We start from the raw sequence: 53,637 nt of genomic DNA on the forward strand, positions 1-53,637 counted from the left end.
CGATCGCCGGTGCGCACCCCGCACGCGCGAACCAGTTCCGGGCCGAGTGTGGGAATGAGTTCGGCGGCGACGGCGGGGTAATCACCCGAGGCCCATAACGCGCGATGTTTGGCTTTGAGCTGCCGATCGCCATCGCCCGTCGTCGTGTTCTGTTCAGTCGTTGTCATGTCGTCCTCCTCGTAGTTGAATCCCGCCGTCGCCGCCGAACTCATTCCCACACTCGGCCCGGAACTGGTTCGCGCGTGCGGGGTGCGCACCGGCGATCGGGTGCTCGACGTTGCGGCCGGCTCGGGCAATGCGGCGATTCCAGCCGCTGCACTCGGCGCGGCCGTCACGGCGAGCGACCTCACGCCGGAACTGTTCGACGCGGGGCGCCGCATCGCCGCCGAGCGGGGTGTGACCCTGGAGTGGGCGGAAGCCGACGCGGAGGCGTTGCCGTTCGCCGACAACGCTTTCGACGTGGTGATGTCTTGCGTCGGTGCGATGTTCGCGCCGCACCATCAGGAAACCGCCGACGAACTGATCAGGGTGACCCGGCCCGGCGGAACGATCGGGATGATCAACTGGACGCCCGAAGGCTTCATCGGGAAGTTGTTCGCGACCATGAAGCCCTACGCGCCGCCGCCACCGCCGGGGGCGACCCCGCCGCCGCTGTGGGGCAGCGAGGAGCACGTCCGCGCGCTGTTCGGCGACCGGGTCAGCGACCTCACGCTACGCCGCAAGACGGTGCGCATGGATCACTGCGCCACGCCGCTGGAATTCCGCGAGTACTGGAAACGCAACTACGGACCCACGATCGCGGCGTATAAGTTCAACGCCAACGACACCGAACGCGTCGAAGCGCTGGATCGCGACTTCCTGGCCTTCCTCACCGAAGCTGATCAGGCCGACGTGCCGGGCCGGACCGCGTACGACGCCGAATACCTGCTCATCACCGCGGTCAAGCGCACGACTTGATCGGCGGCCGGTTGACGCCGCCAGATGAACATGTGTTCAGCTAGACAGGCAACGGCGCAACGGCCTAGGGTCGGACCATGGCCGTCGTCGAGCAGGTGCAGACATCTCCTCCCACCCGATTCGACCGCACCGACTGGACGACCATCGCCGGCATGGGCGGCTTCGTCTTCGCGCTGCACGTGTTCGGCTGGGGAGTGCTCGTATTCGGCGTAGCGCCGCAGCACATCACCCTGGGCTCGGCCGGTGTGTTCGGCGTCGGTCTCGGGGTGACCGCGTATCTGCTCGGTGTGCGGCACGCATTCGACGCCGACCACATCGCGGTGATCGACAACACCACCCGCAAGCTGGTGGGCGAGGGGACCCGCTCCCTGTCGACGGGGTTCTGGTTCTCGCTCGGCCACTCCACCGTCGTCTTCGGGCTGGCCTTCCTGCTGGCGATCGGCGTGCGGGCAGTGGTCGGGCCGGTCCAGGACGAGAACTCGCCGCTGCTGCAGACGCTCGGTCTGGTCGGCTCGCTGGTAGCGGGCACCTTCCTCATCCTGATCGGGCTCTCGAACCTGTTCGCCGCCGTGGGGATCGCCAAGATCTTCCGGCGGATGCGCAGCGGCGACTTCGACGAAGCCGAGTTGGAGCGCCAGCTCGAACAGCGCGGCTTCCTCGCGCGGTTGTTCGCCACGCTGATGCGGCGGGTGAACAAGCCGTGGCACCTCTACCCGGTCGGGCTCCTCATGGGGCTGGGCTTCGACACCGCCACGCAGGTGGCACTTCTGGTGCTGGCCGCGGGAACGGCCGCGTTCACCCTGCCCTGGTACGCGATCCTCGTTCTCCCTGTGCTTTTCGCCGCCGGGATGAGCCTGTTCGACGCGGCCGACGGCGTCCTCATGACCAGGGCGTACGGCTGGGCGTTCCTGCAGCCGATCCGCAAGGTCTACTACAACCTGACCGTGACCATGCTGTCGGTGGTCGTCGCCCTGTTCATCGGGGTCATCGTGCTTGCGGGGCTCATCGTCGAACGCCTCGGCATCGAGTCGGGTCCGCTCGCCGCGGTCGGGTCACTCAACCTGGAGTCCGTCGGGTTCATGATCGTCGGGCTGTTCGTGGCCGCATGGTTGATCGCCGTCGCCGTCTGGCGTTTCGGTCGAGTCGGAACCCGTTGGGCGCAAGCGTCTTAGTGCCGTCGCGACGGCGGCCACGGCGGTTCACCGCACAGCGCCAGCAGCGCGTTCTCGATGACCTCCGGAAGCGCGGGGTGGATCCAGTACTGCCCGCGCGCCATCTCCTGTGCGGGTAGGTCGAACGCCATCGCCTGGATGACGGGCTGGATCAGCGACGACGCCTGATGGCCCATGATGTGCGCGCCGAGCAGCAGGCCGGTCTCGTCGTCGACGATGAGCTTGGCGATGCCGGAGGTGTCCTCCATGGCCCACCCGTATGCGACGTCGGCGTAATCCTGAATCTTGACCTTGATTCTGAATCCCTGTGCGCGCGCTTCGTTCTCGGTCAATCCGACGCTGGCGATCTGCGGGTCGGTGAAGACCGCCGACGGCACGTAACGGTGGTTGGCGGGCATGAGCGCCTCGGTGTCATCCCAGTCCTGGAGCAGGTTGTGTTTGACCACACGCGCTTCGTGGTTGGCCACGTGCTTGAGCTGGAAGTCCGAGGACACGTCGCCGAGCGCGAAAATGCCGCGCGCGGTGGTGCGTTGGTATTCGTCGACGACGACCTGCCCGCTCGCGGTAACCTTCACCCCGGCGTGCTCGGCATCGAGCATGTCGCCGTTGGGCACGCGACCGGTCGCCACCAACAACGCGTCGCCGCGCAGCGTCGAGCCGTCCTGACACGTGATCTCGACGCCGCCGTTGACCTCGCGCGCATCGACGAGCTCGTGATGGTTGCGCACTTCCCACTTCTTGGACGCGATGTCGGTGAAGCGCATCGCGATGTCGTCGTCGTGACCGCGCAGCAGCGTGCTGCCCCGGATCAGCAGCGTGATCTGGCTGCCGAGCGATGAGAAGATGTGGGCGAATTCGCAAGCGACATAACCGCCACCGACAATGATGAGATGGTCGGGAAGCTCGGTGATGCGCATGATCGTGTCGCTCGTGTGGTAAGGCGTACCGCAGTCCGTGACCGCGTCGGGCACCACCGCCCGGGAACCGGCCGCGATCACCACCTGGTCGGCGGTGAACTCGTCGCCGTCGTCGGTGCGCAGCGCATAACGGCCGTCGGGGAGGGTCGGCCGAAACCTGGTGTGGCTGCGGAAAACCTGCACGTTCGGTGACGACCGTCGGTAGTTCTCTCCGGCGAGGGCCAGCGGATCGATCCGGCCGAAGATGCGCGAGACGATGTCGGGCCATCGCACCGCGTCGATGTGCGCGTCGACGCCGTATCGCGCTGCCTCCCTGACGTTGTCGGCGATACCGGCCGCGTAGACGAACATCTTCGTCGGGATGCAGCCGACGTTCAGGCAAGTCCCGCCGAACACGTTCTTCTCGCAGATCGCGACCTTCTTGTCGATGTAGCGCTCGTCGAGGATCGAGTTGCCCGAGCCGGTGCCGATGATCGCGATGTCGAAGTGCGTCATGGTGACCAGCTTCCTGTAGAACGGCTGACGGCGTCGGAGCCGCGGACAACCCGGTGGGTCAGATACCAGTCCAGCCACTTGTCGAGTTCGTCGTACGCGGCCTGCCGCGCCTCGGGCACCGACAGGAACACGTCGTGCTTGGCGTCGACGATCGGCACGATCGTGGTGCGGTTTCCGATGCATCCCGCCCACCGCGCGATCTGCCCGACGTCGAGCACCGCGTCGCCGCGTTGGATCGCCTCGGGATCTCGCACCTCACGCACGCTGCGGTCCGAGCGCAGAATCAGGTTGGGCACACCGACGTCGAGCCCGCGGTGCAGTCTCGCGTGGCCCCGACGGATCGCGGCGATCCAACCCGTCGTGACGGGAAAGCCGCCGACCGGTTTCCACTTGAGGTCGTAATCGAAGTCGCCGTGGTAGTCGCGGTGCAACGACGTGCCGTATCCGCCCTCGCTCGGTGGCCGCAACACCAGCCGCTTGTTCACCCGCGACACCGCGCCCAGCGCGGCCCGGGTCGGCGCGGCCCGCAGGATCGACGGTCCCTGCAGATCCAGCCACGGGCTGTTGAGCACGAGGCCGCCGACCCGCTTGCGGTCGGTCAGCCCGCCGCTGCGCAGCCGGTCCAGCCACAACGAGACGATGAGCCCGCCCGCCGAGTGCCCGTAGACGAGCACTTCGGCGGGGGACACCGAGGCGATGATGTCGAGCGCGCGCTCGAGTTCGACGTCGTAACGGGCGAGGTCGGTGGTGAAGTGCGGTGTCTGGCCCTCGCGCCATGAGCGGCCGCATTTGTGCAGGTCGATCGCGTAGAACGCGAATCCTCGGGCGGCGAAGTGATCGGCGAGGTCGGTATTGAAGAAGTAGTCGGTGAACCCGTGCACCAACAGCACCGCACGCGTGGCCGAGGGATCGGATTCACCGCGGCGCACCAGGGTGGCGACGAGTTCGCCCTCGCCGTCCGGGTCCGCGCCGAGGGCCATGGTGTGTTGCCAGTAGCCCGGCAGCACATCTGCCTTCCAGTCGGGCACGACAGCAACGATAGTCGGCGCGGCCGGTGCCGCCGGGGCAAGCGCTGAACGGCGCTGCGCACGGGGATTGAGAACGCCCGCTGCGGGCTAACCTGATGACCGACCATGCCGCGGCCACCAGGACAATCGGGGGAGCTGAGAGTGTCTGACGAACCGAGGAAGACAGACGTCGTGCTCATCGGGGCCGGCATCATGAGTGCAACGCTGGGCACGCTGCTGCGGCTCTTGGAGCCGGACTGGTCGATCACGCTCATCGAGCGCCTCGACGCGGCGGCCGCCGAGAGCAGCGACGCGTGGAACAACGCCGGCACCGGCCATTCGGCGCTGTGCGAGCTCAACTACACCCCGCAGAAGCCCGACGGGTCGATCGACATCTCGAAGGCCGTGCACATCAATGAGCAGTTCCAGGTGACGCGCCAGTTCTGGGCGTATGCGGTGGAGAACGGTGTGATCACCGACCCGCGCAGCTTCCTCAACCCGATTCCGCATGTGAGCTTCGTGCACGGCGCCGAAGGGGTGAAGTACCTGCGGCGCCGCTATGACGCGCTGGTGACCAACCCGCTGTTCGCGCGCATGGAGTACATCGACGACGAGCACGAGTTCGCCCGGCGGCTCCCGCTGATGGCGCAGAACCGTGACTTCTCCGACCCGGTCGCGCTGAACTGGACGCAGCAGGGCACCGACGTCGACTTCGGCGCCTTGTCGCGCCAGCTGCTCGGCTACGTCGCTCAGCGCGGTATGACCACGCAGTTCGGACACGAGGTGCGCGATCTGCGCAAGGACTCCGACGGCTCGTGGACCTTGAAGGTGGCCAACCTGCGCACCGGGCGCACGAGCAAGCTCAAGAGTCGGTTCGTGTTCGTCGGCGCGGGCGGCGGAGCGCTGAACCTGCTGCAGAAGGCGGGCATGAAGGAGGCCAAGAACTTCGGCGGCTTTCCGGTCAGCGGCAAGTTCCTGCGCACCGATGTCTCCAGCCTGACCGCCGCGCATCGAGCCAAGGTGTACGGCCAGCCGCCTGTCGGTGCGCCGCCGATGTCGGTCCCGCACCTGGACGCGCGCGTCATCAACGGCCGGTCCTGGCTGCTGTTCGGACCGTTCGCGGGGTGGTCGCCGAAGTTCCTCAAGCAGGGCGACGTGTTCGACCTGCCCGAGTCCATCACGCTCAACAACGTCGCGTCGATGGTCAACGTCGCGCTCACCCAGTTCGGACTGCTGAAGTACCTGGTCGGCCAGCTGATGCTGTCGGACGCCGAGCGGATCGATGCGCTACGCGAATTCGCGCCCAGCGCACGGGAATCCGACTGGGAGCTCAATGTCGCGGGGCAGCGTGTCCAGGTGATATGCGGTAAAAGCGGCAAGGGCGTGCTGGACTTCGGCACCACCGTGCTGACATCCGGGGACGGCACCATCGCGGGGCTGCTGGGCGCATCGCCGGGCGCGTCGACCGCCGTGCCCGCCATGCTCGACGTACTGCAACGCTGCTTCGCCGAGCGTTATCCGTCGTGGGAGGCCAAGATCAAGGACATGGTGCCGTCCCTGGGTCACGAATTGTCCTCCGAGCCAGCGCTGTTCGACGAGGTCTGGTCGCACGGCAACCGCATCCTGCGACTCGACGAGTCCTCGGCGGTGGCCACGGGATGACGGTTGCGCTGCGCCGCAGTTGGTCTCGTGACCTGGACGCCGCGACGCTGTACGAACTGCTGAAGCTGCGAGTCGAGGTGTTCGTGGTGGAGCAGGCCATTCCGTACCCGGAACTCGACGGCCGCGACCTCCTCGGTGAGACACGGCACTTCTGGCTGGAAACCTCCACCGGTGAGGTCATTTCGACGCTGCGTCTGATGGAGGAGCATCCCGGTGGCCACAAGGGCTTCCGGATCGGGCGGGTGTGCACCAAGCGCGAGGCGCGCGGGCACGGGCACAGCACCCGGCTTCTGCAGGCCGCGCTGGCCGAGGTCGGCGACTATCCGTGTCGCATCGACGCGCAGACGTACCTGGCCGATATGTACGCCCGTCTCGGCTTCGTCCGCGACGGTGAGGAGTTCATGCAGGACGGCATTCCGCACGTCCCTATGCTGAAGCCGTGACCTATCCCTTCAGCGCGATCGTCGGGCATGACCGCCTACGGCTGGCGCTGCTGCTGTGCGCGATCCGTCCCGACATCGGCGGGGTCCTGATCCGCGGCGAGAAGGGCACCGCGAAGTCGACCGCGGTGCGGGGATTGGCCAAGGTGCTCGAGGCGGCGGCGGAGGGTGGTTCCGGGACCTCCGGACAGCTGGTCGAACTGCCGATCGGCGCCACCGAGGACCGGGTGGTCGGGTCGCTGGACCTGCAGAAGGTGCTGCGCGACGGCGAGCATGCGTTCTCACCCGGGCTGCTGGGCCGCGCGCACGGCGGCGTGCTCTACGTCGACGAGGTGAACCTGCTGCACGACCACCTGGTCGACGTGTTGCTCGACGCCGCGGCGATGGGGCGGGTGCACGTCGAGCGTGATGGGGTGTCGCACAGTCACGATGCCCGGTTCGTCTTGATCGGCACGATGAATCCCGAAGAGGGCGAACTGCGTCCGCAGCTGCTCGACCGGTTCGGGTTGACCGTCGACGTGCGGGCCTCGCGCGACGTCGACGTCCGCGTCGAGGTGATCCGACAGCGCATGGCGTACGAGGCCGATCCCGACGCATTCGCGCAGCGCTACGCCGAGGCCGACGCCGAGTTGGCGCAACGGGTCGCCGCCGCGCGTGCTCTGGTCGCCTCGGTTTCGTTGCCGGACAGCGAATTACGACGCATCGCGGCGCTGTGTGCCGCGTTCGACGTCGACGGGATGCGCGCCGACCTCGTCGTCGCCAGGACCGCCGTCGCACACGCCGCGTGGCGCGGGGCCGACACGGTGGCCGAGGAGGACGTCCGGGTGGCCGCCGAACTCGCGCTGCCGCACCGCCGTCGGCGCGACCCCTTCGACGACCCGGGGCTTGATCCGGGACAGCTCGACGACGCGATGGCGCAGGCCGACGACGCCGCCGACGAAAACCCCGATCCCGAACCCGACCCGCCGGGTGGTGGCGCGTCGACACCCGACACCGACGGCGGCAATGGTCAACAGTCACAACGGAGCTCGGGCGGCGCATCGCGACCGAACGCCACCCCGTCCGCCGTGTTCCGGACCCGGTCGCTGGTGGTGCCCGGCGTGGGGGAGGGTGCGCCAGGCCGCCGGTCAAGGGCGCGTAACCGCACCGGCAAGACGATCGCGGCGACCCCCGACGCTCGGACCGGTCACGGCGTGCACGTGTTCGGCACACTGTTGGCCGCTGCGGAGCGGCAGCGCGGTGCGGGGGCGCCCCGGCCGCGGCCGGACGATGTACGGCGGGCGATCCGGGAGGGCCGCGAGGGCAACCTGGTGATCTTCGTCGTCGACGCATCGGGTTCGATGGCCGCGCGCGACCGGATGTCCGCGGTCGGCGGCGCGGCGCTGTCGCTGCTGCGCGACGCGTATCAGCGGCGCGACAAGGTCGCCGTCATCACGTTCCGCCAACGCGACGCGCAGGTGCTGCTTCCGCCGACGTCGTCGGTGCACATCGCGAGCCGGCGTCTGGCCCGCTTCGACACCGGCGGCAAGACGCCTCTGGCGGAGGGCTTGCTGGCGGCCCGCGACCTCGTGGTGAGGGAGAAGGCCCGTGACCGTGCCCGGCGCAGCCTGGTGGTGGTGCTGACCGACGGGCGCGCGACCGGCGGTGCCGACCCGTTGGGCCGCGCGCGGACGGCCGCCGCCCGGTTGGTCGCCGAAGGCGCCGCCGCGGTCGTCGTGGACTGCGAAACGTCGTATGTGCGGCTCGGCTTGGCCGAAGAGCTCGCCGAACGACTGGGCGCCCCGGCGGTGCGGCTGGCCCAGCTCCGGGCGGACAGCCTGACCGACGTGGTCCGCACCGCCGCCTGACAGGGAGGTTCGTATGCCGCAGGGCCAGCCGCTGACGGTTCCTGACGACGGGTTGACCACCCGGGCGCGGCGCAACGCGCCGCTGTTCGCGGTGCACACCGGCCCCGGTAAAGGTAAGTCGACCGCGGCGTTCGGGATGGCGTTACGGGCGTGGAACCAAGGGTTCGACATCGCGGTGTTCCAGTTCGTCAAGAGCGCCAAGTGGAAGGTCGGCGAGGAGGCGGCGTTCCGCGAGCTCGGAAAGCTGCACGACGAGCACGGCGTCGGGGGACCGGTGCAGTGGCACAAGATGGGCTCCGGCTGGTCGTGGTCGCGAAAGCAGGGCGACGAGGTCGATCACGCGGCCGCGGCCGCCGACGGCTGGGCCGAGATCGCGCGGCGGCTCGCCGACGAGCGCCACGACTTCTACGTGCTCGACGAGTTCACCTACCCGCTGAAGTGGGGCTGGATCGACGTCGACGAGGTTGTCGAGACTCTGCGCTCGCGGCCCGGCACCCAGCACGTCGTCATCACCGGCCGCGACGCCCCGCAGCGGCTGCTGGACGCCGCGGACCTGGTCACCGAGATGACGAAGGTGAAGCATCCGATGGACGTCGGCCGCAAGGGGCAGAAGGGCATCGAGTGGTGACCCCACCTCTTGCCGACGGTTGGGCGAGCGTGCGTGTTTGCACACGACACGCGGGGAAATCCCGACACCTTGCGCACGCTCGCGCCGACACGAGTGTGCACAAACCGCTGCGCTTGCGCGGCGTGTCGTGTGCAAACACGCACGCTCGCGAGGAAAAAGAGGCGAGGTGGCGGGCGTGAGCAGGTCGACGCCTGCCGTCGTGATCGCCGCGCCATCCTCGGGTAGCGGAAAGACCACCGTCGCAACGGGTTTGATGGGAGCGCTGCGGCGGGCAGGACGAGCGGTCGCTCCGTTCAAGGTGGGCCCCGACTACATCGACCCCGGCTACCACGCGCTGGCCACGCTGCGGCCGGGCCGCAACCTCGACCCCGTCCTGATGGGCGAGCACCTGATCGGCCCGTTGTACCGGCACGGCAGCACCCGCGCCGACATCGCGGTCATCGAAGGCGTCATGGGCCTGTTCGACGGGCGCATCACCGAAGAGGCACGCAGCAGCGCGTTCGGTTCCACCGCCCACGTCGCGGGGCTGCTCGGCGCGCCGATCGTCCTCGTCGTCGACGCCCGAGGGCAGAGCCACAGCATCGCCGCACTGCTGCACGGTTTTTCGACATTCGACTCGTCGGTGCGCGTCGCCGGGGTGATCCTCAACCGGGTCGGCTCGCTGCGCCACGAGGAGGTGTTGCGTCAGGCGTGTGAGCACGCCGGTGTGCCGGTGTTCGGGGCGATTCCACGCAGTGACGAATTGACTGTTCCCTCAAGGCATCTGGGTCTGGTCACCGCGGTCGAACACGGCGACAGGGCTCGAGCGGCGGTCGAGGCGATGACGGCGCTGGTCGGGCGTTACGTGGACCTGGTGGGTATCGCCGCGCTGGCCGAGAGCCGGGTCATCGACGACCCCTGGGACGCCGAGGAGGTGACGCCGGTCGGCGGTGATGCGACGGTCGCGCTGGCGTCGGGTAAGGCCTTCAGCTTCGGCTACGCCGAGCATCGCGAAGTGCTTGCCGCTGCGGGTGCCGAGGTCGTCGAGTTCGACCCGCTGACCGACCCGTTGCCGCCGGGCACGGACGCGCTCGTGTTGCCCGGCGGCTTCCCGGAGGAGTTCGTCGCCGAACTGTCGGCCAACGAGGTCGCCCGCACGCAGATTCGACAGCTGGCGGCGTCGGGTGCGCCCGTGCACGCCGAGTGCGCGGGGCTGACCTATCTCGTCGGCGACCTCGACGGCCACCCGATGTGTGGCGTGATCGCCGGTTCGGCCACGTTCACCGACCGGCTCACACTCGGCTATCGCGAGGCGGTCGTGGTGGCGGACTCGCCCCTGCATTCGATCGGTGACCGCACCATGGGGCACGAATTCCACCGCACCGCAGTCAATTTCAAAGAGGATTACGCGCCCGCATGGATCTTCGCCGGTCACGACATCGCGCGCAGGCGCGACGGCGTCGTGGACGGCGCCGTGCACGCCGGTTATCTGCACACCCACCCCGCCGCGCACCCGCGGGCGATCAGCCGGTTCGTCGCCGTCGCCGCAACCTCTAAGCTCGCGCCGATGAGCCGCTCGCGAGAAGAGGATCCAAGCCAGTGACCGAGAACGCCTACCTCGTCGGTCTACGCCTGACCGGCAGGAAGGTTGTCGTCGTCGGCGGCGGCAGCGTGGCGCAGCGCCGACTGCCGCTCCTGGTGGCCAACGGCGCCGACGTCGTCGTCATCGCCCGCGAGGCCACCCCCGTGGTCGAGGCCATGACCGGAATCACACTGCAGCTGCGTGAGTTTCGTCCCGGCGACCTCGAGGGCGCGTGGTATGCGATCGCGGCGACCGACGACCCGGCCGTCAACGCGGCCGTCGTCGCCGAGGCCGAGGACCGCCACATCTTCTGCGTCCGCGCCGACGTGGCCATCGAGGGCACCGCGGTCACCCCCGCGTCGTTCGAGTACGAGGGCTTGTCGGTCGGGGTGCTCGCCGGGGGCGAGCACCGGCGGTCGGCGGCGATCCGGTCGGCGATCCACGAAGCCATGCAGCAGGGGCTCATCGCACCGGACGAGTCGGCGACCACCGACGTCGTGCGCGGCGGGGTGGCGCTCGTCGGCGGGGGACCGGGCGATCCCGAGCTGATCACCGTCCGGGGACGCCGGCTGCTGGCGCACGCCGACGTCGTCGTCGCCGACCGGCTAGCGCCGCAGGAGCTTCTCGCCGAGATGCCCCCGCACGTCGAGGTCATCGACGCGTCGAAGATCCCCTACGGCCGGGCCATGGCCCAGGACGCGATCAACGGCCTGCTGATCGACCGCGCGAAGGAGGGCAAGTTCGTCGTGCGCCTCAAGGGCGGCGACCCGTTCGTGTTCGCGCGCGGCTACGAAGAGGTGATCGCGTGCGCCGAGGCGGGCATCCCGGTGACCGTCGTACCTGGTGTGACCAGCGCCATAGGCGTTCCCGCACTCGCGGGCGTGCCCGTCACGCACCGCCATGTCACGCACGAATTCGTGGTGGTCAGTGGGCATGTCGCGCCGGGGCATCCCGAATCGTTAGTGAATTGGAATGCCCTGGCGGCGCTCTCGGGCACGATCGTGTTGCTGATGGCGGTCGAGCGCATCGAACTTTTCGCCGCGGCTCTGCTGGAGGGCGGACGACCTGCGGATACACCGGTGCTGGTGGTCCAGCACGGTACGACGGCCGCGCAGCGGACTTTGCGCGCGACCCTCGCCGATGCCGCGGAACGCATCCGGGAAGACGGAATTCGGCCGCCCGCGATCATCGTGATCGGGCCCGTGGCCGCCTTCGGCGGTTAAAGGATTCTTAAGATTACTGTAAGGTAACCCGTATGACGGCTCTCAATGACGCAGAGCGTGCTGCCATGCGCCGTGACGCCGAGGGTGGGGCAAACCGAGCCTTTTCGACACGTTCCCAGAAGAGCGCTGTTCAGTCCGCGCGGGAGCAAATCGGCAGGTCCTCGACGTGGCTGCCGTCGCGGAGGTTCATCGCGGCGGTCATCGCGATCGGTGGCATGCAGTTGCTCGCGACCATGGACAGCACGGTCGCGATCGTCGCGCTTCCTAAGATTCAGGACGAGCTGAGCCTCTCCGACGCCGGCCGTAGCTGGGTCATCACCGCCTACGTGCTGACGTTCGGCGGACTGATGCTGCTCGGCGGTCGGCTCGGCGACACGATCGGGCGCAAGCGCACCTTCATAGTCGGCGTCGCGTTGTTCACCATCGCCTCGGTGCTGTGCGGCCTCGCGTGGAACGAGGCGACGCTGGTCACCGCACGGCTGCTGCAAGGCGTCGGCGCGGCCATCGCGTCACCCACCGCACTGGCGCTGATCGCGACCACGTTCCCGAAGGGCCCGGCCCGCAATGCGGCCACCGCGATCTTCGCAGCGATGACCGGTATCGGCTCGGTGATGGGTCTGATCGTCGGCGGGGCGCTCACCGAGGTGTCCTGGCGCTGGGCGTTTTTGATCAACGTGCCGATCGGCTTGGTGATGATCCACCTGGCCCGCAAGACGCTGCGCGAGACGAGCCGTGAGCGGCTCAAGCTTGACGCCGCAGGCGCGATCCTGGCGACGCTCGGCTGCACCGCAGCGGTGTTCGGCTTCTCGATGGGTCCCGAGCAGGGCTGGCTGTCGCCGGTCACGCTGGGCTCCGGCCTGGCCGCGGGTGTCGCGTTGCTCGCGTTCCTCTACGTCGAGCGCACCGCCGCCAACCCCGTCATGCCGTTCGACCTGTTCAAGGACCGCAACCGGGTCGCGACGTTCGCCGCGGTGTTCCTCGCCGGCGGCGTGATGTTCACGCTGACCGTGCTGATCGGCCTGTACGTGCAGGACATCATGGGCTACAGCCCGCTGCGGGCAGGTATCGGGTTCATTCCGTTCGTGATCGCGCTCGGGATCGGGCTGGGGCTGTCGTCGCAGCTGGTCCAGATGTTCCCGCCGCGGCTGCTGGTGATCGCCGGCGGCGTGCTGGTGCTGGGCGCGATGATCTACGGCTCCACGCTCGACGCGAACATCCCGTACTTCCCGAACCTGGTCCTGCCGATCACGATCGGCGGCCTGGGCATCGGGATGATCGTGGTGCCGCTGATGCTGTCGGCCATCGCCGGTGTCGGCTTCGACCAGATCGGCCCGGTGTCGGCCATCGCGCTGATGCTGCAGAACCTCGGCGGGCCCGTCGTGCTGGCGGTGATCCAGGCCGTGATCACGTCGCGCACGCTGTATCTGGGCGGCACCACCGGACCGGTCAACGACATGAACGCCGCGCAGCTGCACGCGCTGGATCAGGGCTACACCTACGGGCTGTTGTGGGTCGCGGCCGTCGCGGTGATCGTGGGCGCCGCGGCGTTGTTCATCGGCTACACCGCGTCGCAGGTTGCGCATGCGCAGGAAGTCAAGGACGCGATCGACTCCGGAGAGCTTTAGCTCGACATCGAGCCGGGGAGAGCTTTAGCTCGACATCGAGCCGGGGAGAGCTTTAGCTCGACATCGAGCCGGGGAGAGCTTTAGCTCGGTTAGCGCTAGCCGCACCCGAGTACCTCTGAACCGCACTCGGTAGGGTGGCTGTCCATGTCTGCCGTCGGTGGTTCCTCCGAGTCGACGGACTGCCCCGTTCCGCCCGCGGCGCTGCCGCTCGCGAAGTCGGTTCTGGGCCCGGCGATCATCGCGATCACCGGCATGCAGCTCATGTCGACGCTCGACGGCACGATCGTGATCGTCGCGCTGCCTCGCATGCAGGCCGACCTGGGCCTCGCCGACGCCACCAAGAGCTGGGTCATCACCGCCTACGTCCTGGCGTTCGGCGGGTTGCTGCTGCTCGGTGGACGCGTCGGCGACGCGATTGGCCACAAGCGCGCCTTCCTGTCCGGCGTCGGGGTGTTCACCATCGCCTCGCTCGTGTGCGGCTTGGCCACCGACCCGGCCACGCTGATCATCGCGAGGGCGGTGCAGGGCACCGGGGCGGCCGTCGCGGCGCCTACCGGGCTGGCGCTGATCGCGACGACATACGCGGTGGGTCAGGCGCGTAACCGCGCGCTGGCCATCTCCGCGGCCATGCAGGGCATCGGCTCGGTGCTCGGCCTGGTGCTCGGCGGTGCACTGACCGTGATCTCGTGGCGGTTGGCGTTCCTGATCAACGTGCCGATCGGCATCGCCATCATCGCGATCGCGGTGTTCAAGCTCGCCGAAACCCACCACGAGCGGCTCAAACTCGACATCACCGGTGCGCTGCTGGCCACGCTGGGCTGCTCGTCGGCGGTGCTGGTGTTCACGCAGGGCCCGCCGCGGGGATGGGTCGATCCGTTGGTGATCGGCGCCGCGGTCGCGTCGGCGGTGTTCTTCATCAGCTTCCTGCTCGTCGAACGCACCGCGCAGCACCCGATCGTGCCGTTCTCGGTGTTCGACAACCGCAACCGGGTGATGACGTTCGTCGCGCTGTTCCTCGCCGGCGGGGTGCTGTTGACGCTGACCGTGATGATCGGGCTGCTGGTGCAGGACGTCCTGGGCTACTCGGCGCTGCGGGCCGGAATCTGCTTCATCCCGTTCGCGCTGGCCTTCGGGGTCGGCACGGCGGTCGCGGCCCGGCTCGCCCCGCACGTCGCGCCGCGCTGGCTGATCCTCGGCGGCGGCCTGTTCGTGCTCGGCGCGATGCTCTACGGCTCGACGCTGGACCGCAGCATCCCGTACTTCCCTGACCTGTTCGCGCCGATCGTCGTGGGCGGCTTCGGCATCGGGGCCATCGCGGTGATCCTGCCGCTGTGCGCGATCGCGGGCGTCGGTCCGGGTGAGATCGGACCGGTCTCATCGATCACGCTGATGGTGCAGAACCTCGGCGGCCCTTTGGTGCTGGTCGTGATCCAGGCCGTGCAGACGTCGCGCACGCTGTACCTCGGAGGCACCACGGGCCCGGTGAAGGACATGACGCCCGCCCAGCTCGACGCCCTCGGGTACGGCTACACCTACTCGCTGCTGTGGGTGGCCGGTGTCGCGGTGATAGTCGGGATCGCCGCATTCTTCATCGGCTTCTCGTCCCGCGAGATCGCCGCCGCGCAGCACACGAAGGAGGCGGTGGAGGCCGGCGAGCTATAACCCGCGCGGTCAGTAAGGTTGTCGGCTGTGATCACCCGCATGTCGGAGCTGTTTCTGCGCACTCTGCGCGACGACCCCGCCGACGCCGAAGTGCCCAGCCACAAACTGCTGATCCGCGCCGGCTACATCCGGCCCGTCGGACCCGGCCTCTACAGCTGGCTGCCGCTGGGGTTGCGGGTGCTGCGCAAGATCGAGAACGTCGTCCGGTCCGAGATGACCGGGATAGGCGGCCAGGAGATCCTGTTCCCGGCGCTCCTGCCCAAGGCGCCCTACGAGACGACGAACCGCTGGACCGAGTACGGCGACGGCGTGTTCCGGCTGCAGGACCGCCGCCGCAACGACTACATGCTGGGCCCCACCCACGAGGAGTTCTTCACGCTGACGGTCAAGGGGGAGTACAGCAGCTACAAGGACTTTCCGCTGCTGCTGTTCCAGATCCAGACCAAGTACCGCGACGAGGCGAGGCCGCGGGCCGGCATCCTGCGGGGCCGCGAGTTCGTCATGAAGGACTCGTACTCGTTCGATGTCGACGACGACGGCCTGCGCGCGCAGTACCTGGCGCACCGCGAGGCCTACCAACGGATCTTCGATCGGTTGGGTGTGCGCTACGTGATCGTGTCGGCGGTGTCGGGGGCGATGGGCGGCAGCGCATCAGAGGAGTTCCTGGCCGAAAGCGAGATCGGCGAGGACACGTTCGTGCGCTGTCTGGAGTCCGGGTACGCCGCCAACGTCGAAGCGGTGACCACCGCGGTTTCGGAAGCCCTGCCGATCGACGGCCTACCCGAGGCCAAGGTCTACGAGACCCCGGGCACCCCGACGATCGCGACGCTCGTCGACTGGGCCAACGCGACGCTGGACCGCACGGTCACCGCGGCCGACACCCTCAAGAACGTGATGCTCAAGACCCGCCTGCCCGGCGGAGAGTGGGAACTGCTGGGCGTCGGTGTGCCCGGTGACCGCGAGGTCGACGACAAACGGCTGGGCGCCGCGCTCGAACCGGCCGAGTACGCGTTGCTCGACGACGCCGACTTCGCCAAGTACCCGTCCCTTGTCAAGGGGTACATCGGCCCGAAAGCGTTGCTGGCCAACGGCGTTCGTTATCTGGTCGACCCGCGGGTGGTCGACGGCACGTCGTGGATCACCGGCGCGGACGAACCCGGCAAGCACGTCGTGGGCCTGGTCGCCGGGCGCGACTTCGTCGCCGACGGCACGATCGAGGCCGCCGAGGTGCGCGACGGCGATCCGTCGCCGGACGGGGCCGGGCCGCTGGTGAGCGCGCGCGGCATCGAGATCGGCCACATCTTCCAGCTGGGCCGTAAGTACACCGACGCGTTCGAGGTCGACGTGCTCGGCGAGAACGGCAAACCGGTCCGGCTGACCATGGGGTCCTACGGCATCGGGGTGTCGCGGCTGGTCGCCGTCATCGCCGAACAACACCACGACGACATCGGCCTGCGGTGGCCGTCGGAGGTGTCCCCGTTCGACGTCCACCTCGTCATCGCGAACAAGGACGCCGCCGCCCGCGCCGGCGCCGATGAGCTGGCCGGTGAGCTGGACCGGCGCGGCATCGACGTGCTGCTCGACGACCGCACCGCCTCGCCCGGGGTGAAGTTCAAGGACGCCGAACTGCTCGGGGTGCCGTCGATCGTCGTGGTCGGCCGCGGCTGGGCGGACGGTGTGGTCGAGCTGCGCAACCGGTTCAGCGGCGAGAAGCGCGAGGTCGCGGTCGACGGTGCGGCCGACGCGATCGTCGCCGCCGTGGCCCCGTCGAACGTGCGCTGAGCGCGAGAATCAGGTCTTGGATTCAAGCGGTCGTTGCAACAAATGTGGACGGGTCTGAGAGTAGCCGGTTAAGTTCCTCGGCGGGGGTGCGCCAGTGGTGGCGTTTGCGGGGTCGGGCGTTGAGTTCGGCGGCGACCTCGTCTAGCCAGCCGGGGCCGTAGAAGGACAGGTCCGTGCCTTTGGGAAAGTACTGCCGCAAGAGTCCGTTGGTGTTTTCGTTGGTGCCGCGCTGCCAGGGGCTGTGCGGGTCGCAGAAGTAGATCGGCAGGCCGGTGGCTTCGGTGATCTTGGTGTGCAATGCCATCTCGCTGCCTTGGTCCCAGGTCAGTGAGCGGCGCAGGATTTCGGGGATTTCGGGGATCTTGGCCGACATGGCCTCGGCCAGGGTGGCTGCGGTGCGATCGGCGGGCAGATGCAGCAGCACCACGAACCCGGTGGTGCGTTCGACCATGGTGCCGATCGCTGAGCCCGAGGCGGTACTGCCCAGGATCAGATCGCCTTCCCAATGACCCGGGATCGCGCGGTCGTCAGCTTCAGCAGGTCGCTGGCTGATGTTGACCATGCCCTTGAGCTTTCCGGCGCCAGTAGGGGTGCGGCCCTGTGGTTTTCGTTGAGTGCGGCCGGTGCGTAGCGCGGTCTTGACCAGCCGGGCAAGCTCCCCGCGAGGCTGGACATACATGGACTGATAAATCGTTTCGTGCGACACCCACATCTCCGGGTCGTCGGGGAACTCTTCGCGCAGCCGGCCCGCGATCTGCTCGGGGCTGTGCCGATGCTTCAAGCGTTGCACAACCTGGTCGAGCAGGACGGGGTTGGTATCGAGTTTGCGTGGCTTGGGACGTTTGGCGTTGGCCTCAACGCTGCCCTGCCCGACGCGCGCCCGGTATCCCGAGGCGGTCTGCCCGCGACGGGTCTCACGACTGATCGTGGACCGATGTCGCCCCAGCAATGCTGCGGCCCGAGCCGGTGAATGCCCCCTCTCCAGCAGTTCTTCTAACCGACAGCGTTCAAGAAACGACATCGGCCCTGCCGGTGATGACGCGGTGTCGAGATCGCTAACCACAGCAAGAGGTGTTCTGGGCACGTAACCAGCCTGTTGGACCCACCGCAGGGCCGTGTGCTCCGACACGCCGGCGAACACCGCGGCCTGCGTCGGCGAGGACCCCGACCGCAACGCGGTCCAAAACGCCTCCCGAGTCTCTTGCGAATACCGAGTGCCGTAATGCTTCTTACTGGTCTGATAACCGGCGTCTCTGGCCCATTTGCGACCCGTGGCACCAGCCACCCCGGCCACTGTCGCCGCCGCCGTCGGCGACACCCCCGACCTCAACGTCTCGAAGAACACCTCGCGGACAGACTCCGGCACTTGTTTGCAGCCATGCATCCGAAACCCCATCGAGCAACACCCTCCATAAGCTCAGGTGTTGCAGCGACCACTTGAGATCAAGGGTCGGAATCTCGGCCTGAGCGCACACTCGGCGAGGAGCTACTCGCTGCCGCCGGGGAACGGCACCGTGACCGGCGTCGTGCCGAGCACCTGGCTCCACCGCGCCGCCGTCACCGCAGCTTGCGTCAGCGCCGCCACACCGAACGCGCGCTCCTGTTCGGAGGTGGCCTGCTCGACGACGGCGCGCCACGCGACGGCCGCGTCCTCCTCCATCCGGACCGCGAGTTTGGCGGCATCGGTGGGGGTCTCCACCTTCATCGGCAGCTGGTATCCCGCTGCGGGCAGCGGTCCGGCGATCGACCGGTCGCTCAGCATCTTCAGCCCGGCCTCGCGGCGTTCGCGGTGCTCGGCCATGGAATCCGACACCAGCTTGTTGTCCTCGGGTGTGGAATGCGCCGAGACGATGCCGTACCCGTAGATGGTCGCGTGCTCGGTGGCGATCGCGTCGTACAGCGCGCCGTCCGCGGCATCCGACGGCCGGGTGGGGGTGGGTTCCGCCGACGTCATCGCGTCTTCTCCGGTTCGGCGAGCGCGACGGTGTACGCGGCGGTGCAGGCCGCGGCGATCGACGCGAGCAGCCCGGCGCGGTAGCCGTCGAGTTTGGCCGCGAGTTCGGTGGCGCTCGACGCCGACGCCCGCAGCGCGTTACGGGCATCCTTGACCGTCGGCGGCTTGGCGGTCTCGGCGGTGGTGCTGGTCGGCGTCGAGGTGGGCGCCTCCTCCCCGCGCAGCCGGACCAGTTCGTCGGACAACGCCTGGGCGTGGGCCGCGCGTTCGGCCGCCACCGCCGTCAGGGCCTGGGCTACGCTGCCCCGCTCGTTGGCGGCGGCGTCGGTGGCCAGCTGGCTGTCGGCGCGCGCCCGGTCGAGCTGCGCGGCGAGTTCGTCGACTTCCGGCGGTGGGGGCGGGGAGCCGCAGGCCGCTGCGGTCGCGCCCACCAGCGCCAATGCCGCGGCCGAGGCCAAAAGGCGTCTCCTGCTGAGGGTCGGCGGGGGGCTCGGCACGAGCAACATCTTGCCATTGCGCCGTATCCGCATCGGCGTTCGTTTGGCGTTTACCGCGGCGGTGCTGGCGTATCGTGGAGTGTCGGTTCCAAGGTGTGTCGCCGGGGATCGTGTCCGGACAACTCAAGACGAGGAGCTCGCCGTGACGGAGCATTCTGCGGGATTGCCGTCGCAGAAAGAGGTGATCGAGCTACTCGACGGCGAGTTCGCGCGCGCCGGTTACGAAATCGAGGACGTCATCGTCGACCCGGCCGCGCGTCCGCCGCGAATCACGGTGGTGGCCGACGGGGACGACGGCCTCGACCTCGAATCGATCGCCCAACTGTCCCGAACCGCCTCCACGCTGCTCGACGAACTCGACGCCCCGTCGGCGCCCTACGTACTCGAGGTCACCTCGCCCGGGGTGGACCGGCCGCTGACCACCGAGAAGCACTTCCGGCGAGCGCGCGGCCGCAAAGTCGAGCTGACGCTGTCCGACGGCACCCAACTGACCGGCCGAATCGGCGAAACCCGCGACGGCGTGGTGCGTCTGGTGGTGCGGGCCGGCCGGCAGGCCAACTTCTCCGTACGTGAGCTGCCGCTGCACGGCATCTCGAAAGCTGTTGTGCAAGTTGAATTCTCGCCTCCCAATCCGCGAGAGCTGGAGCTGGTCGGCCAATCTGGGAAGGAGGCTCCGGCGTGAACATCGACATGGCCGCGCTGCATGCCATCGAGGTCGACCGCGGAATTCCGGTGGGCGAACTCGTCGAAACCATCAAGTCCGCACTGCTGACCGCCTATCGGCACACCGAAGGGCACGCCGCCGAGGCCCGCATCGAGATCGACCGCAAGACCGGCGAGGTCAAGGTCATCGCGTCCGAGCTGGACGAGGACGGCAACACGATCAGCGAATGGGACGACACCCCAGAGGGTTTCGGCCGCGTCGCCGCAACGACGGCACGCCAGGTCATGCTGCAGAGGTTCCGCGACGCCGAGAACGAGAAGACCTACGGCGAGTTCTCCGCCCGCGAGGGCGACATCGTCGGCGGGGTGATTCAGCGCGACGCACGGGCCAACGCCCGCGGGTTGGTCGTCGTCCGGATGGGCAGCGAGACCAAGGGTTCCGAAGGCGTCATCCCGGCGGCCGAGCAGGTGCCCGGTGAACGCTACGAACACGGCGACCGGCTGCGCTGCTACGTCGTCGGCGTCAGCCGCGGCGCGCGTGAACCGCTGATCACGCTGTCGCGCACGCACCCGAATCTGGTGCGCAAGCTGTTCTCGCTGGAGGTGCCCGAGATCGCTGAGGGCTCCGTCGAGATCGTCGCGGTCGCCAGGGAGGCCGGTCACCGCTCGAAGATCGCGGTCACCTCGCGGGTGCCGGGCCTCAACGCCAAGGGTGCGTGCATCGGACCGATGGGTCAGCGGGTGCGCAACGTGATGAGTGAACTGTCGGGCGAGAAGATCGACATCATCGACTACGACCCCGACCCGGCGAAGTTCGTCGCCAATGCGCTCTCACCGGCCAAGGTGGTCTCGGTCGCCGTCATCGACGAGGCCGCACGCGCGGCCCGCGTCGTCGTACCCGACTTCCAGCTGTCGCTGGCCATCGGCAAGGAGGGGCAGAACGCTCGGCTGGCGGCCCGGCTCACCGGCTGGCGCATCGACATCCGCAGCGACGCGCCGCCCGCGGGTGCGGCCGAGCCCGATCAGGACGCGGCCCGCGGTACCGTGGGGGACCGGTAAGCGCCGACGGCGCACGTGTCCACGCCGACCAGCGCAGCCATTTCAAATACCAGCGGCAGTGACGGTAGACTCACCTGTGATCCAGCGCGAGACTTCGGCTTCGGCGCAACGACGCAGCCCCGACGAACCTGTCGGACCGGTGCGGACCTGCGTGGGTTGCCGGAAACGAGAGCTGGCCGTCGAACTGCTTCGGGTGGTCGCTGTCGGCAACGTCGATGGGGCTGGGAATTCTCTCAGCACCCTGACCGTTGACCGGGCGAGAAAGCTGCCGGGGCGGGGTGCGTGGCTGCATCCCACTCCACAGTGCCTCGAGGCAGCAATTCGGCGGCGAGCGTTCGGTCGAGCGCTGCGCATCACCGGTTCACCGGACGTATCCGCGGTGATCGAGTATGTCGGCACTGTGAGCAGTGCGGACCCGCCCGACCTCCCGGCAACAGAACAGGTAGCGAAGAACATGAGCACACCGTGAAGTCCCGATGACCATGCGTCATAGCTAACCCGAGGCGCGGCGCCTACCACCGCTGACGCCTCTAGAGATGGAGATGTAGTGGCAGGTAAGGCCCGTGTACACGAGTTGGCCAAGGAACTCGGTGTCACCAGCAAGGAAGTTCTCGCTCGTCTGAGCGAACAGGGCGAATTCGTCAAATCCGCGTCCTCCACGGTGGAGGCCCCGGTCGCGCGCCGGCTGCGCGAATCCTTCGGCGGCGGGAAGCCGGCCGCGGAGAAGGTCAAAGCCGACGGAAACGGGTCGGCGGCGAAACCCGGTACGACGGCGGCCACACCGGCCGCGCCCGCCAAGGCCCCCACTCCCCAGGAGCCCGCGAAGGCTCCCGCACCCAAGCCTGCGGCGCCCGCCGCCGAGGCTCCGCCCGTCGCGCCTCCCGCGGCGGCCGCGCCTCCGGCCACGCCCGCTGCGCCTGCGGCACGTCCGGGTCCGCGCCCGGGCCCGTCGCCGAGCGCGCCCAAGCCCGCTCCGCGCGTCCCGCGCGTCGGCAACAACCCCTTCTCGACCCAGCAGCCGGTGGATCGCCCGATCCCGCGGCCGCAAGGTCCTCGGCCCGGCCCCGGTGGGCCGCGGCCCGGCACCCCACGCCCGGGGATGTCCCCGAGCAACATGCCTCAGCGTCCCGCCGGCCCGCGGCCCCCGCGTCCCGGCGGCGGTCCGCGCCCCGGCCCCGGCGGTGGTCCCCGTCCCGGTGCGGGTCAGGGCGGTCGTCCCGGTGCCGGTGCCGGCGGCGGCGGCGGTAACTACCGCGGCGGTGGCGGCGGCGGTCCGGCCGGCGGTGGCTTCCGCGGTCGTGGCGGCGGTCGGCCCGGCCAGCGCGGCGGTGCTGCCGGTGCGTTCGGTCGTCCCGGCGGCGCGCCCAAGCGCGGTCGCAAGTCGAAGAGGGCGAAACGCGCCGAATACGAGAACATGCAGGCGCCCGTCGTCGGTGGCGTTCGCCTGCCGCACGGCAACGGCGAGACCATCCGGCTCGCCCGCGGCGCCTCGTTGAGCGACTTCGCCGAGAAGATCGACGCCAACCCCGCCTCACTGGTGCAGGCGTTGTTCAACCTCGGCGAGATGGTCACCGCGACGCAGTCCGTCGGCGACGACACCCTCGAGCTTCTTGGCAGCGAGATGAACTACAAGGTTCAGGTCGTCTCGCCGGAGGACGAGGACCGCGAGCTGCTGGAGTCGTTCGACCTCACCTACGGCGAGGACGAGGGCGGCGAAGAGGACCTCGAGCAGCGGCCGCCGGTCGTCACGGTCATGGGCCACGTCGACCACGGCAAGACCCGACTGCTGGACACGATCCGCAACGCCACCGTCCGCGAGGGCGAGGCGGGCGGCATCACCCAGCACATCGGCGCTTACCAGGTCGAGGTCGAGCTCGACGGCACGCCGCGACCGATCACGTTCATCGACACCCCGGGCCACGAAGCGTTCACCGCCATGCGTGCCCGCGGTGCCAAGGCCACCGATATCGCGATCCTCGTGGTGGCGGCCGACGACGGCGTCATGCCTCAGACGGTGGAGGCGCTCAACCACGCGCAGGCGGCCGAGGTGCCGATTGTGGTGGCGGTCAACAAGATCGACAAGGAAGGCGCGGATCCGGCCAAGATCCGCGGGCAGCTCACCGAGTACGGTCTCATCCCCGAGGAGTACGGCGGCGACACGATGTTCGTCGACATCTCGGCCAAGGCGGGCACCAATATCGAGGCGCTGCTCGAGGCGGTCGTCCTGACCGCCGACGCGTCGCTGGACCTGCGGGCCAACCCCGACATGGAGGCCCAGGGTGTGGCGATCGAGGCGCACCTCGACCGCGGTCGAGGCCCGGTGGCGACCGTGCTCATCCAGCGCGGCACGCTGCGGGTCGGCGACTCGGTGGTGGCCGGCGACGCGTACGGACGTGTCCGGCGCATGGTCGACGAGCACGGTGACGACGTCGCCGAGGCGCTGCCGTCGCGGCCCGTCCAGGTCGTCGGCTTCACATCGGTGCCCGGCGCAGGTGACAACTTCCTCGTCGTCGACGAAGACCGCATCGCGCGGCAGATCGCGGACCGGCGCAGCGCCCGCAAGCGCAACGCCCTGGCCGCCCGCAGCCGCAAGCGGATCAGCCTCGAGGACCTGGATTCGGCGCTGAAGGAAACCAGCCAGCTGAACCTGATCCTCAAGGGCGACAACGCCGGTACGGTCGAGGCGCTCGAGGAGGCCCTGCTGGGCATCCAGGTCGACGACGAGGTCGAGCTGCGTGTCATCGACCGCGGCGTCGGCGGCGTCACCGAGACCAACGTCAACCTGGCGTCGGCCTCGGACGCGATCATCATCGGCTTCAACGTCCGCGCCGAGGGCAAGGCCACCGAACTGGCCAACCGCGAAGGTGTGGAGATCCGCTACTACTCGGTGATCTACCAGGCCATCGACGAGATCGAGAGCGCGCTCAAGGGCATGCTCAAGCCGATCTACGAGGAGAAGGAGCTCGGCCGCGCCGAGATCCGCGCGATCTTCCGGTCGTCGAAGGTCGGCAACATCGCCGGCTGCCTCGTCCAGTCCGGGATCATGCGGCGTAACGCGAAGGCCCGGCTGCTGCGCGACAACGTCGTGGTGGCCGAGAACCTCACCGTGTCGTCGCTGCGCCGGGAGAAGGACGACGTCACCGAGGTCCGCGAGGGCTACGAATGCGGTCTGACGCTGACGTACTCCGACATCAAGGAAGGCGACGTCATCGAGACGTACGAGCTCGTCGAAAAAGAGCGTGGGTAGGAGCGTCGATTAAATGGCGGACCCCGCACGGGCGAAGCGACTGGCCAAACGCATTTCCACCATCGTCGCCTCGGCGATCGAATACGAGATCAAGGATCCTCGGCTGGCCGGGGTGACGATCACCGACGCCAAGGTCACCAACGACCTACACGACGCGACGCTGTTCTACACGGTGCTCGGCGCGTCGCTGTCCGAGGAGCCGGACTTCGACGCGGCCGCGGCCGGGCTGGAGAAGGCAAAGGGTGTGCTGCGCTCGAAGGTCGGCGCGAGCCTGGGTGTGCGGTTCACACCCACGCTCGCGTTCGAGCGTGACACGGTGCCCGACGCGGCGGTGAAGATGGAGGAGCTGCTGGCTCGCGCCCGCGCCGCGGATGAGGAATTGGCGCGAGTTCGGCAAGGTGCCAAGCACGCAGGCGATGCGGACCCGTACCGTGTCACTGAGATGGAGGGCGAGGCAGCAGCCGGGGGGCCTGACGACTCTGAGGACATCGGTGACCGCGATCGACAAGACGACTGACGCTCCGGAAGTGGGAGATCGGGTCAACGCCCGGCGCGCAGCCGAACTGCTCTCGGCGGCCGGCTCGATCGGGGTCGTGTGCCACGTCTATCCCGACGCCGACACGATAGGCGCAGGTCTGGCGTTGGCTCTGGTGCTCGACCAGGTCGGCAAGAGCGTTCAGGTGAGCTTCGCCGCGCCGGAGAAACTGCCCGAATCGCTGCAGTCGCTGCCCGGCGGTCACCTGCTCGTCGGCCCCGACGAGATGCGGCGCGACCCCGATCTGGTGGTCACCGTCGACATCCCCAGCGTCAACCGGCTGGGCGTGCTGCGCGGTCTGGTCGACCCCGGCCGCGAGGTGCTGGTGATCGACCACCACGCCTCCAACGGGCTGTTCGGCACCGCCAACTTCGTCGACGCCTCGGCCGACTCCACCACGATGCTGGTGGCCGACCTGCTCGACGCGTGGGACAAGCCGATCGACATCGGCGTCGCGCACTGCCTGTACGCGGGGCTGACCACCGACACCGGTTCGTTCCGCTGGGCCACCCCGCGCGCGCATCGGCTGGCGGCGCGCCTCGTCGAACTCGGCGTGGACAACGCCGGCATCAGCCGGACCCTGCTCGACACCCACCCGTTCGCGTGGCTGCCGATGCTGTCGCGGGTGTTGTCCTCGGCGCAGCTGCTGCCCGAGGCCGCCGGCGGCCGGGGTCTGGTGTACGCGGTCGTCGACCACCGGGAGTGGGTCAACGCCCGGCCCGAGGAAGTCGAGAGCATCGTCGACATCGTGCGCACCACGCAGGAGGCCGAGGTCGCCGCGGTGTTCAAGGAGATCGAGCCGGGCCACTGGTCGGTGTCGATGCGGGCCAAGTCCTATGACCTGTCGCCGGTCGCGAGTGGGTTCGGCGGTGGCGGTCACCGCCTGGCAGCCGGATATTCGGCCACCGGGTCCACCGAGGACGTGGTGAAGGCGTTGCGCGCGGCCCTTGGCTGAGCCCGGGACGGAGCCGCCGGACGCTCCGGTGACCGGCCGCCGCATCGCCGGGCTGGCCCTGCCCGCGCTCGGAGTGCTGGCCGCCGAACCGATCTATCTGCTGTTCGATCTCGCGGTCGTCGGCCGCCTGGGCGCGCTGGCGTTGGCCGGGTTGGCGATCGGCGCGCTGATCCTTTCCACGCTGAGCTCGCAGATGACTTTCCTGGCCTACGGCACCACCGCGCGCTCGGCGCGGTTCTTCGGCGCCGGCGACCGCGCGGCCGCGGTCGGTGAGGGCGTGCAGGCGACCTGGCTCGCGCTGGGATTGGGTGCGGTGATCGTCGCCGCCGTACAGGTGTTCGCGGTGCCGCTGGTTTCGGCGTTGGCGGGGGCGTCCGACGGGGGAGAGATCGCCGACGAGGCGCTGCCGTGGGTGCGCATCGCGATCGTCGGCGTGCCCGCGATCCTGGTGTCGGCGGCGGGCAACGGGTGGATGCGCGGAGTCCAGGACACGGCGCGGCCGTTGCGGTTCGTCGTGTTCGGGTTCGCGGTGTCGGCGGTGCTGTGTCCGCTGCTGGTGTACGGCTGGCTCGGTATGCCGCGGCTCGGGTTGCCGGGTTCGGCCGTCGCGAACCTCGTGGGGCAGTGGCTGGCCGCGCTGCTGTTCTGTCGGGCGCTGCTGATCGAACGGGTTCCGCTGCGGCTGCATCCCGAGGTGTTGCGCGCGCAGGTGGTGATGGGTCGCGATCTGGTGTTGCGGACGCTGGCGTTCCAGGCCTGTTTCGTCTCGGCGGGCGCCGTCGCCGCCCGGTTCGGGGCGGCCGCCGTCGCCGCGCACCAGGTCGTGCTGCAGTTGTGGAATTTCCTTGCGCTGGTGCTGGATTCGTTGGCGATCGCGGCTCAGTCGCTGGTGGGCGCCGCGCTCGGTGCGGGGCAGTTGGCGCACGCGAAGTCGGTGGCGTGGCGGGTCACGATCTTCTCCGCGTTGGCCTCTGCGGTGCTGTCCATCGTGTTCGCGGTCGGTGCGTCGGTGTTCCCGAGCGTGTTCACCGACGACCGCTCGGTGCTCGATGCGATCGGGGTGCCGTGGTGGTTCCTGGTCGCCCAATTGCCGGTCGCCGGAATCGTTTTCGCGCTCGACGGGGTGCTGCTGGGCGCGGGCGACGCGAAGTTCATGCGCAACGCGACGCTGACCAGCGCGCTGGTCGGCTTCCTGCCGTTGATCTGGCTGTCGCTGGTGTTCGGGTGGGGATTGCTGGGGATCTGGGCCGGGCTGTCGACGTTCATGGTGCTGCGGCTGGCGTTCGTCGGCTGGCGCGCGTTCTCGGGCCGCTGGCTGGTGCCCGGCACGGCCTGATCCCTCCTCGCCTTTGGGCGAGCGTGCGTTAGGCCTGGGCCCGCGCGATCGCGGCCCAGCCGAACTCCGTCGTCTTGACCTTGACCTCGCCGAACCCGGCCGCTGCCAACCGATCCGGCAGTGTCGTCGGGTCGACGGGGTTGTAGGTGTCACCCTCATGGGCGACGGCCAACTCGTCATTGCCGAGGCTGTCGCTGGCGACCAGCGCCGCCCCCGGCCGCAGCACACGGGCGACCTCAGCGAACAGCTTGTCCTGCAGTTCGGCGGTCGGGACGTGGTGCAGCATCGTGAAACACGCTGCGCCGGTGAAGCGGTCGTCGTCGTAGGACAGCGCCGTCGCGTCACCGCGCACGATCTCGACGGTCGGGACGTCGGCGAAGCGATCGGTCAGCATCGCCGCGAGTTCGTCGTCGATCTCCACCGACGTCAGCCGGCCCACCGATTCGCTCAGCACGTCGGTGGTGGCGCCGTAGCCGGGGCCCACCTCGATGACGTCGTCGCCGAGGTCGACCTCACCCAATGCCCACGGCAGGATCACCTCGCGGATCAGCTGCCGCCATTCGTCGCTGCCGCAGTACTCATGCGCTTCGTTCACGCTCGCAGCCTATGAGGGTGCGCAAACGGCTGTAAATGGGCGGCGTGTCGTGTGCAGACACGCACCTCCCAGCTGACGCGCACCTCGCGGAAACCGAAAGTCAGCGGACTTGGGAGCGGCCCCGCTGCAGGACGGCTTCGCGGTTGGCGGCGATGTCGTCGCCGCTGGCCGACCGCATCCACTCGCGGGCCGACGCCGCCTCGATCCACAACCCCTCGTTGGTCTGCGCCTCGTCGATGCGGTGGTACGACGCGAGCAGCGCACGCACGGCGCGCTGATTGTTGCCGACGATCGAGGCCGCGACCTGTCGGGCCGTCGGCATCAGCTCGGCGTGTGGCACCACCTGGGTGACCAGCCCGGTCCGCAGCGCCTCCTCGGCCGACAGGTAATCCCCGGTCAGGCTCATACGTCGCGCCATCCCGACGCCGACCTTCTGGGGCAGCCGCACCGACAGTCCCCACGTCGGCAACAGCCCCACCCGGGCGTGGGTGTCGGCGAACCGTGCCTGCTCGGAGGCGATCAGCACGTCGCAGTACAGGGCGATCTCCAGGCCACCCGTGACCGCCGCGCCGTTGATCGCGCCGATCACCGGCTTGGACATCGGCGGCCACTTCGGCGAGATGTCGGGCAGCTCGGTGGTGTCGCCTAATTCTTTGAGGTCCAGCCCGGCGCAGAACACCGGGTCGGCGCCGGTGACGATCACAACGTCGACATCGTCGTCGGCCTGCGCCTCGCCCAGGGCCCGGTAGAACTGCCTGCGCAGTTCGGCCGACAGCGCGTTGCGCGACTGCGGCCGGTTGAGGGTCAGCGTGCGCACACGATCTTGGGTCTCGATGAGCAGGATGTCGTCAGTCACCCGACGAACCTATCGTGGAGCCATGTGCCGAAACATCACCGAGCTCCGTGGGCTCGAACCAGCGGCGACCGACGAAGAGATCGAGGCCGCTGCGCGGCAGTACATCCGCAAGGTCAGCGGCATCACCCGGCCGACAGCGGCCAACGCCGATGCTTTCGAGGCCGCAGTAGCCGAGGTCACCGCAACCACTCAGCGGCTGCTGTCGTCGCTGCCGCCCCGACGCCAGCCACCCAAGACGGTTCCGCCGCTGCGTCGGCCCGAGGTGAGGGCGCGCATCGAAGCGGCGGCCAAGACGTAGCGCGATGACGACGACGCTGACGCAGCCCGCGCTCAAGGAGTGGAGCGCCGCGGTGCATGCGCTGCTGGACGGCAGGCAGACCGTGCTGCTGCGTAAGGGCGGCATTCACGAGAAGCGGTTCGCGGTCACCGCCTCGCGATTCCTGCTGTTCCCGACGGTCGCGCACAGCCACCCCGAACGCGTGCGCGCCGAGCACCGCGACCTGCTCGACGCGGCGGCCGCCGACAGCACCGACGACGCGGTGATGATCCGTGCCGGCGCCCGCGTCGTCGCCGCGGTCGAGGTCAACCGCCCGGAGACACTCGAACAGATTGCGCCACTGCATATCTGGACCGACGAGTCGGTGCGTGCCGACCGTCTCGACTTCCGGCCGAAGCACCGACTCACCGCGCTCGTCGTGCAGGCCAGCCCGCTGGTGCGACCCCTGCGACTCGAACGGACCCCCGAGTACGCGGGCTGCACCAGCTGGGTGCAGTTGCCGGTCGACCCGCAATGGGCACCGCCGGTGCACGACGACGCCACGCTGCGCGAGATCGCCTCGCGCGTCAGTGATTCGGTGGGCTGACCGCTCAGCCGGCCGGCGGCTGCGGTCCGGCCGGCAGGATCAGCCGCGACGCGCCACCACCGAGATGCACCGTATGGGTGGCCGACGCGAGCTTGGTACCCGTCCCGAGTGATTCGCCGGTACCGAGGTTGCGGGCGAACCGGGGATGCGACCCGCCCGCCACGAGCACCCGGATCCGCGAACCGGCGCGAAACCGGTGGGCGATCGGATCGAGTTCGATGCGCACCTGGCCGGAATCCGATGCAGCGCAGACGTAACCGTCGCTCACGTTCCGTGAGCGCCCCTTCGCGTCGACCTCGCTCACGCGCACGAACAGGTCGTTGTAGGGGTTGTCGCACGTATGCGACAGCTCCACGACCGGGCCGCCGACCACGTACTTGTCCGCGGGCAGGCGGTCACCGGTGAAGCTCAACACGTCGGCCCGCTGGGCGAGGCTGGTGTCCTTGCGGTACCCGCCCTCCGGTGACAGCAGGCGACCGCCGACGGTCGGCGTCGGATTGGCCGGGTTGTACGTGAAGGTCGACGGCGCGGCGGTCTCCGGCGGAATGGCGTCGCCGAGGCGGCCGCCCGGTTGCAGGTACCGCACCACCTCCGGCATCGCGGGTGGCCAGTCCGGCAGGTCGATCCAGCCCCGACCGTTGATGTGAATCCGCACCGGCTGGCGGCGCGTGCTCTCCGCGCCGGACAGATGCGTGTCCAGCCAATCCAGCGTCTGGCGAATCGCGGTGGGTGCGGCCTTGGTCATCAGGTGGGTGTGGATCCACGGGCCGACGGTCAGGCCGACCTCGACGCCGCGCTCGCGCAACCGCCGGTACTGGGCCATGGTCTGTTCCAGGAAGAGGTCCTGCCATCCGCTGATCAGCAGCACCGGCACGTCGGCGGTCTCCATGGCGCGGCGCAGGTTCAGCATCGTCCAGAAGGGATCGTCGGCGTCGGGGTGGTCGAGCCACGATTCCCACCACGGCGCGCCGGAGCCCAGCAACGCCCGACCGGACTCACCGGCGGGTAGCCGGTTCATCGCGCGGGTGAGTCGGCGCCGTGACCGCATCTGCCGCACCAGCGCCCGCACCCGGTTCGGATCCTCCTGGTAGGCCACCAGATGGCTCCAGCCGAGGAAGTCGCTCAGCGCGAAGGAGCCGGGACCCCAGCGCGGCCCGCTCACGTCGTGCGGACCGACCGTGATCACCGCGGCCTTCATCTCCGGCGGCGGGTCGGTGAGCAGCGCCCACTGGGTGAAGCCGAGATACGACAGCCCGATCGTGGCGAACGAGCCGGTGAACCAGTCCTGATTGCGCAGCCACTCGACGGTGTCGGCGCCGTCGGCGGCCTCGTTGACCATCGGATCGAATTCGCCGCCGGATCCGTAGGTGCCGCGCACGCTCTGCAACAGCACGTGGTAGCCGCGCGCGGCGTAGACGCGGCCGTAGAGGGCGGCGAAGGGGAAGTCCCGGCCGTAGGGGCAGCGGACCAGCAGCGTGCCCGCCGGATCGGGCGTGGAGGGCGAATAGTGATCGGCGCGCAGCTCGACACCGTCGCGCATCGGCACCCGGACCTTGTGGACCGTGAAGTCGGTGGTGTGCGGTGGCAGCCGCAGCAGCCGGGAGACGGTGCGTCCGGTGAGCTTCTTGACCTTCGAACGTGATGCCGGTCGGGCGGCGACGGAGGATGCGGTCACGACACGAGGCTACGCAGAACCGATGCCGCCCCGGCCGATCGCCCGCGTGACCTCGGCCATCAGCCAGTCGATCGCGGTGGTCGCGGCCGCGCCGTCGAGGCCCCACACGGCGACCAGGCGCTCGTAGGTTGCCGGGCTCCACAGCACGTCGAGCAGGCCTGCGGCCGCGCGCCGTTGCCCCTCGGGCAGATCCGGTGACGCCGAGGTCACCGCTCGCAGCAGCGCGTCGCGGCGGCGGACGTCTGAGCTCACGAATGCCGGGTCCACCGGCGCGGGTGCGCTGTTCTCGACCGAGAAGCGTTGCAGCGATGCGAAAACCCGCGCCGTGACCTCTCCGAGGTTCGCCAGCGTGACGTCGTCATAGGACACCCCGGCTTCGGCCTCGAGTCGCTGCATCACGGCGTCGTGCAACTGCCGTTCGGTCGGGAAGTGCCGGTACACCGTGCGCTCGCCCACCCCGGCCCGTGCGGCGACGGCCTTGAACGTCAGCCCACGCCAGTCCCACGTGTCGAACTCATGCACCAGCGCGCTGCCCGCGGCGACGATGCGTTCGCGCGTCTGCGCGGCCTTTCGCCTGCGGACGCTGTTGTCGTAGGTGCGCGTTGACGGACCGGACATAATGATGGCAGTGTACTGTCACCAATTCGAATTCCCGGCATCGCGGGCGGGAGGTGCAGCGTGGCATCCGTCGGGGATCTGATGGCCACGGCCGTCGACCGCACTGGACTCGACGACTTCGGCGACGACGCGTTCCGGGAGGGTCTGGAGATTCTCGTGCGCGCGCTGCGCGACGAAGCCCGGCTGAACAGTCGCGGCGAGGACTTCGTCTACGGCCGTATCGGGTTGCACCTGTCGCAGCGCCTCCAGGTCGAGGACTGGTACCGCCGGTATCCCGAGATCGACGTCGAGCAGATCCGTTCGCCGCTGTTCGGGCTCGGCCTGCCGAGGACCGGGTCGACGGCGTTGTCGTTTCTGCTCGCGCAGGATCCCGGCATCCGGTACCTGCGTAGCTGGGAGTCGGCGCAGCCGTGCCCGCCGCCGTCGACCGTGCACGGCGACGATCCGCGCATCCCGCCCGACCAGCGGCCCGTCCTGGTGGGCACCCGCCACCATGTGCCCACCGACGTCCGCGGTCCGATGGAATGCCTCGACCTGATGGCGCTCGATTTCAAGTCCCAAATCTTCCAGGCGTATGCGCAGATCCCCAGCTACTCGCGATGGCTCTGCGACAGAGCGGATTTCACGTCGACCTACCGTTACGAGCGTCGGGTGCTCAACCTGCTCCAGTGGGGCGAACCGACCCGGCCGTGGCGGCTCAAGTCGCCCGCACATGTGCTTTCACTGGACTACCTCGACCGCGTGTTCCCTGACGCCCGTTTCGTCATGACCCACCGTGACCCGACCGACGTGCTGCTCTCGGTCGTCGACGTCTACGCCGACATCGTCGGTGGATTCACCGACCACCTCGATCGCCGCTACCTCGGCGAGCTGAACGTCACGCAGTGGTCGACGGGTGTCGCGCGGGTGATGACGTTCCGGGACAGGGCCGCAGACCGGTTCTACGACATCGACTTTCGTGCCATGCAGGCCGATCCGATCGGTGAGGTGAAGCGGTTGTACGGCTGGCTCGGTGAGCCGGTGACCGAAGAGTTCGAGGCCGGTATGCGGGCGTGGTGGGCTCACAACGCCGAGAAGCGGGAGCCGCACCCGAAGGCCGATCCGGAGGCGTTCGGCCTCGACGACAGCGTGATCCGGCCCTTGTTCGCCGACTACGTTGCTGCCTACTCGGGACCACCGCAACGGGAAAAGGGAAGCGCGCCATGACGATCGACCTGACGGGCGGCATCGACCCGGTGAGGGAGCACATGTTCACCGAGCCGCCGCAGGACCCCGAGATGCGGGATTCGGTGAGCTTCTGGGTGTTCGATGACCGCGGTGAGGTCGGCTTGCCCAGGATCGGAATCGAGGCCGTCGCATCCAACTGGGACGCCCACGGGATCCAGGTCAACCTGGCGTTCGCCGACGGCCGCGTGTACCGGTTGCGAGCCGACGGGCCGAGCAAGCCGGTCGCGGGCCGTGACGGAAAGCCCACGGTGCTCGGCGCGGGTCCGCTGACGTTCGAGTGCGTGGCGCCGTTCGACACGTGGGCGGTGACGTTCGACGGCCAGGCCGTCCAGACTTCGTCGGAGGCGCTGGCCGCCGGCGACAAGGGCGGGCCGCTGGTCGACGTGCGGTTCGAGGTCGAGGCGAAAATGGCGGTGCCGCCGTGGATCCAGGGGGCGATGCAGGAAGACGCAGCGAACCAGTTGAAGACGACGGTGGTCGGCGATCTGATGGGCGGCGCACGCTACGAGCAGCTGTTCCGCGCTGAGGGTGTCGTCGAGGTCGACGAGCGTCGGCATGCCTTCTCCGGCAGCGGGCTTCGCATCCGCCGACAGGGTGTCCGACGACTGGAGGGGTTCTGGGGTCATTGTTGGCAGTCGGCGTTGTTCGGAAGCGGCCGAGCGTTCGGCTACATCGCGTACCCGCCGCGGCCCGACGGGCAAGCGAACTACAACGAGGGCTATGTCCACCTCGGTGAAGGCCTGATTCCCGCCCGCGTTGTCGAGGCGCCGTGGCTGCGCCGGCTGCGGCCGCGCGGCGAGGACGTGTCGCTGATGCTGGAAACGGCCCGCGGGACCGTGCGCATCGAGGGGGAGACGCTGTTGTCCACCCACGACATCACCGATCCCGCCGAGATCCCCGCCGAACAGCTCGCGAAGATGGCGAACTGGACGTTTCCGGCGCTGCAGCAGGCCGCGGTGCGCTACCGCTGGGACGGCGAGGAGACGATCGGGATGCTGGAACGCTCGAGTCCCATGAACCGCATCGGCCCCTAGAACACGTAGTGCGGGATCAGGTCGTGGGCGCGCTGCAGGTTGGTCTGCATGCAGTCGGGAGCCGGATTGGAGTAGATCGGAGAGTAGAACAACGACTGCTGCAGCACGCCGTAGCTGGTGTCGAAGGCGATCATGCAGGTGATCCACCACCGGTTGTTCCAGTCGGTCGGCTTCATCACCCAGTACTGCGCGGCGCGGTGGCCGTCGATGTCGAGCTGGACCGCGTCGGCGGGCAGCGTCTGCTCATAGGTGCGCCACACGATCGCCTCGACGGCCAACTGGTAGTTGCCCGCGTCGTATCGGCAGCGGAGCTGGTCCTCCGGCGTCGGCGGGGTGAACGCCAAGCCCATCGCCTGAATCGCGTCGAGCGGGATCTGCTTGCACGGATTGAACGGTGCGGGGTCGGTCGTCTCGATGACGGGCCATTTGATCGACGTCGTGACATTCGTCATCGGAAGGTCGTCGACATCCACCCGCGGGGCGCCCGCCGGATTGGCCTGCCACACCACCATCACCGCAGCGATCAGTGCGCACAGCGCCGAGACCAAGCGCAGCTTGGCGAGCATCTCACCCCTTTGTTCGTCGGTCCGACCCTGCGGGGAGTGTAGCGGGCCGCTCGCACCGGCCGAAGAGGAAACGAGAACCTGTTCTAGTTGCCGGGCGAGCCGCGGGCATCCGGTTAAGTACCCTGGTCAGTTGTGACACGCGACGGCCGACGACCCACCCTATGGGCGATCAGCGACCTGCACACGGGTCACACCGGCAACAAACCCGTGACCGAGTCGCTGCACCCGGCCTCCCCGGACGACTGGCTGATCGTCGCCGGCGACGTCGCCGAGCGCACCGACGAGATCCGGTGGGCGCTGGATCTGCTGCGCAAGCGGTTCGCCAAGGTGATCTGGATTCCGGGCAACCACGAGCTGTGGACCACCAACCGGGACCCGATGCAGATCTTCGGCAAGGCGCGCTACGACTACCTGGTCAACATTTGCGACGAGATGGGCATCATCACGCCCGAGCATCCGTTTCCGGTGTGGACCGAGGAGGGCGGCCCGGCCACGATCGTGCCGATGTTCCTGCTGTACGACTACACCTTCCTGCCCGAGGGCGCGGCCACCAAGGCAGAGGGGCTGGCCATCGCGCGCGAACGCAACGTCGTCGGCACCGACGAATTCCTGCTGTCCGCCGAGCCGTACGCCACCCGCGACGCATGGTGCCGCGACCGGGTGACCTACACCCGCAAGCGGCTCGAGGACCTGGACTGGATGACGCCGACGGTGCTCGTCAACCACTTCCCGATGGTGCGCGAACCCTGCGACGCGATGTTCTATCCGGAGTTCTCGCTGTGGTGCGGCACCACCGCCACCGCCGACTGGCACACCCGCTACAACGCGGTGTGCTCGGTCTACGGGCACCTGCACATTCCGCGCACCACGTGGTACGACGGCGTGCGGTTCGAGGAGGTGTCGGTCGGATATCCGCGAGAGTGGCGGCGCCGCAAGCCTTATCGCTGGATGCGGCAGATCCTGCCGGACCCGCAGTATCCCCCTGGGTACCTCAACGAGTTCGGTGGACACTTCCAGATCACGCAGGAGATGCGGGAGAACGCGCAGAAGATGCAGCAGCGGATACGCGACAGGCAGTTCTCGCGATGACGGTGGCCGCTTCGCTGCTGTCCGGAGTGCTTCCGGCGACAACGTCCGGGTTGGCCGCCGCCGAGGTGTACCGCGATCCGCCCGACCTCGCGCCGCTGCCCGAAGAGGAGCCGCTGATCGCCAAGTCGGTGGCCAAACGCCGCAACGAATTCATCACCGTGCGGTACTGCGCGCGGCAGGCGCTCTCCGAGATCGGCGTCGGACCGGTGCCGATCCTGAAGGGGGAGAAGGGCGAACCGTGCTGGCCCGACGGCGTCGTCGGTTCCCTGACGCACTGTGAGGGGTACCGCGGCGCGGTGGTCGGCCGACAGGTCGAAGTCCGATCCGTCGGCATCGACGCCGAACCGCACGGTGTGCTGCCCGACGGTGTGCTCGACGCGATCAGCCTGCCCGTCGAGCGGAACGAGCTCAAGCAATTGCCCGCGGGCCTGCACTGGGACCGAATCCTGTTCTGCGCCAAGGAGGCCACGTACAAGGCGTGGTTTCCGCTGACCCACCGCTGGTTGGGTTTCGAAGACGCGCACATCGCCTTCCACGTCGACGACAGCGGCACCTCAGGCGAATTCGTCTCGCGCATCCTGATCGATCCGGCGGCGATGCACGGACCTCCGCTGGAAACCCTGACCGGCCGGTGGTCGGTCCGCGACGGGTTGGCGCTGACCGCGATCGTGCTATGACCGAGGCGGGTCTGGTCATCGTCGATAAACCCGCGGGCATGACGAGTCACGACGTCGTCGGCCGTTGTCGCCGGTTCTTCGGCACCCGCAAGGTCGGGCACGCCGGGACCCTCGACCCGATGGCGACCGGCGTGCTGGTCGTCGGAATCGAGCGCGCCACCAAAATCCTCGGACTGTTGACGGCGACGGACAAGGCGTACGCCGCGACCATCCGGCTCGGTCAGACCACATCCACGGAGGACGCCGAAGGCGAAGTACTGCAGGAGGTTTCGGCCGACGCCGTCACCGACGCGCAGATCGAGGCGGCGGTGGCCCCGTTGCGCGGCGAGATCGATCAGGTGCCGTCGGCGGTGAGCGCGATCAAGGTCGGCGGGCAGCGTGCCTACAAGCTCGCGCGCGAGGGGCAGGCCGTCGAGTTGGCGGCCCGTCGCGTCTGCATCGACCGCTTCGCCGTGCTCGACGTCCGCCGCCACCCCGGCGTGGTCGACGTTGACGTCGAGGTGGAGTGCTCCAGCGGCACCTACATCCGCGCGCTTGCCCGCGATGTCGGCGCCGCGCTCGGCGTCGGCGGGCACCTCACGGCGTTGCGCCGCACCAGGGTCGGCGGGTTCGGGTTGACCGAGGCGCGCACGCTCGACGAGCTGGCCGAAACCCCGCGGCTGTCCTACAGCCTCGACGCCGCCTGCCTGATGGCGTTCCCGCGCCGCGACCTCACGCCCGCCGAAGCCGAGGACACCCGGCACGGCCGGCCGCTGAAACCGGCCGGCATCGACGGCATCTACGCCGCGAAGGCCCCCGACGGCCAGGTCATCGCGTTGCTCGAAGATCGGTCGGCGCGCACGAAGTCGGTCGTCGTGCTGCGCCCCGCGACGCTGTGAGCCGACACCTCGCGGCGCGGCGCCGTGTGAAACCGCAGATCTGTCAGTCTTCTCCGTCCAGGAATGCCTGCTTACCAGTGCTTCCCGCGAGCGGTCGGGTCGCATGCTCGATCTACTGATGGACGGCCTGACGGTGCGCCGCTGATCGTCAGCCGACGACCCAGATCGCTTCGGCGGCAGGGCTTCCGAGGTCGACGGTCGTGTCGTCGCCTTCGGCGGACTCGATGGCCACCGAGATCATGCCCGCGAAGTCGCGGCGGGCCAACACTCGCAGTCGGGAGTCGAGGTTGATGCCGACGCTGTCGAAGTACCGCAGCATCTCCGGATCGGCGTCGGAGATCCGCGCGATCGTGCCCCGGTCACCGTCGTGGCAGGCCGACAACTGGCGAGCGTCGGGGGTGGGCACCCGGCCGTCGGCGGCCGGAATCGGATCGCCGTGCGGATCGCGGGTCGGGTGCCCGAGCTTGGCGTCGATGCGGTCGAGCATCCGGTCGGACACCGCGTGTTCGAGCACCTCGGCCTCGTCGTGCACCTCGTCCCAGCTGTAGCCCAGCTCGCGCACGAGGAAGGTCTCCATCAGCCGGTGCCTGCGCACCATGGCCAGCGCAGCGGCGCTGCCCGCTTCGGTCAGCGTCACCGCACCGTACTTCTCGTGGTTGACCAGGCCCTGGTCGGCCAGCTTGCGGATCGACTCCGAGGCCGTGCTGGCCGACACGCCGAGGCGTTCGGCGAGCAGCTTCGTGCTCACCTTCTCCTGCGACCACTCCTGGACGGTCCAGATGACTTTCAGGTAGTCCTGGGCAACCGTCGTCAGGTCACGCGCATCGCCGGCAGGATTCACAGTTAGGAAGTTTAGGCAATGGTCACCTCATCCGGGGGATCCAGCGGGGCGCGCGACCCCGGCCGCGCCGTAGGCTTGCCCTCGTGCAGCGCTGGCGGGGACAAGAAGAGATCCCGACGGACTGGGGCCGATGCGTGCTCACCATCGGGGTGTTCGACGGTGTCCATCGCGGACACCAGGAGCTGATCAACCAGGCGGTCAAGGCGGGACGGTCGCGTGGTGTGCCGACCGTGTTGATGACGTTCGACCCCCATCCGATGGAGGTTGTCTTCCCGGGCAGCCATCCCGCCCAGCTGACCACGCTGACCCGGCGCGCCGAGCTGGTCGAGGAACTGGGCATCGACGTCTTTCTCGTCATGCCGTTCACGGCCGACTTCATGAAGCTCACCCCCGAGCGCTACGTCCACGAACTGCTGGTCGAACGCCTGCACGTGGTCGAGGTCGTGGTTGGGGAGAACTTCACCTTCGGCAAGAAGGCCGCCGGCAACGTCGACCTGTTGCGCCAGGCCGGAGAGCGGTTCGGCTTCGCCGTCGAGGCGATGTCGCTGGTGGCCGAGCACCACCGGGACGAGACCGTCACGTTCTCCTCGACCTACATCCGATCCTGCGTCGATGCGGGCGATGTCGTCGCCGCCGCCGAGGCGCTGGGGCGCCCTCACCGCGTCGAGGGTGTCGTGGTGCGCGGCGACGGACGCGGCAAGGTGCTCGGCTTTCCCACCGCCAACGTGGCCCCGCCGATGTACTCGGCGATTCCGGCCGACGGGGTCTACGCGGCGTGGTTCACCGTGCTCGGCCACGGCCCGATCGCGGGCAGCGTCGTCCCGGGCGAGCGCTACCAGGCCGCGGTGTCGGTCGGCACCAACCCGACGTTCTCCGGGCGCACCCGCACGGTGGAGGCGTTCGTGCTGGACACCGACGCCGACCTGTACGGCCAGCACGTCGCCGTCGACTTCGTGGCCAGGCTGCGGGGCCAGGAGAAGTTCGCCAACGTCGACGACCTGGTGGAGCAGATGGGCCGCGACACCGACCACGCCCGCACGATCCTGGCTCGCTGACGCCGAGCGTTGCGTCGCGAACACAAAACCCCAGCATGGCGTCCCAACAGGCGTCCGTAGGTGAGCGCTCGGCGAATTTCGTGCTGCACCACCGCCGCTGCTAGACTCCCTGCCGACCGGGCGTGCGCTGCAGTTCGCGGCGGCCGCGCCTCACCGGGGCCACGCGCCCTTTCCCGCGGACTGAGATAGATGGAGTTGTTTCGTGGCGCTTACCGCCGAACAGAAAAAGTCGATCCTGAGCGAGTACGGCCTGCATGACACCGATACCGGCTCGCCCGAGGCGCAGGTTGCACTGCTGACCAAGCGGATCATCGACCTGACCGAGCACCTGAAGGTGCACAAGCACGATCATCACTCGCGGCGCGGCCTGCTGCTGCTCGTCGGCCGTCGGCGCCGGCTGCTCAAATACGTGGCCCAGGTCGACGTCCAGCGTTACCGCACGCTGATCGAACGGCTCGGCCTTCGCCGCTGACACCGGACCGGCGCGCAGATGCGCGCCGGGATTTCGGCCGCGTACTCGCCGCAGAGTACGATGGATCCGTTCGACTGCCGTTTCGGCCCGAACGACTTGGGTGCGATTTTCGCAGCTCCGCGAACATCGTTCCCGCGCGTCATAACCAGGACCTGCTCGATCGCGCGGTCTTCGGTAGTGGCTGCCGGAAGAATCTCCGGCAGCTTCGATCGATGGCCGTAGCCGCATCGGGGCCCGTGGTTCATACGCTGTGACGACGCAAAAACAGCTAAACAGTGGAGACACTGAACCAGAGAGGCCATACGGACACCTATGTCTGTAGTTGAAATTGAAGACGGCGTGTACGAATCGACCGCCACGATCGACAACGGGAGCTTCGGCACCCGCACCATCCGCTTCGAGACCGGCCGGCTGGCCCAACAGGCCGCCGGCGCCGTCGCCGCCTACCTCGACGACGAGACCATGCTGCTGAGCGCGACGTCCGCCAGCAAGAACCCCAAGGACCACTTCGACTTCTTCCCGTTGACCATCGACGTCGAAGAGCGCATGTACGCGGCCGGGCGCATCCCCGGCTCGTTCTTCCGCCGCGAGGGTCGTCCCTCGACCGACGCGATCCTGACGTGCCGGCTGATCGACCGTCCGCTGCGGCCGACGTTCGTCGACGGCCTGCGTAACGAGATCCAGGTCGTGGTCACCGTGCTCAGCCTCGATCCCAAGGATCTGTACGACGTGGTCGCGATCAACGCCGCCTCGGCGTCCACGCAGATCGCGGGCCTGCCGTTCTCGGGGCCGGTCGGTGGCGTGCGTGTCGCGCTGATTGACGGCACCTGGGTCGCGTTCCCGACCGTCGAGCAGCTCGAGCGCGCCGTGTTCGACATGGTCGTCGCCGGTCGTGCGCTCGAAGACGGTGACGTCGCGATCATGATGGTCGAGGCCGAGGCCACCGAGAACGTCGTCGAGCTGATCGCCGGCGGGGCGCAGGCGCCCACCGAGGCCGTCGTCGCCGAGGGCCTGGAGGCCGCCAAGCCGTTCATCAAGGTGCTGTGCGAGGCCCAGCAGGAGCTGGCCGATCGTGCGGCCAAGCCGACGGGCGAGTACCCGGTGTTCCCCGATTACGGCGACGACGTCTACTACTCGGTCGCCTCGGTGGCCACCGACGCGCTGTCGGAGGCGCTGACCATCGCCGGTAAGGCCGAGCGCAACGACCGCACCGACGAGATCAAGGCCGAGGTGCTCGAGCGGCTTGCCGAGCAGTACGCGGGCCGCGAGAAGGAGGTCGGCGCCGCGTTCCGCTCGCTGACCAAGAAGCTTGTGCGCCAACGCATCCTGACCGACCACTTCCGCATCGACGGTCGCGGCATCACCGACATCCGCGCGCTGAGCGCCGAGGTCGCGGTGGTCCCGAGGGCCCACGGCAGCGCGCTGTTCGAGCGCGGCGAAACCCAGATCCTGGGCGTCACCACGCTCGACATGATGAAGCTGGCCCAGCAGATCGACTCGCTGGGGCCCGAGACCTCCAAGCGCTACATGCACCACTACAACTTCCCGCCGTATTCGACCGGTGAGACCGGTCGCGTCGGCTCGCCCAAGCGCCGCGAGATCGGCCACGGCGCGCTGGCCGAGCGTGCACTGATGCCGGTGCTGCCCAGCGTCGAGGAGTTCCCGTACGCGATCCGTCAGGTGTCGGAGGCGTTGAGCTCCAACGGTTCTACGTCCATGGGCTCGGTGTGCGCGTCGACGCTCGCCTTGCTCAACGCCGGTGTGCCGCTGAAGGCGCCGGTCGCGGGCATCGCGATGGGTCTGGTGTCGGACGACGTGGAGACTGATGGCGGCACCGAGCGCCGGTTCGTCGCGCTGACCGACATCCTCGGCGCCGAGGATGCGTTCGGCGACATGGACTTCAAGGTCGCAGGCACCAAGGAGTTCGTCACCGCGCTGCAGCTCGACACCAAGCTCGACGGCATCCCGTCCAAGGTTCTGGCGGGTGCGCTGTCACAGGCCAAGGACGCCCGGCTGACCATCCTCGAGGTGATGGCCGAAGCCATCGACGGCCCCGACGAGATGAGCCCGTATGCGCCGCGCATCACCACGATCAAGGTGCCGGTGGACAAGATCGGCGAGGTGATCGGCCCGAAAGGCAAGATCATCAACCAGATCACCGAGGAGACCGGAGCGCAGATCTCGATCGAGGATGACGGCACCGTGTTCGTCGGCGCGACCGACGGCCCGTCGGCGCAAGCGGCGATCGACAAGATCAACGCGATCGCCAACCCGCAGCTGCCCAAGGTCGGTGAGCGGTTCCTCGGAACCGTCGTCAAGACAACGGATTTCGGTGCCTTCGTGTCGCTGCTGCCGGGTCGCGACGGACTGGTCCACATCTCGAAGCTGGGACGTGGCAAGCGGATCGCCAAGGTCGAGGACGTCGTCAAGGTCGGCGACAAGCTCCGTGTGGAGATCGCCGACATCGACAACCGCGGAAAGATCTCGCTCATCCTGGTTGACGAGGAAGCGGCCAACTCGGAGACCGCGCCGGCAGATGCCGCAGCGGCCAGCAGTTAGGGCTTTGCGCCACGGAGGACGTGGCGGCAGATCTTCGGAGGCGGTGCGGCGCACCGTGCTACCCGGTGGCCTGCGTGTGGTCACCGAGTACATCCCGTCGGTGCACTCAGCGTCGGTCGGGTTGTGGGTCAACGTCGGCTCGCGCGACGAAGGCCCGAGTGTCGCGGGTGCGGCGCACTTCCTCGAACATCTGCTGTTCAAGTCGACGCCGACCCGGTCGGCGGTGAGCATCGCGCAGGCCGTCGACGCGGTCGGCGGTGAGCTCAACGCCTTCACCGCCAGGGAGCACACCTGCTACTACGCGCATGTGCTCGACTCCGACCTGGAGCTGGCCGTCGACCTGGTCGCCGACGTGGTGTTGCGCGGTCAGTGCGCGGCCGAGGACGTCGAGGTCGAACGCGACGTCGTGCTCGAAGAGATCGCGATGCGTGACGACGATCCCGAGGACACCCTCGGCGACGTCTTCCTCTCGGCGATGTTCGGCTCGCATCCGGTCGGCCGTCCGGTGATCGGCAGCGTGGATTCGATTTCGTCGATGACGCGCGCGCAGCTGCACTCCTTCCACCTCCGTCGGTACACCCCCGAGCGGATGGTTCTGGCGGTGGCGGGCAACGTCGATCACGACGAGGTGGTGTCGCTGGCGCGCGAGTACTTCGGCGCCCGGCTGGTGCGTGGCCGCGCCCCTGTGCCGCCCCGCAAGGGGACCGGCCGGGTGGGTGGGCGCCCGACGCTGGAACTGGTCAACCGTGACTCCGAGCAGACGCACCTGACGCTGGGTGTGCGCACGCCGGGCCGGCACTGGGAACACCGCTGGGCGCTCTCGGTGCTCAACACGGCGCTGGGTGGTGGGCTGAGTTCTCGTCTGTTCCAGGAGATTCGCGAGGCTCGCGGGTTGGCGTATTCGGTGTACTCGACGGTGGACACGTTCTCCGACAGCGGAGCTCTTTCGGTCTACGCCGGCTGCCTGCCGGACCGGTTCGACGAGGTCGCCCGCGTCACCACCGACGTGCTCGAGGCGGTGGCACGCGACGGCATCACCGAAGCGGAGTGCCGAATCGCCAAGGGATCTCTGCGTGGAGGACTGGTCCTGGGCCTGGAGGACTCGGGCTCGCGGATGAACCGTATCGGCCGCAGCGAACTGCATTTCGGCGAACATCGCACCATCGACGAGACCTTGGCCAAAATCGACGCGGTGACGCTCGACGAGGTGAATGCCGTCGCCCGCCGGCTTCTGCAGCGACCGTACGGCGGGGCGGTGCTCGGCCCGGTCCGGTCGAAACGGTCTCTGCCCCAGCCGCTTCGGGCCCTCGCCGGCTGATCGCCTACGCTGGGGCCGATGACTGACTTGTCGCGGCGCAACGTCCTGATCGGTGGATTGACACTCGCGGCGCTGGCCGCCTCGCCGCACAAGTCCGCCATGGCCGACCCGCCGCAGCTCGCGGGCCGCCTGGCCGAGATGGAACGCAGCCACAACGCGCTGATCGGGGTGTTCGCCGTCAACCTCGACACCAGGCGCACCGTCGCCCACCGCGCGCAGGATCCGTTCTCGTTGTGCTCGACGTTCAAAACCTACGCTGCCGCCCGCGTGCTGCAGAGGGCCGAACGCGGTGAGCTCGCGCTGACGGACCGCGTCACCGTCGAACAGGGCGACATCGTGCCCAATTCGCCGGTCACCGGGGAGCACATCGGGCAGACGATGACGCTGGCCGAGTTGTGCCAAGCCGCCCTGCAGCAGAGCGACAACGCCGCGGGCAACCTGCTGCTGCGCACGATAGGCGGCCCGTCCGGCGTGACCGATTTCGCCCGCAGCATCGGCGACCAGCGGACCCGGCTCGACCGGTGGGAGATCGAGCTCAACGCCGCCGTTCCCGGCGATCCGCGCGACACGACGACACCCGAGGCGCTCGGCGGCGGTTACCGGTCGCTGATCACCGGAAACGTCCTGGGGGAGCCGCAACGTCGGCAGCTCGATGACTGGATGCGGGCCAATCGGACGTCGACCGTGCGTCCGGTCCTGCCGCCGGGGTGGACGATTGCCGACAAAACCGGCTCCGGCGACTACGCGAGCACCAACGATGTCGGTGTCGCGTTCGGACCCGCCGGTGAACGTCTGCTGCTGGCGATCATGACCAGGACCGCGGCCGACGACCCCGACGTGCCCAATGATCGCCAGATGGTCGGCGACGTGGGTTCGATGCTGGTGGCGGAACTGCTGGCCTGAATGGGCCGATGATGTGGCCAGCCTAGCCCGGCCACCCCTCGACGGCCGGGTCCAGCTGGCTTGTCAGCGGCTGTCCCCCCACGCTCGTCGCCCCCCTGCACTGAGCGCCAGCCGCTGAAAACGACGGTATGGCATGAAGCGGCGCGAAGGAATCGGGCGAATCCCTATCTTTTTGCACCGGCACGTTTAAGGGTGCCGGCCGGACACCCAGAAATCAGGCGTCGACCAGCACCGACGCCGGATCGGTGTACGGCAGGTCGAGGTCGACGGCCACCTGCTCGGACAGCAGGGTGCCGTCGTGCGTCGACAGTCCCTTGGCCAGCGAGGCATCGGCTCGGCACGCCGCCTGCCAGCCCTGATCGGCCAGCTTGAGGACATAGGGCATGGTCGCGTTGGTCAGGGCGAACGTCGAGGTGCGCGGCACCGCTCCGGGCATGTTCGCGACGCAGTAGAAGAGCGTGTCGTGCACAGCGAAGGTGGGATCGTCGTGCGTGGTCGGGCGGGAGTCCTCGAAGCAGCCACCCTGATCGATGGCGATATCGACCAGCACCGCACCGGGCTTCATGTGCGCGACGGTCGAGTTGGTCACCAGCTTGGGTGCCTTTGCGCCCGGGACCAGCACCGCGCCGATGACGAGGTCGGCGCCCTTGACGGCGTCCTCGAGTTCCAGGATTGACGAGTAACGGGTCTCGATACGGCCGCCGAACTCGGCGTCCACGTCGCGCAGCTTGTTGAGGCTGACATCGAACACGGTGACGTGCGCTCCCATGCCGGCGGCCACACGGGCGGCGTTGTAGCCCGCGGTGCCGCCGCCGATCACGACGACGTCGGCGGGAGCCACCCCCGGAACCCCGCCCATCAGGACGCCGCGCCCGCCGTGGCTGCGCATCAGGTGATAGGCGCCGACCTGCGCGGCCAACCGCCCGGCGACCTCGCTCATCGGGGCCAGCAGGGGGAGGGCGCCGTCGGCGGTCTGGACCGTTTCGTAGGCGATCGACGTGGTCCCCGAGGCCAACAGCGCTTCGGTGCACGAGCTTGACGCGGCCAGGTGCAGGTAGGTGAACAGCGTCTGACCCGGACGCATCCGGTGCCACTCGGCTTCGATCGGCTCCTTGACCTTCAGCAGCAGCTCGGCCTCGGCCCATACCTGGTCGGCGCTGTCGATCATCTGGGCGCCGGCGCGTTTGAAGTCGGCGTCGGAGATCGACGAACCCTCGCCCGCACCGGACTGAATGATCACCTCATGACCGCGGTGCACCAGCTCCGCGACTCCCGCGGGGGTGATCGCGACCCGGAATTCGTTGTTCTTGATTTCGGTGGGGATGCCGACGCGCATGACCGCTCCTCGGTTGGAAGATGTCTCAAGTGTGAAGAAACTTCATCTCTTCGGCAATTCGTGTGTTCAAGATTCTGTATGGTCGCCTCGTGAGCGAAACATCTTCATCGCAGCGGCAGACTGGGGGCGTGCAGTCGAAGGATGTTCGGCCGGTTCCGCTCGACGACGTCGACCGTCGGATCCTGGCCGCGCTGCACCGCGACGCGCGGATCTCCAACAGCGCACTCGCCGAAGCCGTCGGCATCGCGCCGTCGACGTGCCACGGCCGGGTGCGCCGCCTTCAGGAGGTCGGCGTGATCCGCGGCTTCTACACCGATATCAATCCGGCCGCGATCGGTTTACCGCTGCAGGCGATGATCTCGGTGAGCCTGCAGTCGAGCGCCCGCGGCAGAATCCACAGCTTCATCCAGCAGATCCGGCGCAGACCGCAGGTGATGGACGTCTACTTCCTCGCGGGCGCCGACGACTTCATCCTGCACGTCGCTGCGCGTGACACCGATGACCTGCGGTCCTTCGTGGTGGAGAACCTCAACGCCGACGCCGACGTGGCCGGTACGCAGACCTCGCTGATCTTCGAGCACCTGCGGGGGGCCTCGCCGCTCTAGGGCGAAGGGCTTGCTGGAAGGCCCGATCGGGTCACAATGGACTACGTGCTGTTCGGCGTCGACGCGCCGACATGTCTGGCGGGAATGGCCTACCCGATACCATTCGCCACGGCCGACGACGTGGTGCGGATAGCCGTGGAAGCCGAGCAGATGGGCTACGACGAGGTATCGGGGAACGACCATCTGAGCACCCAGCGGTTCGTCCGTGACGCGTGGGACCGGCCGCCGGACTACTTCGAACCGCTCATCATGCTCGCGACGATCGCGGCCAAGACGTCGGCGATCCGCCTGGGCACCGGGATCCTGGTGTTGCCCATGCGCGATCCGGTCCTGCTGGCCAAGCAGGTCGCGACGCTCGACCAGGTCTCCGGAGGCCGGGTGACGCTGGCGGTGGCCGCCGGAGGCTATCGCGACGAATTCGAAAGCGTCGCACCCGATCTCGCCGACGCGTCACGGGTGGACCTGATGACGGAGGGCATCGAGGCTCTACGCGTTCTCTTCGAGCAACCGAGATCGAGTTACCACGGCAGGCACCGCAGATTCGTCGACGTCGAATCGTATCCGAAGCCGGTGCAGCAACCGCTGCCGATCTTCTCCGGGGGCAACGCCAAGGGCGCGTTGAAGCGGGCCGGTGAGCGGTGCCAGGGCTGGCTGCCCGCCAAGACCGGCCCAGCGGAGATCGCGGCGGGCCGCGACCGTATCGCCGAATACGCCCACGGGGTGGGTCGCGATCCGTCCGATATCACGATCGGATTGCAGACCGTCGTGTGCATCGCCGACACGGCCGAGGAGGCCGGATCGCGGGTCGAACACTCGACGTTCGATCTGTTCCGGAGGTCGCTGACAAACACCATGATGAAGGGGATCGACTTCGACAAGTATCTGGCCGACAACCTCATCGGGACCCCGGACCAGGTGTGCGCCAAGGTCGAGAAGTTCGCCGAAGCCGGCCTCGACGGTTTCTTCGCCACCCTGTTCGTCGCGAACACCGTCGACGAGATGCTCGACCAGATGCGGCTTTTGGCTCGTCACGTCATACCCGCCTTCCGGGAGACGTGAAGTCTTACCCCGCGACGAGATCAGGGTGGAAGGCCGCGGCCATCCGGCGTAACCCATCGCGCCAATCCACGGTGGTGTCACCGGAGATCGCGCGCATGCGGCCGACGTCGACCGGGTTGCCGCGCAACGCATGCTCGTCCACCTCGAACGTCGGTTCCCGACCGACCAGCGTGCCGAGATAGGTACACCACTCCTGCAGGCTGATCGTCTGATGGCCGGCCCAGTTCACCGTCGTCGCCGGAACCGTCGCCGCCTCAAGCAATTTCGGGAGCGTCGCGACGATGTCCTCCTCGTGGATCGGGTTGTAGAGCGCCGGCGGGCCCGGCGGCACCGGGATCGGGGCGCCCGCCAGAACCATCTCCAGGTGAAAGAACGGCCATCCACCGTTGTCCCCGTACGGGACGTTGAGCCGGGCGATCGTCGTCGGCACGCCGAGCGCGCGGGCCATCGACCGGGCGACGACCTCACCGGCGATCTTGGAGATGGAGTACGTCGGGAACAGGTGTTTGTGGTTGTCGCCCAGGGCCGTGTCCTCGGTGCGCGGCTCGTCATGCGGCGGGTCGTAGACCGCGGCCGACGAACAGTGCAGGAACGCCGTTGCGTCGGGGCAGTGGGCCATCAGAAGCCCTACCGATTCGGCGTTGGCACCCAAGTCCTTGTCCCATCGGCCGCTCTTGGCCACTGCGAAGTTCAGGACGTAGTCGAAGTCCGAAGGAATGCCGGAGAATTCGCCGACCGCCAGGTTGACCGCGTGACAGTGCACCCCGCGGTTCTCCAGCCTCTCGCGCGTCGCCGTATCGGTGAACCGGGCGATTCCCCATACCTCGTTGTCGGCCGCCAGCGCCTCGGCGACCGGAACGGCGACCTGACCCGTCGCACCGGTTATCAACACCTTGGCGCCGCGCATGCGCCGATGGTAGGGGAGCACCGCGCCCGCTGTGGGTGGATGCGACGAGTGGATAAGGTGACGCCATGCGAGTCGGAGTACTGGGCGCCAAGGGCAAGGTCGGCACGACGATGGTCGAGGCCGTTGAGGCCGCCGACGATCTGACCTTCACCGCGGGAGTCGACGCCGGCGACCCGTTGAGTCGGCTGACGGAAAGCCAGACCGAGGTCGTCATCGACTTCACACACCCCGACGTCGTGATGGACAACCTCGAGTTCCTCATCGAGAACGGGATACACGCGGTCGTCGGCACCACCGGCTTCACCGACGAGCGGCTGGCCACCGTCCGCGAGTGGTTGGACGCCAAGCCGGGCGCGGCGGTGTTGATCGCCCCGAACTTCGCGATCGGAGCCGTGCTGTCGATGCATTTCGCGCAGCAGGCCGCTCGCTACTTCGAGTCGGTCGAGGTGATCGAACTGCACCACCCGCACAAGGCCGACGCCCCGTCCGGGACCGCTGCGCGCACCGCTCGCCTCATCGCCCAGGCGCGAAAAGACATGCCACCCAACCCCGATGCCACCAGCACCGGGTTGGAGGGCGCGCGCGGCGCCGACATCGACGGCGTTCCGGTCCACTCGGTGCGCCTGGCCGGGCTGGTGGCGCATCAGGAGGTGCTCTTCGGCACGCAAGGCGAGACGTTGACGATCCGCCACGACAGCCTGGACCGCACCTCGTTCGTTCCCGGAGTCCTGCTCGCGGTGCGACGGGTGGCCGAACGGCCCGGGCTGACCGTGGGTATCGAGCCGCTGCTCGATCTGTGATGGCCGAGGGCGGGCGCGTCCTGCGCATCCAACTGCTGATCGGCTTCATGTGTGTGGCACTGGTCGTGTACTTCGTGCTGCTCGGCCGCCTCGCGATGGCCTTCGTCACGACCGGCGAGCCCGCCGCCGTCGGGCTCGGGCTGGCGCTGATGGCGCTGCCGCTGATCGGGCTGTGGGCGATGCTCAGCACGCTGCGCGCCGGGCTGGCCCACCAGCGGCTCGCCCGCATCGCCCGCGAGGAGGGGATGGAACTTGACGTCAGCGCGCTGCCGCGGATGCCGTCCGGTCGGATCCAGCGCGACGCCGCCGACGAGCTGTTCGTCACGGTGCGTGCAGAGCTGGAAAACGACCCGCAGAACTGGCGGCGGTGGTATCGACTGGCACGTGCCTACGACTACGCAGGCGACCGCAGCCGGGCGCGGGAAGCGATGAAGAAGGCGGTCGAGATGGAAGAGCACGGACGATGAGCGCTTGCGCGAAGAGCAGAGGGCTCCGATGAGCAAGACGCTGCTGGTCGTGCACCACACGCCGTCGCCGGGCACCCGCGAGCTGCTCGAGGCCGTTCTGGCCGGCGCGAAGGACCCCGATATCGAGGGCGTCGAAACCGTGGTGCGGCCCGCGTTGGCGGCCACCCTGCCCGACATGCTCGACGCCGACGGCTATCTGTTCGGGACGACCGCGAACTTCGGATACATGAGCGGCGCGCTCAAGCACTTCTTCGACACCGTGTACTACCCGAGCCTCGACCACGTCGGCGGCCGGCCCTACGGGCTGTGGGTGCACGGCAACAACGACACCGTCGGCGCGGTCAACGCGGTGGAAAAGCTCGCGACCGGACTCGCGCTGGCCAAGGCCGCCGATGCGCTGGAGGTCACCGGCGGCATCGACGCCGGTGTGCGCGAACGCGCCTACGAGCTCGGTGGCACACTGGCCGCGACGCTGATGGAGGAATAACCCATGCCTGGAATCGCCGAAGTCGCTTTGGGGGCAGCGCCACTGGCGGGAGGGGCGCTGCTGGGCATCGCCGCAGGCAATCTCCGCGGGCCCGACTTCCGCGGCATGATCGCCAAGGACATGGATCTGCTCGAGCGCATCCCCGACGACCAACCCGAACTCAAGGCGCGGCTCAAGGCCAGCATCGACCATCGCATCGAGGACATGATCAGCGCCGCCGAGCGCAGCCGCGACCTGCGGCTGGTGGCACTGTCGTATCGCGGGAACTGGCGCGACATCGTGGTGTTCCTGTGCGCGATCCTGTTCACGATCGTGTGGTGGAACGTCGACCACCACCGGACCAACTGGCTGTTGATGTTCATCGTGATGATCCTGGCGACCGTGGTCGCGGGCATCTACGCCGCGCGCGGTCTGCTGCGGTCACTGCAGATGCTGATACGCAGGCGGCACGGAACTCAGTAGTGGTACGTGTCCGATGGCGCCGGGATGTGCGCCGGGTCGTCGACGTCGTCGAACTCCGAGACCTCGATGCCGTACGCGCGGGCCAGATCGAGGATCTTGTTCGCGCGCGCGATGCGGGGGAGGTCCGAGCCGTTGCGGATCTCACCGCCGTCGCGTTCGAATTCGAGGAAAAACTCTTTGGCCCAGGCGATTTCGTCTGGTGAGGGGGAGAGGCCCTCGTTGACCGTCGCGCACTGCTCGGGCGTCAGGCAGATCTTGCCCGTCATGCCGAACTCGACGGACACCGCCGTGGCCTCGCTGAGCTTGAGTGCGCTCGAACCGACCGTCGGACCGTCGATCGCGCTCGGCAGGTGCGCGGCCTTCGCCGCGATCGTGAACCGCGACCGCGCGTAGGCCAACGTCGTCGGGTTCTCGCCGAAGCCGGTGTCGCGCCGGAAGTCGCCGATGCCGAAGGCCAGCCGGAACGTGCCCTTGGCCGCGGCGATGGCGGTGATGCGCTCGAGCCCGCGGGCCGTCTCGACCAACGCGACGATCGGCACCCTGGGCAGCCGGTTGGCGGTCTCGGTGACGTGGTCGACGGATTCGACCATCGCCAGCATCACCCCGCCGACCGCCGTCTTGGCCAGTGCGTCGAGGTCGTCGGCCCACCACGGCGTGCCGAATCCGTTGACGCGGACCCAGTCGGTGTTTCCCTCGTTCAGCCAGCGCACGACGTTGTCACGGGCGGCGGTCTTGTCCTTCGGTGCCACCGCGTCCTCGATATCCAGCACGACGATGTCGGCGCGGGACCGCACGGCGGGCGCGAACCGGTCGTAGTGGGCGCCGTTCACCAGCAGCCAGCTGCGGGCGAGCACCGGGTCGATGCGCGAGCCGACGTCCTCGTGGTCCGGGTGAGCGCCGGGATCCTGATCGTCCATCGGATCATCGTCGCGTATCGGCCCGGCACGGGTACCGGGTCATGCCCAATTGGGCCTCAATTGGGCAGGGCGGACTCGAACAGTTCTTGAAGCGCGATCCAGTGCCGCTCGGCGGCTTCTTCGTCGTAGGGGGCGTTGTCGGGAACCGCGAAGCCGTGCCCTGCGGGGTAGAACTCCACCGTGTGGGCGACGTTCGCCGCGGTAAGCGCCTTGTCGAGGGTTTCGGCGTGCTCGGGAGTGAAGCCGTGGTCGTTCTCGGCGCCCGCCACGTAGACGGTCGCTTTCATCCGGTCGGCGAGCAGGTGCGGGCTGGTGGGCTCGTCGGTGACCAACCCGCTGGCGTGGAACGACCCCGCCGCGGCGACCCGATCGGGCACGCGCCCGGCGACGATCACTGAGGTGCGCCCGCCCATGCAGTAGCCGCAGACCCCGAACGCGTCGCCCTTGACCTCCGGACGGGACTGTAGGAAGTCGAAGAAGGCCGTCGCGTCGGAGGCCATCATGTCGGGGGTGATCGAGGAGATCATCCCGAACAGGCGGTTGCGCTGCTTGGGATCGCTGAACGCGGTGCGCATGTCGAACGGCTCCCAGTCGCCGTGGCGGTAGTACACGTCGGGCAGCAGCACGGCGTGGCCGAAGCCGGCCAGCCGTGCGGCCATCTCCTGGAAGGTGTCGCGGGCGCCGCCGGCGTCGACGTACATCACCACGCCGGTCCACGGCCCGGGTCCGTTCGGGGTGTGCAGGGTGACGGGGCAGGTGCCGTCGGGTGTCGTGACGGTCGCGGAGATGCTCGGCATGGCTTCCGTTCTACTCGTCCGGTCTGGAAGTATGCTGACCGACGTGCCGATCGCCACCCCTTACGAGGATCTCCTGCGGCTGGTTCTGGAGCGTGGTACCCCCAAGTCCGACCGCACCGGCACCGGCACCCGCAGCGTGTTCGGCCACCAGATGCGCTACGACCTCACGGCCGGTTTTCCGCTGATCACCACGAAGAAGGTGCACACGAAGTCGATCGTCTATGAGCTGCTGTGGTTCCTGCGCGGCGACTCGAACGTGCGTTGGCTGCAGGAGCGAGGCGTCACCATCTGGGACGAATGGGCTTCTCCGACAGGCGATCTGGGCCCGGTCTATGGCGTGCAGTGGCGGTCGTGGCCGACGCCGTCGGGCGCGCACATCGATCAGATCAGCGCCGCGCTGGAACTGCTGAAGACCGATCCCGACTCACGCCGCAACATCGTCTCGGCCTGGAACGTCGGCGAGATCCCGCAGATGGCGCTGCCGCCCTGCCACGCGTTCTTCCAGTTCTACGTCGCCGACGGCAAGCTGTCGTGCCAGCTGTATCAGCGCAGCGCCGACCTGTTCCTCGGGGTGCCCTTCAACATCGCCAGCTACGCGTTGCTGACCCACATGATGGCCGCGCAGGCCGGACTCGAGGTCGGCGAGTTCATCTGGACCGGCGGCGACTGCCACATCTACGACAACCACGTCGAGCAGGTGGGCTTGCAACTCAGCCGCGACCCACGCCCGTATCCGGAACTCGTTCTCGCGCCGCGGGATTCGATCTTCGACTACACCTACGACGACATCGCGATCCTCAACTACGATCCACACCCGGCGATCAAGGCCCCGGTTGCGGTCTGAGATCGGGCTGATCTGGGCCCAGTCGAGCTCGGGCGTCATCGGCCGCGACGGTGGCATTCCGTGGCGCCTGCCCGAGGACCAGGCGCGGTTCAAGGAACTGACGATGGGCCACACCGTCGTGATGGGCAGGTTGACGTGGGAGTCGCTGCCCGCCAAGGTTCGCCCGCTGCCGGGCCGGCGCAACGTGGTGCTCACCCACCGGCCCGATTACGCCGCCGACGGGGCGGAGGTGGTGGTCTCGCTGGACGATGCGCTGACCGACGATCCCGTCTGGGTCATCGGCGGCGCGCAGATTTACCTGGCGGCCCTGCCGCTCGCGACGCGCTGCGAGGTGACCGAGATCGAGATCGACCTGCCGCGCCAGGACGCCGACGTGATGGCCCCGGTGCTCGACGAGTCCTGGATCGGCGCGGCGGGCGACTGGTTGACCAGCGCGTCGGGCCTGCGCTACCGGTTCTACAGCTACCGGCGGCGCTGACGGGTCTCGCCGAGCGCGCGGTTGTTGG

Annotated in this window: 53 protein-coding genes and 1 pseudogene; 38 read left to right on the forward strand and 16 right to left on the reverse strand. The window is 68.5% G+C overall.

The features are described from left to right. Positions 1-167: pseudogene (locus A5698_RS02005) on the reverse strand (SAM-dependent methyltransferase); the annotation flags it as partial. A 16-nt stretch (positions 168-183) separates the two neighbouring features. On the opposite strand from A5698_RS02005, the gene A5698_RS02010 reads away from it, so the two are divergent. Continuing rightward, positions 184-957 (forward strand): class I SAM-dependent methyltransferase, encoded by a 774-nt coding sequence (locus tag A5698_RS02010; protein ID WP_084792203.1) that lies wholly within the window; start codon positions 184-186, stop codon positions 955-957. Positions 958-1,034: 77 nt separating this feature from the next. Beyond that, positions 1,035-2,129: a Nickel transporter NicT gene (nicT, locus tag A5698_RS02015; RefSeq protein WP_068292612.1), complete on the forward strand. Its 1,095-nt coding sequence runs from the start codon at positions 1,035-1,037 to the stop codon at positions 2,127-2,129. Here nicT and mtr read toward each other — a convergent pair. Next, the gene (gene mtr, locus A5698_RS02020; protein ID WP_068292615.1) at positions 2,126-3,541 is read right to left on the reverse strand and encodes a mycothione reductase; all 1,416 of its coding nucleotides are present in this window, start codon (positions 3,539-3,541) and stop codon (positions 2,126-2,128) included. The genes nicT and mtr overlap by 4 nt on opposite strands. After that, positions 3,538-4,521 (reverse strand): alpha/beta hydrolase, encoded by a 984-nt coding sequence (locus tag A5698_RS02025; RefSeq protein ID WP_068292749.1) that lies wholly within the window; start codon positions 4,519-4,521, stop codon positions 3,538-3,540. Before A5698_RS02025 ends, mtr begins: the two co-directional genes overlap by 4 nt. A gap of 153 nt (positions 4,522-4,674) precedes the next feature. Between A5698_RS02025 and mqo the strand changes: the two genes are divergently transcribed. From mqo to A5698_RS02070, 9 genes are all read left to right on the forward strand, one after another. Continuing rightward, the gene (gene mqo / locus A5698_RS02030; protein ID WP_068292618.1) at positions 4,675-6,210 is read left to right on the forward strand and encodes a malate dehydrogenase (quinone); all 1,536 of its coding nucleotides are present in this window, start codon (positions 4,675-4,677) and stop codon (positions 6,208-6,210) included. Further along, a complete protein-coding gene (locus A5698_RS02035; RefSeq protein ID WP_067084224.1) occupies positions 6,207-6,653 on the forward strand; it encodes a GNAT family N-acetyltransferase in 447 nt (148 codons plus the stop codon). Before mqo ends, A5698_RS02035 begins: the two co-directional genes overlap by 4 nt. Continuing rightward, positions 6,650-8,497 (forward strand): magnesium chelatase subunit D family protein, encoded by a 1,848-nt coding sequence (locus tag A5698_RS02040; RefSeq protein WP_068292621.1) that lies wholly within the window; start codon positions 6,650-6,652, stop codon positions 8,495-8,497. Before A5698_RS02035 ends, A5698_RS02040 begins: the two co-directional genes overlap by 4 nt. Before the next feature lie 13 nt (positions 8,498-8,510). Then, a complete protein-coding gene (gene cobO, locus A5698_RS02045; RefSeq protein WP_068292623.1) occupies positions 8,511-9,125 on the forward strand; it encodes a cob(I)yrinic acid a,c-diamide adenosyltransferase in 615 nt (204 codons plus the stop codon). A gap of 175 nt (positions 9,126-9,300) precedes the next feature. Beyond that, positions 9,301-10,707 carry a cobyrinic acid a,c-diamide synthase CobB gene (locus tag A5698_RS02050; RefSeq protein ID WP_068292754.1) on the forward strand — a complete coding sequence of 469 codons (1,407 nt, stop codon included), beginning with the start codon at positions 9,301-9,303 and terminating at the stop codon, positions 10,705-10,707. Further along, the gene (gene cobA, locus A5698_RS02055; protein ID WP_068292625.1) at positions 10,704-11,909 is read left to right on the forward strand and encodes a uroporphyrinogen-III C-methyltransferase; all 1,206 of its coding nucleotides are present in this window, start codon (positions 10,704-10,706) and stop codon (positions 11,907-11,909) included. The genes A5698_RS02050 and cobA overlap by 4 nt, the downstream gene beginning before the upstream one ends. Before the next feature lie 32 nt (positions 11,910-11,941). Further along, the gene (locus A5698_RS02060) at positions 11,942-13,534 is read left to right on the forward strand and encodes an MFS transporter (protein WP_068292627.1); all 1,593 of its coding nucleotides are present in this window, start codon (positions 11,942-11,944) and stop codon (positions 13,532-13,534) included. A 144-nt stretch (positions 13,535-13,678) separates the two neighbouring features. Further along, on the forward strand, positions 13,679-15,196 hold the full coding sequence (locus tag A5698_RS02065; RefSeq protein ID WP_068292629.1) for an MFS transporter: 1,518 nt from the start codon (positions 13,679-13,681) through the stop codon (positions 15,194-15,196). 27 nt (positions 15,197-15,223) lie between these two features. Continuing rightward, complete coding sequence (locus A5698_RS02070) at positions 15,224-16,978, forward strand: proline--tRNA ligase (protein ID WP_068292630.1); 1,755 nt, start codon at positions 15,224-15,226, stop codon at positions 16,976-16,978. 22 nt (positions 16,979-17,000) lie between these two features. Here A5698_RS02070 and A5698_RS02075 read toward each other — a convergent pair whose 3' ends face one another. From A5698_RS02075 to A5698_RS02085, 3 genes are all read right to left on the reverse strand, one after another. Next, positions 17,001-18,374 (reverse strand): IS30 family transposase, encoded by a 1,374-nt coding sequence (locus A5698_RS02075; RefSeq protein WP_084792204.1) that lies wholly within the window; start codon positions 18,372-18,374, stop codon positions 17,001-17,003. Positions 18,375-18,464: 90 nt separating this feature from the next. After that, positions 18,465-18,932, reverse strand: a complete 468-nt coding sequence (locus A5698_RS02080) for a ferritin-like domain-containing protein (protein WP_068292644.1) — start codon at positions 18,930-18,932, stop codon at positions 18,465-18,467. Then, the gene (locus A5698_RS02085) at positions 18,929-19,438 is read right to left on the reverse strand and encodes a hypothetical protein (protein WP_156670577.1); all 510 of its coding nucleotides are present in this window, start codon (positions 19,436-19,438) and stop codon (positions 18,929-18,931) included. Before A5698_RS02085 ends, A5698_RS02080 begins: the two co-directional genes overlap by 4 nt. A 133-nt stretch (positions 19,439-19,571) precedes the next feature. On the opposite strand from A5698_RS02085, the gene rimP reads away from it, so the two are divergent. The 7 genes from rimP (at position 19,572) to A5698_RS02115 (ending at position 27,224) form a co-directional block, all read left to right on the forward strand. After that, the gene (gene rimP / locus A5698_RS02090; RefSeq protein WP_068292647.1) at positions 19,572-20,111 is read left to right on the forward strand and encodes a ribosome maturation factor RimP; all 540 of its coding nucleotides are present in this window, start codon (positions 19,572-19,574) and stop codon (positions 20,109-20,111) included. Next, a complete protein-coding gene (gene nusA, locus A5698_RS02095) occupies positions 20,108-21,151 on the forward strand; it encodes a transcription termination factor NusA (RefSeq protein ID WP_068292650.1) in 1,044 nt (347 codons plus the stop codon). Before rimP ends, nusA begins: the two co-directional genes overlap by 4 nt. A gap of 193 nt (positions 21,152-21,344) precedes the next feature. Then, positions 21,345-21,620 (forward strand): YlxR family protein, encoded by a 276-nt coding sequence (locus tag A5698_RS27770; RefSeq protein ID WP_502688859.1) that lies wholly within the window; start codon positions 21,345-21,347, stop codon positions 21,618-21,620. 78 nt (positions 21,621-21,698) lie between these two features. Then, the gene (gene infB, locus A5698_RS02100) at positions 21,699-24,398 is read left to right on the forward strand and encodes a translation initiation factor IF-2 (protein WP_068292652.1); all 2,700 of its coding nucleotides are present in this window, start codon (positions 21,699-21,701) and stop codon (positions 24,396-24,398) included. Between the two features lie 13 nt (positions 24,399-24,411). After that, positions 24,412-24,915: a 30S ribosome-binding factor RbfA gene (rbfA, locus tag A5698_RS02105; protein ID WP_068292654.1), complete on the forward strand. Its 504-nt coding sequence runs from the start codon at positions 24,412-24,414 to the stop codon at positions 24,913-24,915. Further along, positions 24,890-25,888 (forward strand): DHH family phosphoesterase, encoded by a 999-nt coding sequence (locus A5698_RS02110; protein WP_068292660.1) that lies wholly within the window; start codon positions 24,890-24,892, stop codon positions 25,886-25,888. The genes rbfA and A5698_RS02110 overlap by 26 nt, the downstream gene beginning before the upstream one ends. Further along, positions 25,881-27,224 (forward strand): MATE family efflux transporter, encoded by a 1,344-nt coding sequence (locus A5698_RS02115; RefSeq protein ID WP_068292665.1) that lies wholly within the window; start codon positions 25,881-25,883, stop codon positions 27,222-27,224. The genes A5698_RS02110 and A5698_RS02115 overlap by 8 nt, the downstream gene beginning before the upstream one ends. A 28-nt stretch (positions 27,225-27,252) precedes the next feature. On the opposite strand, the gene A5698_RS02120 is transcribed toward A5698_RS02115, so the two are convergent. Then, positions 27,253-27,819: a class I SAM-dependent methyltransferase gene (locus A5698_RS02120; protein WP_068292668.1), complete on the reverse strand. Its 567-nt coding sequence runs from the start codon at positions 27,817-27,819 to the stop codon at positions 27,253-27,255. 100 nt (positions 27,820-27,919) lie between these two features. Continuing rightward, positions 27,920-28,675: an enoyl-CoA hydratase gene (locus A5698_RS02125; protein WP_068292672.1), complete on the reverse strand. Its 756-nt coding sequence runs from the start codon at positions 28,673-28,675 to the stop codon at positions 27,920-27,922. A 22-nt stretch (positions 28,676-28,697) separates the two neighbouring features. Between A5698_RS02125 and A5698_RS02130 the strand changes: the two genes are divergently transcribed. Together A5698_RS02130 and A5698_RS02135 are read left to right on the forward strand one after the other, a co-directional pair. Further along, complete coding sequence (locus A5698_RS02130; RefSeq protein WP_067090148.1) at positions 28,698-28,973, forward strand: DUF2277 domain-containing protein; 276 nt, start codon at positions 28,698-28,700, stop codon at positions 28,971-28,973. 4 nt (positions 28,974-28,977) lie between these two features. Beyond that, on the forward strand, positions 28,978-29,538 hold the full coding sequence (locus tag A5698_RS02135) for a DUF1802 family protein (protein ID WP_068292675.1): 561 nt from the start codon (positions 28,978-28,980) through the stop codon (positions 29,536-29,538). A gap of 4 nt (positions 29,539-29,542) precedes the next feature. On the opposite strand, the gene A5698_RS02140 is transcribed toward A5698_RS02135, so the two are convergent. Then, the gene (locus A5698_RS02140) at positions 29,543-31,213 is read right to left on the reverse strand and encodes a CocE/NonD family hydrolase (RefSeq protein WP_068292678.1); all 1,671 of its coding nucleotides are present in this window, start codon (positions 31,211-31,213) and stop codon (positions 29,543-29,545) included. 9 nt (positions 31,214-31,222) lie between these two features. Then, a complete protein-coding gene (locus A5698_RS02145; protein ID WP_068292680.1) occupies positions 31,223-31,831 on the reverse strand; it encodes a TetR/AcrR family transcriptional regulator in 609 nt (202 codons plus the stop codon). Between the two features lie 60 nt (positions 31,832-31,891). Between A5698_RS02145 and A5698_RS02150 the strand changes: the two genes are divergently transcribed. Both A5698_RS02150 and A5698_RS02155 read left to right on the forward strand, forming a co-directional pair. Further along, positions 31,892-33,037, forward strand: a complete 1,146-nt coding sequence (locus A5698_RS02150) for a sulfotransferase family protein (RefSeq protein WP_068292683.1) — start codon at positions 31,892-31,894, stop codon at positions 33,035-33,037. Beyond that, a complete protein-coding gene (locus A5698_RS02155; protein ID WP_068292685.1) occupies positions 33,034-34,092 on the forward strand; it encodes a DUF7064 domain-containing protein in 1,059 nt (352 codons plus the stop codon). Before A5698_RS02150 ends, A5698_RS02155 begins: the two co-directional genes overlap by 4 nt. Here the strand turns inward: A5698_RS02155 and A5698_RS02160 are convergent. Then, a complete protein-coding gene (locus A5698_RS02160; RefSeq protein WP_068292688.1) occupies positions 34,089-34,658 on the reverse strand; it encodes a DUF3558 domain-containing protein in 570 nt (189 codons plus the stop codon). The genes A5698_RS02155 and A5698_RS02160 overlap by 4 nt on opposite strands. A gap of 132 nt (positions 34,659-34,790) precedes the next feature. On the opposite strand from A5698_RS02160, the gene pptH reads away from it, so the two are divergent. Genes pptH through truB form a run of 3 tightly spaced genes read left to right on the forward strand, consistent with a single transcriptional unit; the run spans position 34,791 to position 37,302 of the window. Continuing rightward, on the forward strand, positions 34,791-35,747 hold the full coding sequence (pptH, locus tag A5698_RS02165; RefSeq protein WP_068292691.1) for an ACP phosphodiesterase PptH: 957 nt from the start codon (positions 34,791-34,793) through the stop codon (positions 35,745-35,747). Further along, a complete protein-coding gene (pptT, locus tag A5698_RS02170) occupies positions 35,744-36,424 on the forward strand; it encodes a 4'-phosphopantetheinyl transferase PptT (protein ID WP_068292694.1) in 681 nt (226 codons plus the stop codon). Before pptH ends, pptT begins: the two co-directional genes overlap by 4 nt. Beyond that, a complete protein-coding gene (gene truB, locus A5698_RS02175; RefSeq protein WP_068292697.1) occupies positions 36,421-37,302 on the forward strand; it encodes a tRNA pseudouridine(55) synthase TruB in 882 nt (293 codons plus the stop codon). The genes pptT and truB overlap by 4 nt, the downstream gene beginning before the upstream one ends. A gap of 148 nt (positions 37,303-37,450) precedes the next feature. Here the strand turns inward: truB and mntR are convergent, their stop codons facing one another. After that, positions 37,451-38,143 carry a manganese-binding transcriptional regulator MntR gene (gene mntR, locus A5698_RS02180; protein WP_068292699.1) on the reverse strand — a complete coding sequence of 231 codons (693 nt, stop codon included), beginning with the start codon at positions 38,141-38,143 and terminating at the stop codon, positions 37,451-37,453. 83 nt (positions 38,144-38,226) lie between these two features. Here mntR and A5698_RS02185 point away from each other — a divergent pair, with 83 nt between their 5' ends. From A5698_RS02185 to bla, 5 genes are all read left to right on the forward strand, one after another. Further along, positions 38,227-39,198 carry a bifunctional riboflavin kinase/FAD synthetase gene (locus A5698_RS02185; RefSeq protein WP_068292702.1) on the forward strand — a complete coding sequence of 324 codons (972 nt, stop codon included), beginning with the start codon at positions 38,227-38,229 and terminating at the stop codon, positions 39,196-39,198. A 202-nt stretch (positions 39,199-39,400) separates the two neighbouring features. Next, positions 39,401-39,670 carry a 30S ribosomal protein S15 gene (rpsO, locus tag A5698_RS02190; protein WP_067090117.1) on the forward strand — a complete coding sequence of 90 codons (270 nt, stop codon included), beginning with the start codon at positions 39,401-39,403 and terminating at the stop codon, positions 39,668-39,670. A 312-nt stretch (positions 39,671-39,982) separates the two neighbouring features. Beyond that, positions 39,983-42,229: a polyribonucleotide nucleotidyltransferase gene (locus A5698_RS02195; protein ID WP_068292706.1), complete on the forward strand. Its 2,247-nt coding sequence runs from the start codon at positions 39,983-39,985 to the stop codon at positions 42,227-42,229. After that, positions 42,207-43,547: a M16 family metallopeptidase gene (locus tag A5698_RS02200; protein WP_082964013.1), complete on the forward strand. Its 1,341-nt coding sequence runs from the start codon at positions 42,207-42,209 to the stop codon at positions 43,545-43,547. The genes A5698_RS02195 and A5698_RS02200 overlap by 23 nt, the downstream gene beginning before the upstream one ends. An 18-nt stretch (positions 43,548-43,565) precedes the next feature. After that, positions 43,566-44,450 carry a class A beta-lactamase gene (gene bla / locus A5698_RS02205; protein WP_068292710.1) on the forward strand — a complete coding sequence of 295 codons (885 nt, stop codon included), beginning with the start codon at positions 43,566-43,568 and terminating at the stop codon, positions 44,448-44,450. A gap of 214 nt (positions 44,451-44,664) precedes the next feature. Here bla and ald read toward each other — a convergent pair whose 3' ends face one another. Next, complete coding sequence (gene ald, locus A5698_RS02210) at positions 44,665-45,786, reverse strand: alanine dehydrogenase (RefSeq protein ID WP_068292713.1); 1,122 nt, start codon at positions 45,784-45,786, stop codon at positions 44,665-44,667. Positions 45,787-45,875: 89 nt separating this feature from the next. Between ald and aldR the strand changes: the two genes are divergently transcribed. Then, positions 45,876-46,391, forward strand: a complete 516-nt coding sequence (gene aldR / locus A5698_RS02215) for an HTH-type transcriptional regulator AldR (RefSeq protein ID WP_068292763.1) — start codon at positions 45,876-45,878, stop codon at positions 46,389-46,391. 36 nt (positions 46,392-46,427) lie between these two features. Beyond that, complete coding sequence (locus tag A5698_RS02220; protein ID WP_068292717.1) at positions 46,428-47,450, forward strand: LLM class flavin-dependent oxidoreductase; 1,023 nt, start codon at positions 46,428-46,430, stop codon at positions 47,448-47,450. 4 nt (positions 47,451-47,454) lie between these two features. Here A5698_RS02220 and A5698_RS02225 read toward each other — a convergent pair whose 3' ends face one another. Further along, positions 47,455-48,357, reverse strand: a complete 903-nt coding sequence (locus tag A5698_RS02225) for an NAD-dependent epimerase/dehydratase family protein (protein WP_068292722.1) — start codon at positions 48,355-48,357, stop codon at positions 47,455-47,457. Between the two features lie 65 nt (positions 48,358-48,422). Between A5698_RS02225 and dapB the strand changes: the two genes are divergently transcribed. The 4 genes from dapB to A5698_RS02245 are packed head-to-tail and all read left to right on the forward strand — an operon-like array spanning position 48,423 to position 50,573. Beyond that, positions 48,423-49,157, forward strand: coding sequence for a 4-hydroxy-tetrahydrodipicolinate reductase (gene dapB / locus A5698_RS02230; protein ID WP_068292725.1), 735 nt, complete (start codon positions 48,423-48,425; stop codon positions 49,155-49,157). Further along, positions 49,157-49,624 carry a hypothetical protein gene (locus tag A5698_RS02235; RefSeq protein ID WP_068292728.1) on the forward strand — a complete coding sequence of 156 codons (468 nt, stop codon included), beginning with the start codon at positions 49,157-49,159 and terminating at the stop codon, positions 49,622-49,624. The genes dapB and A5698_RS02235 overlap by 1 nt, the downstream gene beginning before the upstream one ends. A gap of 28 nt (positions 49,625-49,652) precedes the next feature. Next, positions 49,653-50,111 (forward strand): flavodoxin family protein, encoded by a 459-nt coding sequence (locus tag A5698_RS02240; RefSeq protein ID WP_067090097.1) that lies wholly within the window; start codon positions 49,653-49,655, stop codon positions 50,109-50,111. 3 nt (positions 50,112-50,114) lie between these two features. Next, the gene (locus A5698_RS02245) at positions 50,115-50,573 is read left to right on the forward strand and encodes a hypothetical protein (protein WP_068292732.1); all 459 of its coding nucleotides are present in this window, start codon (positions 50,115-50,117) and stop codon (positions 50,571-50,573) included. On the opposite strand, the gene A5698_RS02250 is transcribed toward A5698_RS02245, so the two are convergent. Both A5698_RS02250 and A5698_RS02255 read right to left on the reverse strand, forming a co-directional pair. After that, a complete protein-coding gene (locus A5698_RS02250; protein ID WP_067292075.1) occupies positions 50,567-51,490 on the reverse strand; it encodes an HpcH/HpaI aldolase/citrate lyase family protein in 924 nt (307 codons plus the stop codon). The two genes, A5698_RS02245 and A5698_RS02250, sit on opposite strands and share 7 nt — an antisense overlap. Positions 51,491-51,546: 56 nt before the next feature. Next, positions 51,547-52,287, reverse strand: a complete 741-nt coding sequence (locus tag A5698_RS02255; RefSeq protein ID WP_068292741.1) for a dienelactone hydrolase family protein — start codon at positions 52,285-52,287, stop codon at positions 51,547-51,549. 43 nt (positions 52,288-52,330) lie between these two features. On the opposite strand from A5698_RS02255, the gene A5698_RS02260 reads away from it, so the two are divergent. Together A5698_RS02260 and A5698_RS02265 are read left to right on the forward strand one after the other, a co-directional pair. Then, on the forward strand, positions 52,331-53,131 hold the full coding sequence (locus A5698_RS02260; protein ID WP_068292766.1) for a thymidylate synthase: 801 nt from the start codon (positions 52,331-52,333) through the stop codon (positions 53,129-53,131). Next, the gene (locus A5698_RS02265) at positions 53,121-53,609 is read left to right on the forward strand and encodes a dihydrofolate reductase (RefSeq protein ID WP_068292744.1); all 489 of its coding nucleotides are present in this window, start codon (positions 53,121-53,123) and stop codon (positions 53,607-53,609) included. Before A5698_RS02260 ends, A5698_RS02265 begins: the two co-directional genes overlap by 11 nt. The last annotated feature ends 28 nt before the right edge of the window (positions 53,610-53,637 follow it).

The sequence above is a fragment of the Mycobacterium sp. E136 genome (genome assembly GCF_001666865.1).
Taxonomy (GTDB): domain Bacteria; phylum Actinomycetota; class Actinomycetes; order Mycobacteriales; family Mycobacteriaceae; genus Mycobacterium.

Coding starts and splice junctions, on each gene's coding strand:
- nicT (WP_068292612.1), top strand. CDS start 1,035: ATGGCCGTCGTCGAGCAGGTGCAGACATCTCCTCCCACCCGATTCGAC.
- mtr (WP_068292615.1), bottom strand. CDS start 3,541: ATGACGCACTTCGACATCGCGATCATCGGCACCGGCTCGGGCAACTCG.
- A5698_RS02025 (WP_068292749.1), bottom strand. CDS start 4,521: ATGGCCCTCGGCGCGGACCCGGACGGCGAGGGCGAACTCGTCGCCACC.
- mqo (WP_068292618.1), top strand. CDS start 4,675: ATGCCGCGGCCACCAGGACAATCGGGGGAGCTGAGAGTGTCTGACGAA.
- A5698_RS02035 (WP_067084224.1), top strand. CDS start 6,207: ATGACGGTTGCGCTGCGCCGCAGTTGGTCTCGTGACCTGGACGCCGCG.
- cobO (WP_068292623.1), top strand. CDS start 8,511: ATGCCGCAGGGCCAGCCGCTGACGGTTCCTGACGACGGGTTGACCACC.
- A5698_RS02060 (WP_068292627.1), top strand. CDS start 11,942: ATGACGGCTCTCAATGACGCAGAGCGTGCTGCCATGCGCCGTGACGCC.
- A5698_RS02065 (WP_068292629.1), top strand. CDS start 13,679: ATGTCTGCCGTCGGTGGTTCCTCCGAGTCGACGGACTGCCCCGTTCCG.
- A5698_RS02075 (WP_084792204.1), bottom strand. CDS start 18,374: ATGGGGTTTCGGATGCATGGCTGCAAACAAGTGCCGGAGTCTGTCCGC.
- A5698_RS02080 (WP_068292644.1), bottom strand. CDS start 18,932: ATGACGTCGGCGGAACCCACCCCCACCCGGCCGTCGGATGCCGCGGAC.
- A5698_RS02085 (WP_156670577.1), bottom strand. CDS start 19,438: ATGTTGCTCGTGCCGAGCCCCCCGCCGACCCTCAGCAGGAGACGCCTT.
- rbfA (WP_068292654.1), top strand. CDS start 24,412: ATGGCGGACCCCGCACGGGCGAAGCGACTGGCCAAACGCATTTCCACC.
- A5698_RS02130 (WP_067090148.1), top strand. CDS start 28,698: ATGTGCCGAAACATCACCGAGCTCCGTGGGCTCGAACCAGCGGCGACC.
- A5698_RS02135 (WP_068292675.1), top strand. CDS start 28,978: ATGACGACGACGCTGACGCAGCCCGCGCTCAAGGAGTGGAGCGCCGCG.
- A5698_RS02145 (WP_068292680.1), bottom strand. CDS start 31,831: ATGTCCGGTCCGTCAACGCGCACCTACGACAACAGCGTCCGCAGGCGA.
- A5698_RS02155 (WP_068292685.1), top strand. CDS start 33,034: ATGACGATCGACCTGACGGGCGGCATCGACCCGGTGAGGGAGCACATG.
- A5698_RS02160 (WP_068292688.1), bottom strand. CDS start 34,658: ATGCTCGCCAAGCTGCGCTTGGTCTCGGCGCTGTGCGCACTGATCGCT.
- pptT (WP_068292694.1), top strand. CDS start 35,744: ATGACGGTGGCCGCTTCGCTGCTGTCCGGAGTGCTTCCGGCGACAACG.
- truB (WP_068292697.1), top strand. CDS start 36,421: ATGACCGAGGCGGGTCTGGTCATCGTCGATAAACCCGCGGGCATGACG.
- A5698_RS02195 (WP_068292706.1), top strand. CDS start 39,983: ATGTCTGTAGTTGAAATTGAAGACGGCGTGTACGAATCGACCGCCACG.
- A5698_RS02200 (WP_082964013.1), top strand. CDS start 42,207: ATGCCGCAGCGGCCAGCAGTTAGGGCTTTGCGCCACGGAGGACGTGGC.
- bla (WP_068292710.1), top strand. CDS start 43,566: ATGACTGACTTGTCGCGGCGCAACGTCCTGATCGGTGGATTGACACTC.
- ald (WP_068292713.1), bottom strand. CDS start 45,786: ATGCGCGTCGGCATCCCCACCGAAATCAAGAACAACGAATTCCGGGTC.
- A5698_RS02220 (WP_068292717.1), top strand. CDS start 46,428: ATGGACTACGTGCTGTTCGGCGTCGACGCGCCGACATGTCTGGCGGGA.
- A5698_RS02225 (WP_068292722.1), bottom strand. CDS start 48,357: ATGCGCGGCGCCAAGGTGTTGATAACCGGTGCGACGGGTCAGGTCGCC.
- dapB (WP_068292725.1), top strand. CDS start 48,423: ATGCGAGTCGGAGTACTGGGCGCCAAGGGCAAGGTCGGCACGACGATG.
- A5698_RS02235 (WP_068292728.1), top strand. CDS start 49,157: ATGGCCGAGGGCGGGCGCGTCCTGCGCATCCAACTGCTGATCGGCTTC.
- A5698_RS02240 (WP_067090097.1), top strand. CDS start 49,653: ATGAGCAAGACGCTGCTGGTCGTGCACCACACGCCGTCGCCGGGCACC.
- A5698_RS02245 (WP_068292732.1), top strand. CDS start 50,115: ATGCCTGGAATCGCCGAAGTCGCTTTGGGGGCAGCGCCACTGGCGGGA.
- A5698_RS02250 (WP_067292075.1), bottom strand. CDS start 51,490: ATGGACGATCAGGATCCCGGCGCTCACCCGGACCACGAGGACGTCGGC.
- A5698_RS02255 (WP_068292741.1), bottom strand. CDS start 52,287: ATGCCGAGCATCTCCGCGACCGTCACGACACCCGACGGCACCTGCCCC.